The organism is Streptomyces sp. CC53 (assembly GCF_001865245.1).
Classification (GTDB): domain Bacteria; phylum Actinomycetota; class Actinomycetes; order Streptomycetales; family Streptomycetaceae; genus Streptomyces.
Window position 1 is genome coordinate 57672 of the sequence record NZ_MKXB01000194.1, and the last position, 57521, is coordinate 115192.

Genomic DNA, 57521 nt, shown 5'->3' on the forward strand with positions numbered 1-57521 from the left:
GATGAGCGAGCACCGTCGTAAACCGCCGCAGCCGCAGGGTGGCGGCCGTGCCGCGGCCCGGCGCGCTGCCCAGCAGCCCCCCGGCCGCCGGTCGGCCCGGGCGCAGGATGTCAGTACAGGGTCCCCTTCCGAGCCCTACGGCGAGCCGAGTACCTACGGCGGCCGCGCCGAGGCCCGTCGGGCCGCCCAGCGGGGCGGACGGCGACGCGCCGCGGACGGGGCCGGCGGTTCCGGAGGACACGGCGGCGGACGCCGGGGAGCCGCGGGCGGCCACGACGGGGGCGGCCGCGGCGGCAGGCCCCCCGGCAGGAAGCGGCTGATCGACTACCCGCGCCACGACCAGTACGGCTGGCGTCGCTGGGTGCCGTCCTGGAAGCTCGTGACCGGACTGCTCCTGGCCCTCACCGGCTCCCTCATGGGCGCCGCGACCGTGGCGTACTCCATGGTGGTCGTGCCGAACCCGGACGAGGCGGCGACCGCGCAGAACAACGTCTACTACTGGTCGGACGGCACGCAGATGGCCGCGACCGGTGGTGAGGTGAACCGCCAGATCGTCGGCACGAGCAGCATCCCGCGCGACATGCGGTACGCGGTCATCTCGGCCGAGGACAAGACCTTCGAGAAGAACTCCGGCGTCGACCCCATGGGTATCGCCCGCGCCTTCTTCAACATGGCGCGCGGGCAGCAGACGCAGGGCGGCTCCACGGTCACCCAGCAGTACGTGAAGAACAACCGGCTGAACGACCAGGCCCAGACGCTGGACCGGAAGTTCAAGGAGCTGTTCATCTCGATCAAGGTGAACAACCAGCTCACCAAGGACGAGATCATGGCCGGCTACCTGAACACCGCGTACTACGGGCGCGGTGCCTACGGGATCCAGGCCGCGGCGCGCACGTACTACGGCAAGGACGCCAGGGACCTCGACACCAGCGAGTGCGCGTTCCTGACCTCGCTGCTCAAGGGCTCCACGCTCTACGACCCGCACGGCGCCACCGAGCTCAACCCGGCCGCGACACCGGAGGCCAACCGGAAGCGGGTCACGGAGCGCTGGAAGTGGATCCTCGACGAGATGGTCGAGGACGGCCACCTCGACCCGGCCAAGCGCGCCGGGATCACCGACTTCCCGATGCCGGACCCGCCGAAGAAGAAGGCCCAGCTGAGCGGCCAGGTCGGCTACCTGGTGGACCTGGCCAAGGCGTACTTCGTCAACAACAACGACCAGGGCATTACGGCGGACCACCTCTCCCAGGGCGGCTACGAGATCCACACGACCTTCGACAAGGACAAGGTCAAGGCGATGGAGGCCTCCGTCAAGGCGGTGTACGACAAGCACATCGACCCGGAGAAGCGGCCCAAGTACGACACCCACGTCCAGTTCGGCGGCGCCACCGTCGACGTGGAGACCGGCGCCATCCTCGCCATCTACGGCGGTACGGACGCCACCAAGCACTTCACCAACAACGCCGACACCACCGGTGCCCAGGTCGGTTCGACGTTCAAGCCGTTCGTGCTGGCCGCGGCCATGCGCGACGGCGTCCGCGACCCGGGGAAGGGGCCGGACCAGGGGCCGGACACCCGCACGCCGATCGACCCGGACAAGGCGATCTACAACGGCGACAACAAGCTCACGATCCGGAACTACGACCGCTCCATCTGGCACGACGAGGACGGCAGGGAGTGGCGCCAGGTCAACGACGGCGACGCCGACTACGGTGACATCGACCTCCGCGAGGCGATGGTGCACTCCGCCAACTCGCCTTTCGTGCAGCTCGGCATGGACGTCGGCATCCCGCAGGTCCGGCAGGCCGCCATCGACGCGGGCCTCCTGGAGAGCAGCCTCGCCAAGGGGAACGTGCCGTCGTTCTCCATCGGTACCTCCGAGCCCAGCGCCATCCGCATGGCCAGCGCGTACGGCACCTTCGCCGCGAACGGCGAGCAGCGGGACCCGTACTCCGTCACCAAGGTGCTGAAGGAAGGGCGGGAGATCTACAAGCACGAGGACAAGATGAAGCAGGCCTTCCCCAAGGCCATCACCAGCAACATCACCGATGTGCTCGTGGACGTCGTCAAGAAGGGCACGGGGACCAAGGCCGCGGTCCCGGGCCACCAGATCGCCGGCAAGACCGGCACCACCGACGGCAACAAGTCGGCCTGGTTCGTGGGCTACACCCCGAAGTACGCGACGGCGATCGACATGTACCGGCTGGACGACGACGCCTCCAACAAGAACCGCAAGTTCGAGGAGATGTTCCACACGGGCGGCGTGCCGAAGGTGCACGGCTCCGGCTTCCCGTCCCAGGTGTGGAAGTCGTACATGTCGAAGGTCCTGGAAGGCGAGACGCCGCTGAAGTTCCCGGCACCGGAGAAGCTCGACACCGACCCCGTGTACGGCGGCGGTGCGAAGAGCCCCGAGCCGACGCCCAGCGAGACCCCGGAGGCGAGCCCGTCGCCGGAGCCGAGCATGGAGTCCCCGAGCCCCTCCAGCGACCCCAAGCCGAGCAAGGAGCCCAAGCCCGACAAGGACTGCGGCGTGTTCGACTGGGACTGCGAGACGGACGGCGGCGCCGACACAGGGGGCGGCCAGAACGGCGGCGGTACGACCACGACCGGCACCACCGACGGCGGGACGACCACCGGCGGTACGACCACGACCGGCACCACCGACGGCGGGACGACCACCGGCGGCACCACGGACGGCGGGACGACCACCACGGACGGCGGCATGACCACCGACGGCGGCAACAGCAACGGCAACGGCGGTGGGAACACCAACGGAGGCAACGGCGGCTGGTTCGGCTAGCGGAGTCCGCTCCGTCCCGAGCGGCCGCGACCGCTCCTGACCACGAGGGCCGCCGCGACCGGCACGCGCAGAGCGTGTGCCCGGTGCGGCGGCCCTCGCCGCGTCCGCGGCGGGGTGCGGCAGGATAGCCCCCATGCCGAGCCCACAGCACACGACTGCGCCACCGGACCGGTCCGTCGTGGCACCCACCCACCACGACGAGGTCGCGGCCGCCGGCAGCGAGCTGATCGGCGGTCCTGTCGGCCGCTGGGCGCGGCTCGGCGGCAGCCGCCTCTCCCCCGTGCACGTCGTGGCCCTGACCGCGATCGGGATGTTCGCCCTCGGCATGGTGCAGAAGCTGCCCTGCTACAACTGGGCGTGGTTCCGTGGAGCCGCCTCCCAGTACACCCACGCCTGCTACTCGGACATCCCCCACCTCTTCGTGGGCCGCGGCTTCGCGGACGGGCTGATCCCGTACTTCGACCGGTTTCCCGGCGACATGCAGTACCTGGAGTACCCGGTGCTGACCGGGCTCTTCATGCAGGTCGCGGCCTGGCTCACACCGGGCGGCGGCGATCTGCAGTACCGCGAGCAGATGTACTGGACGGCCAACGCCGGCATGCTGCTCGTCTGCACCGCCGTCATCGCGGTGTGCGTGGCCCGCACGCACCGCCGCCGCCCCTGGGACGCCCTGCTCGTCGCCCTGGCCCCGGCGTTCGCGCTGACCGCGACCATCAACTGGGACCTGCTGGCGCTCGCGCTGACCGCCGCCGCGATGCTCATGTGGAGCCGGGGCCGGGCGCTGGCCTTCGGTGTGCTCCTCGGCCTCGCGACGGCCGCGAAGCTGTACCCGTTCCTGCTGCTCGGGCCGGTGCTGGTGCTGTGCTGGCGCGCCGGGAAGTGGCGGGAGCTGGCAGTGGCCGTGCTGGGCACCGCCGGGGCGTGGCTGGCCGTGAACCTGCCCGTGATGCTGCTCGCCCCGGAGGGCTGGAAGCGGTTCTACGTCTTCAGCCAGGAGCGCACCATCGACTTCGGTTCCGTGTGGCTGGTCCTCACTCAGCGCTTCGGCATGGACATCGACGTCGAGGCGGTCAACCTGTACGCGACCGTCCTCATGGTCCTGGCCTGCGCGGGCGTCGCCGCGCTCGCCCTCGCCGCGCCCCGGCGGCCGCGGTTCGCGCAGCTGGCGTTCCTCGTGGTGGCCGCCTTCATCCTGACGAACAAGGTGTATTCACCGCAGTACGTGCTGTGGCTCATCCCGCTGGCCGCGCTCGCCCGTCCCCGCTGGCGCGACTTCCTGATCTGGCAGGCCTGCGAGGTGTGCTACTTCCTCGGCATCTGGATGTACCTGGTGTACGTCACGACCGACCACAAGCAGGGGCTGCCCCCCGAGGGCTACCACCTGGCGATCGCCCTGCACCTCGCGGGGACGCTGTTCCTGTGCGCCGTCGTCGTCCGCGACATCCTGCGGCCCGACCGGGACCCGGTACGGCGGGACGGCTCGGACGACCCGTCCGGGGGCGTCCTGGACGGGTCGGAGGACATCTTCGTGGTGCGGCGCGCGCAGGCAGGGGACGGGCGGCAGGCACAGGTCACCGACAGCCGCCACGCGACCGGTGTGCCGGGAAGCCGGGGCACGGGCCCGCAGCAGTCCGTGTAGCGGCGCCCCGCCCCGCGGCGGCCGCGTGGCGGGGCGCCGGCCGTCCGCCGTGCGCCGCCCCGCCGGCCCCTCCGCTTAGCGCCGCCCCGCCGGTCCGCTAGTGGTCGACGAGCCGGTCGTACTGCGTCGTCGTGTGCCGGAGGTGGGCCACGAGCTCGTCCCCCACCTTCGGCTCCTGCGCGTCCGCCGGGACGAACAGGAGGGAGACCTGCATGTGCGGCGGCTCGGCGAACCAGCGCTGCTTGCCCGACCACACGAAAGGCGAAAGGTTCCGGTTGACCGTCGCCAGCCCGGCTCGCGCCACGCCCTTCGCCCGGGGCATCACCCCGTGCATCGCCTTCGGTGCCTCCAGGCCCACACCGTGCGAGGTGCCGCCCGCGACCACGACCAGCCAGCCGTCGGACGCGGCGCGCTGCTGCCGGTAGCCGAAACGGTCCCCCTTCGCCACGCGGGTGACGTCCAGGACGGCGCCCCGGTACTGGGTCGCCTCGTGGTCACCCAGCCACAGCCGCGTGCCGATGCGGGCACGGAAGCGGGTCTGCGGGAACTGCTGCTGGAGCCGGGCCAACTCGTCGGCGCTCAGGTGGCTCACGAACATGGTGTGCAGTGGCAGCCGGGCGGCCCGCAGCCGCTCCATCCAGCCCATGACCTCCTCGACGGCGTCCGAGCCGTCGGTGCGGTCGAGCGGCAGGTGAATCGCGAAGCCCTCCAGGCGGACGTCCTCGATGGCCGACTGCAGCCGGCCGAGGTCCGCCTCCGAGACGCCGTGCCGCTTCATGGAGCTCATGACCTCGATGACGACCCGCGCGCCGACCAGGGCGTGCACCCCGTCCACGGACGACACGGAGCGGACGACGCGGTCCGGCAGCGGTACGGGCTCCTCACCGCGCCGGAACGGGGTCAGGACGAGGAGGTCGCCGCCGAACCAGTCCTTCATCCGGGCCGCCTCGTAGGTGGTGCCCACGGCGAGCATGTCGGCGCCGAAGCGGTTCACCTCCTCGGCGAGCCGCTCGTGGCCGAACCCGTACCCGTTGCCCTTGCAGACGGGCACGAGCCCGGGGAACTGGTCGATCACGGACTTCTGGTGCGCCCGCCAGCGAGCGGTGTCGACGTAGAGGGAGAGCGCCATGGCCGGTCCGGACCCTTTCTTCGGCGGTGAGTGAAGGTGTACGAGACGCGTACGAGCCTACGGAACGTCGGCGCGCACGATGCGTCAGCGGCGGGACATGTAGATGTCGAGCGCCTTGTGCAGCAGCTTGTTCAGCGGGAAGTCCCACTCGCCGAGGTACTCGGCCGCCTCGCCGCCCGTACCGACCTTGAACTGGATCAGGCCGAAGAGGTGGTCCGTCTCGTCCAGCGAGTCGGAGATGCCCCGCAGGTCGTACACCGTCGCGCCCATCGCGTAGGCGTCGCGCAGCATCCGCCACTGCATGGCGTTCGAGGGGCGCACCTCGCGCCCGATGTTGTCGGAGGCGCCGTACGAGTACCAGACGTGGCCGCCCACGACGAGCATGGTGGCCGCCGCCAGGTTCACGCCGTTGTGGCGGGCGAAGTACAGCCGCATGCGGTTGGGGTCCTCGTGGTTGAGAACGGTCCACATGCGCTGGAAGTACGACAGGGGGCGCGGCCGGAACTTGTCGCGCACCGCCGTGATCTCGTAGAGGCGCTGCCACTCGCCCAGATCGTCGAAGCCGCCCTGGACGACCTCCACGCCCGCCTTCTCGGCCTTCTTGATGTTGCGGCGCCACAGCTGGTTGAAGCCCTTGAAGACGTCGTCCAGCGAGCGGTTGGCCAGCGGCACCTGGTACACGTAGCGGGGCTGCACGTCACCGAAGCCGGCGCCGCCGTCCTCGCCCTGCTGCCAGCCCATCTTGCGCAGCCGGTCGGCCACTTCGAAGGCGCGCGGCTCGATGAACGACGCCTCGACGTCCCGCAGCCGCTTGACGTCGGGGTCCTGGATGCCCGCCTTGATCGCAGGGGCGTTCCAGCGCCGGATGACCACAGGCGGGCCCATCTTCACGGAGAACGCGCCCTGGTTCTTCAGGTGCTGCAGCATGGGCCGCAGCCACTCGTCGAGGTTCGGCGCGTACCAGTTGATGACCGGGCCCTCGGGCAGGTAGGCCAGGTACCGCTTGATCTTGGGCAGCTGCCGGTAGAGCACGAGACCCACGCCCACCAGCTCGTCGTTCCTGTCGAACCAGCCCAGGCTCTCCGAGCGCCACTCCGTCTTCACGTCCGCCCACGCCGGCACCTGGCAGTGACTCGCCGCGGGCAGGCTCTGGATGTACGCCAGATGCTGCTCTCGGCTGATGGTCCGCAGGGTCAGGCTCATGTGGGGCGCTCCTCGGCTGGTAAGTCCCCCATTGGTCAGGGGTTCCGGCTCTCGCGCCGAAGCCTACTGGCAGCGAGGAGCGCCCCGGAGGGGCGTACGCCCGGTGGGTTCAGCCGAACACGCCGCCGAAGAGCCCGCCGCGGGCCATCCCGAGGAAGAACCCGACCGCCGAGGCGCCCAAGCCCACGATGAGGAAGGTGCGTTCGCGGGTCGTCTCCGAGATGAACTGGCCGTAGGCCCCGGTGAGGATGCCGATGAGGCCGGCCCACGACGCGATGAGGTGGAGGCTGTGGAACTGTGCCGTGACGACGGCCAGCACGCCCAGGACGAGGGTCACGCCCATGAGCGTGTCCGGGAGGGGGTGCGGCTTGCCGTCCGTGGCGAAGAGGGACGAGGAGGGATGACGCTGGAACACCTGAGCCATGGGGCACCTCCTGGCTGTGCCGGAGGGCGCCGCACTGTAGCGCCGCCCGTACCCGTTGGAGTCCAGGGTGCGGCCCCCAGCCACCGGATTTCAACCGGAAGCCGGTGTGCGGGTACTCTGTACCGTCTGCACAGGTGTCTGCCCATGCCCGGGCGCTGCCATCACGGTGAGTGACGGGATCCCCTCCCGGGTCGACGCTGACGGTCACGCGGCTGTCGGCGGGGACGGATACCGTTCGAACGCATCACGACCCTCCTGCCACGGAACGACCGTGGCCGCTGAGTCCAAAGGAGGTGGGTTCCACATGCGTCACTACGAGGTGATGGTCATCCTCGACCCCGATCTTGAGGAGCGCGCTGTCTCCCCGCTGATCGAGAGCTTCCTCTCCGTCGTCCGCGAGGGCAGCGGCAAGGTCGAGAAGGTCGACACCTGGGGCCGTCGTCGTCTCGCTTACGAGATCAAGAAGAAGCCCGAGGGCATCTACTCGGTCATCGACATGCAGGCCGAGCCTGCGGTCGTCAAGGAGCTCGACCGCCAGATGAACCTGAACGAGTCGGTCCTCCGGACCAAGGTGCTCCGTCCCGAGACCCACTGAGCTTTCCGCTCACAGGTCATCGGGTCCGAGTAGCAGCAAGCAGCCAGCAGCAATCCCGCCGAGAGGTTCATCCATGGCAGGCGAGACCGTCATCACGGTCGTCGGCAACCTGGTCGACGACCCCGAGCTGCGCTTCACGGCGTCCGGTGCGGCAGTCGCGAAGTTCCGCGTCGCGTCGACTCCCCGCACCTTCGACCGCCAGACCAACGAGTGGAAGGACGGCGAGAGCCTGTTCCTCACCTGCTCGGTCTGGCGCCAGGCGGCGGAGAACGTCGCCGAGTCGCTTCAGAAGGGCATGCGCGTCGTCGTGCAGGGCCGACTGAAGCAGCGGTCCTACGACGACCGCGAGGGCGTCAAGCGCACGGTCTTCGAGCTGGACGTCGAGGAAGTCGGCCCGAGCCTCCGCAACGCCACGGCCAAGGTCACCAGGACCACCGGCCGCGGCGGGCAGGGCGGCTACGGCGGCGGCCAGCAGGCGGACGGCGGCCCCTGGGCCGGCGGCCAGCAGGCTCCCCAGGGCGGCGGCGGTCCCGCCGGCGACCCGTGGGGCAGCAGCCAGCCGTCGGGCGGCCCGCAGGGCGGCCAGAGCTCCGGTTGGGGCGGCGGCGGCAGCGGCGGCGGCTACTCGGACGAGCCCCCTTTCTAGGAGCCCAGCGCTCCCGGGGGTAGCTCGTACCCCACTTCTTGATCACACAGGAGAAACACCATGGCGAAGCCGCCTGTGCGCAAGCCCAAGAAGAAGGTTTGCGCGTTCTGCAAGGACAAGGTCACGTACGTGGACTACAAGGACACGAACATGCTGCGGAAGTTCATTTCCGACCGCGGCAAGATCCGTGCCCGCCGCGTGACCGGCAACTGCACGCAGCACCAGCGTGACGTCGCCACGGCCGTCAAGAACAGCCGTGAGATGGCGCTGCTGCCCTACACGTCCACCGCGCGCTAAGGAAGGGTGACTTACAGATGAAGATCATCCTCACCCACGAGGTCTCCGGCCTCGGCGCTGCCGGCGACGTCGTCGACGTCAAGGACGGTTACGCCCGCAACTACCTGGTCCCGCGCGGTTTCGCGATCCGCTGGACCAAGGGCGGCGAGAAGGACGTGGCGCAGATCCGCCGCGCCCGCAAGATCCGCGAGATCGCGACCATCGAGCAGGCCAACCAGATCAAGGCCCAGCTCGAAGGCGTGAAGGTGCGTCTGGCCGTCCGCTCGGGCGACACCGGCCGCCTCTTCGGCTCCGTCACGCCGGCCGACATCGCTTCGGCGATCAAGGCTGCGGGTGGCCCGGACGTCGACAAGCGCCGTGTCGAGCTCGGTGCGCCGATCAAGAGCCTGGGCGCGCACCAGGTCTCCGTGCGTCTGCACCCCGAGGTTGCTGCCAACCTCGGCGTCGAGGTCGTCGCTGCCTGAGTGACGCTTCAGCAGCGCTGAGCACAACGAAGGGCCGTACCTGTCCAGGTACGGCCCTTCGTCATGTTTCACGTGAAACAGGCGTAGGCCACAGCGGCGGTTTCACGTGAAACGTCGTGGCGTCGTCGGATCAGCGGGTGGCGCCGGTGACGATCCAGCGGCCTGAGCGGCTCCGGAGCCAGAGCGTCAGCATGCGGACGGCCATCATCAGGGTCATGGCCCACCACAGGGCCGTCAGCCCTCCGCCCAGCGCCGGAACGAGGAGGGCGGCCGGAGTGAAGGCAGCCAGGGTCACCACCATGGCGCCCGCCAGGTACGGCCCGTCCCCCGCGCCCATCAGCACGCCATCGAGCACGAAGACGACTCCGGCGATCGGCTGCGACAGTGCGACGACCAGGAGCGCGGGCAGCAGAGTGCCGTGAACGGCTGCGTCGCTGGTGAAGAGCGGGATGAACAACGGCCGGGCAGCGATGACGAGGAGACCCAGGACGACCCCCGAGGCGATGCCCCACTGGACCATGCGGCGGCAGGCGGCGCGGGCGCCCTCGACGTCACCGGCGCCGAGATACCGCCCGATGATGGCTTGCCCGGCAATGGCGATGGCATCCAGCGCGAACGCCAGCAGACTCCACAGCGACAGAATGATCTGATGGGCGGCTGCCTCGGTGTCGCCGAGCCGAGCCGCGATGGCGGTGGCGATCAGCAGGACGGCACGGAGCGAGACCGTGCGGATGAGCAGCGGTACACCGGCCTGGGCGCTGGCTCGGATGCCGGCGGCATCCGGTCGCAGGGACGCGCCGTGGCGCCGGGCTCCCTTGAGTACCACTGTGAGATAGGCCGCCGCCATACCGCACTGAGCGATCACCGTGCCCCAGGCGGAACCGGCGACGCCGAGTCCCGCTCCGTACACGAGGACCACGTTGAGCAGCGCGTTGGCTCCGAAGCCGGCGATCGCGACATAGAGGGGAGTCCGGGTGTTCTGCAAGCCGCGCAGCACACCCGTTGCGGCGAGCACGACGAGCATCGCCGGAATGCCGAGGCTGGAGATGCGCAGGTAGGTCACGGCGTGCGGGGCTGCCGTGGTCGAGGCCCCGAACGCCTCGACGACCCAGGAGGCCGTGGGCAGGGTGAAGGCGACGACGGTGAGGCCGAGGAAGAAGGCGAGCCAGATGCCGTCCATGCCCTGACGAAGTGCCGCCGGGAGGTCGTCGGCTCCGACGAGCCGGGCCACCGCCGCCGTGGTGGCGTAGGCAAGGAACACGAAGATGCTCACGGCGGTGGACAACAGGGCTGCCGCGACTCCGAGGCCGGCCAGTTGGGCCGTGCCCAGATGACCGATGATGGCGCTGTCGGCGAGGACGAAGAGCGGCTCGGCGACGAGGGCCCCGAAGGCGGGGAGGGCGAGGGCGATGATCTCGCGGTCATGCTGGCGCCGGGTGCGCGGCGGGGCCGGGGGAGCCTGGGTCATCTGCCCAATGTAATGTCCACAGGTAATGGATGCAATGCACTGCTGATCCTTACGCATGCGTCCCTCGTCACGGCTCGGGGGAGGACGTTGCGCCGAACTCGCGCTGCCGGGGGAAGTTTTTCTCCCCCACAGCCCGTGGAAGGAAAGTGCCCAGGTCAGGAGTGGTTCTGCGGTGGGCGTATGAGTTTGTCCACACCGCTTTCCCCTGGTCCGTGCACAGGATCGCCCGGGTTCTCCACAGCATTGGGCTGTTCATGCACAGGCCCTGTGGATAACCAGATTGGCTGACGCCCCCGGGGGGCCTACCGTTATGCGGCGCCCGAGTGGGCGGCATGGCAAGGTCCGCCGGTGCGGACGGGAGGAGGTGGGCCGGTGAGCATCCCCGAGCCCTTGGACGACCCCTGGACCGACAGCGGGCCGAGCGACCGTCTTCCCGTCTCCCGCCGGCACGGTGACGGGGTGTCCGGAGAGGGCCGTGGAGGGTCCCGCGGCGGCCGCGGCCGGGGCCGGGGGCGCGAGGAGCAGCACGAGCGGGGTGGCGACGGAGCGGCCCCCTGGGACACCGGCGCGGCGGGCTTCGAGCGCGTCCCGCCGCAGGACCTGGACGCCGAGCAGTCCGTGCTGGGCGGCATGCTGCTCTCCAAGGACGCCATCGCCGAGGTCGTCGAGGTCATCAAGAGCCAGGACTTCTACCGGCCCGCCCACGAGACGATCTACCAGGCGATCCTCGACCTGTACGCCAAGGGCGAGCCCGCCGACCCCATCACGGTGGCCGCCGAGCTGACCAAGCGCGGCGAGATCACCCGGGTGGGCGGCGCTCCGTACCTGCACACGCTGGTGCAGACCGTACCGACGGCGGCCAACGCCGCGTACTACGCGGAGATCGTCCACGAGCGGGCCGTGCTCCGCCGCCTCGTGGAGGCGGGCACCAAGATCACGCAGATGGGCTACGCCGCCGACGGAGACGTCGACGAGATCGTGAACCAGGCGCAGGCGGAGATCTACGCCGTCACGGAGCAGCGCACCAGCGAGGACTACCTGCCGCTCGGCGACATCATGGAGGGGGCACTCGACGAGATCGAGGCGATCGGCTCCCGCAGCGGCGAGATGACGGGCGTCCCGACCGGTTTCTCGGACTTCGACGCACTGACGAACGGCCTGCACCCGGGTCAGATGATCGTCATCGCGGCCCGTCCCGCCATGGGCAAGTCCACGTTGGCCCTGGACTTCGCCCGCGCCTGCTCCATCAAGAACAACCTGCCGAGCGTCATCTTCTCCCTGGAGATGGGGCGCAACGAGATCGCGATGCGCCTGCTGTCCGCAGAGGCCAGGGTCGCACTGCACCACATGCGCTCGGGGACGATGACGGACGAGGACTGGACCCGGCTGGCCCGTCGGATGCCGGACGTCTCCCAGGCGCCGCTCTACATCGACGACTCCCCCAACCTGTCGATGATGGAGATCCGGGCGAAGTGCCGCCGTCTGAAGCAGCGCAACAACCTGAAGCTCGTCGTCATCGACTACCTCCAGCTCATGCAGTCCGGCGGCTCCCGACGGGCCGAGAGCCGGCAGCAGGAGGTCTCCGACATGTCGCGAAACCTCAAGCTGCTGGCCAAGGAGCTGGAGCTCCCGGTCATCGCCCTGTCGCAGCTGAACCGTGGTCCCGAGCAGCGCACCGACAAGAAGCCCATGGTGTCGGACCTGCGCGAATCCGGTTCCATCGAGCAGGACGCGGACATGGTCATCCTGCTGCACCGCGAGGACGCGTACGAGAAGGAGTCCCCTCGCGCCGGTGAGGCCGACCTGATCGTCGCGAAGCACCGTAACGGCCCCACGGCGACCATCACGGTCGCCTTCCAGGGCCACTACTCCCGCTTCGTCGACATGGCCCAGACCTGACCGGCCCGTTGGAGGGTCTCAGATCGCGTGGCACAGCCTCAGGCTCTATGGCACATCGGCGGCAAGCATGTCGCCTTCGTGGGACTTGCTGGTGTCCTGTCTTCATGAACGATCTGGCACCCCGGCAGGCCATGCGCTCGTCTATCTGACAGACGCGACGAGACAGGACAGCTGGTCGGGTTCTCACCCTTTCAGGCGACGGGGCTCCGGCTCGCTCCGCCCGTCAGTGCCCGGCTCACATCAAGTCGCGTCACGGGCGCTGGCGCCTCGTCTCGTACCTGGTCAGAACCACGCCGCAGGGAAGCGTCCGTGTCTCCACCAGGTGCAGGTTCACCCAGCTGTCCAGCGTGGTGAAGAACGGCGTGCCGCCGCCCACCAGGACCGGCGCCGTGGCTAGCACGTACTCGTCAATCAGCCAGGCCCGCATGGCCGCTCCCGCGAGCATCGCGCCGCCGATGTCCATCGGGCCGCCCCTTCGCGTCCGTTCCAGCTCCCTCAGCTGTTCGGAGCTCCAGTGGCTCAGAAACCAGATGCGGATCAGCGGGGTCGCGTTCGATACTCGTGCGAGCTCACGGAGGGGGAGGCGGAGACGGTGAAGCTTGCTGAGGCGCTGGCAGAACGTGCGGAGGCGACGCGGCGTGTGGAACAGCTACGAGCGCGCGTCGTCAGTAGTGCGCGATACCAGGAGGGGGAGACACCCGCCGAGGATGCCGCTCAGCTACTGGCCGAGGCCGGTGAGGTGCTGGATGCGCTGGAAACGTTGATCCGTCGGATCAATCGGACCAATGCGACCGTGGAGATGGGTCCGGAGGGGACGCTCACCGATGCCCTCGCACGCCGGGACGTCCTGCGGTTGCGTCACTCTGTGGTCACTGCGGCGGCGGACGCGGCAGCGGGCAAGGGCGAGCGGGGATACGGTCGGCAGCTTCGGTCCGAGCTGATGATGCTCTCCGCGCTTCCGGTCGCGGAACTGCGCGGTCAGGCGGATGAGATCGCCCGGGAGATCCGCGAGGTCGATGTGCGGATCCAGCGTACGAACTGGGAGGTCGACCTGCTGGACTGAGGGGTCCGGCAAGTTGGGACGATGTGGAGTAGGTAGCTGCTTCGGAGGCGTGCACACACCGAGGGCCGGCGGTTTTCCAGCCCACTCCTGGCGCGTGAAGAGCAACGCGGGGGTTCGACTCCCCACTATGACAGCGCAGCTCAGCACCGCGTACAGGTGACCGTGCACAGCGCACAGCACATCACCACGTGCAGATCCGGGCGGCGAGGGCGGGTTCGGGGCGTCCACATCGCAGCACCATGGAGAACGGCGAAGTCCGGCGGACGCTGTTGGCGACGCCAGCGGTTCTCCTGCGTCTGGGACCGGCCCCGCGGCGGCGGGTCGAGCGGAGTCCCCGTGCCAGCGTGGCGAACGATGTGCTGGGGGCAGCAGGGGTGACGGCCGCCGGACCGAGGCCCCGCTCCGTCGTGCTCGTTCCGTCGGAGTACACGGCGGACGATGGCCTGCGGTGATCGCGTGCCCGGGCGATGACACCAACGACATCGATGGCAGGACGTGGGGACCGGCGGGCTCGTCCTCACGCGCTCACCGGTGCTTCGCGGCGATATCGGTCGCTGCACCGGAGCGACGTGGCGGACGCGGGCGCCACGGAGGCGGGGGGCGTGCGTGCCCCGGGCGGGAAAGGGGTTGCCTCGCAGGGCGGTGGTCCGCAGGATGCCGCTCATGAAGACGAACCTCGTTCCGCTGCTCCCGCTGTCCACTGCTGGCGCCTCCCTGCGCCTCCAGCAGCAGTCGGACCTGCATCGGAGTGCGACGCTCGTGGCCCCCTGATGGGCGCGCTGGTCGCCGGCCTCGTGGCGGGGTACGGCATCGCCGTACCGGTGGGCGCCGTCGGCGCCTATCTGGTGGCGCTCACGGCACGGACGGGGCTGAAGGTCGGACTGTCCGCCGCGCTCGGGGTGGCCGCGGCCGACGGACTGTACGCGCTGGTGGCCGCCGCGGGTGGCGCCGCCCTCGTGCCGGTTCTCCAGCCCGTGCTGCTGCCCTTGCGCTGGGTCGCCGCCCTCGTCCTCGTCGGCCTGGCGGCGCGGAGCGGCGTGACCGCGATCCGCCAGTACCGGCTCGGGCAGGCGCAGGGTGGCTTCGTCGCGCAGGAGAATGCGGCCATGAGCGGGGGCCGGGCTTTCTTCGGCCTTCTGGGGATCACCTTGATGAACCCCGCGACCGTGGTGTACTTCGCCGCTCTTGTCCTCGGCGGTCAGGCGGTAGCCGAGCCGACGGTTCTGGAGCAGGTGCTGTTCGTCGGGGGCGCCTTCGGGGCCTCCGCCAGTTGGCAGGTGATGCTGGCCGGCGGGGGAGCCCTTCTGGGGAGGACCCTGACCAGCAGGCGCGGCCGCATGGCAACGGGGCTGACCTCCAGCGTCGTCATCGTGGCGCTGGCCGTTCATCTCCTTGCCGCAGCGGACTGACCACGCCCGGCATGGACCGGCAGGACCTCTGTTTCACGTGAAACATCGCCCCCGCCCCCCGTGGTTTCACAGCGCGAGCTTGAAGCCGAGATGGGAGGCGACGAAACCGAGGCGTTCGTAGAAGCGGTGTGCGTCGGTACGGGAAGCATCGGACGTGAGCTGGACCAGTCGCGCACCCTGCCGACGTGACTCCTCGACGGCCCACTCGATGAGTTGGGTGCCCAGGCCGTCTCCGCGCGCGTCGGCGTGGATGCGCACCGCCTCGATCAGCGAGCGTGTGGAGCCGCGTCGGGACAGACCCGGCACGATCGTCAGGTGCAGGGTGCCGATCACTCGTCCCTCGCGGACCGCCACGACGAGGTGCTGGTTCGGGTCCGCGGTCACCCGTGCGAAGCCGGCCAGGTAGGGAGACAGGTCATCCGGTGTCTCCCGCTGAGCGCCCAGAGGGTCGTCCGCCAACATCGCCACGATGGCAGGCACGTCCGCGGCGGTGGCCTTCCGTATTTGAAGATCGCTCATGGCTGCGACGTTACCTGCCGTGGGGCGGCAGAAGGGCATCTTCTGAGAGCTCGGGTCACCACCTCGGCGCTGGCCTCAGCCGATGGGGACGCATGCGGGAACCCGCGTGCCAGGGCCGTGTGTCAGCCCAGGTCGGGTGCGTGCATGGCCCGAACGCCTTCGATGTTGCCGTCGAGGTAGTGCCGCAACGACAGGGGCACCAGGTGGACCCCGGCGATGCCGACCCGTGTGAACGGGACCCGGACGATCTCGTACCCACCGATCGGCTCGTCGATCTCGGGACCGTGGCGCTGCCCCGGGTCCATGGATTCGAGATGGCAGACGAAGAAGTGCTGCACCTTCACTCCGGAGACCCCGCCGTTCTCGATGTGCTCCACCGTGTCCACGAAGCAGGGCACGACATCCGTGATCTTCGCGCCGAGCTCCTCGTGGACCTCCCGGTGCAGCGCGTCCACGACGGTGGCGTCCCCCGGCTCCACACCGCCGCCCGGAGTGACCCAGTAGGGGTCCATCCCGGGCTTCGTCCGCTTGATGAGGACGAGATCGTCTCCGTCGAGCAGGATGGCGCGTGCGGTGCGTTTGACCACTGGACGTTCGGTCATGGCTTCACCATCGCCCGCGTCGGACCATCTGAAACGCAGGAGCGGACCCCACCACTCCCGGTCATCACCCGACGGCTGCCTGCAGCCGCAGCCTCGGGGGCTGCGCGAGGGGGCGCGTGGCGGTCCGTACGGCCAGCCGAACCCGTCCTCAGCGGTGGGGTAGGGGCGGCTGGAGCCGCCGCTCCCACCCGGGGCCGGCGCCTGCCCCGGGTCTTCCCGCCCCCGGAGCGGCGCCGCCCCAGGTGCAGCCCCCGTGGTCGGGCTGCCGCCCCTTCGCGTGCAGCCCGCCGATGTCGGGGACGGTGCCTCCCCCGTCTCGTGCAGGCCATGACCGCACGGACGCCGACGGGCCGCCGTCGCCGAGGTGAGGCCCCGGTGTCGGGGCAACCAGCCTGGTGCGGAGGAGATGCGGGCAGGCAGAGCAGGACGGTCCGAGCCACGAGGGGAAGGCCCGAACCGTCCCTTCCGGGTGCGCCCCTACGGCGCCGCTGCCACGTCCAGGGCGCGCAGGACGTCGGCGAGCAGGTCCTCCGGGTCCTCGGCCCCCACCGAGAAGCGGATGAACCCCTCGGGCACGTCGTCCCCGCCCCACCGGCCGCGCCGCTCTGCCGTCGACCGCACGCCGCCGAAGCTCGTGGCGTCGTCGACCAGTCGCAACGCTCCGAGGAACCGCTCCGCGCGCTCCCGGTCCGGCAGCGTGAACGACACCACGGACCCGAAGCGCCGCATCTGACCCGCGGCGACCGTGTACGACGGGTCACCGGTCAGCCCCGGGTACCGCAGGCCCGCCACGTCGTCCCGGTCCGCGAGCGCCGCGGCCAGTGCCAGGGCGTTCCCGCACTGCCGCTCCACCCGCAGGTGAAGGGTGGCGAGGGACCGGTGAGCGAGCCATGCCTCCATGGGGCCGGGAATCGCCCCCACGACCTTGCGCCAGCGCCGCACGGCCGCCGCAAGCTCCGGGTCCCGGCAGGTGACGTGGCCGAGCAGGACGTCCCCGTGACCCGTGAGGCCCTTCGTGCCGCTCGCCACGGAGAAGTCGGCGCCCAGCTCCAGGGGGCGCTGGCCGAAGGGGGTCGCGAGGGTGTTGTCGACGGCGACCAGCGTGCCCTGGCTGTGCGCGGCCTGCACCAGCCGCCGTACGTCGCACACGTCGAGCCCCGGGTTCGACGGCGTCTCGATCCACAGGAGGCGCGCCCCCTCCAGGACCTCCAGTTGCGCGTCGCCACCGGTCGGCGCGGTCCGCACCTCGATGCCGTACGCCCCCGCTTGCTCGCGCAGCAGGGCCAGTGCCTGGTAGCCGTCGCTCGGCAGGACCGCCACGTCACCGGACCTGAGCTGCGAGAACAGCACCGCGGACAGGGCTGCCATGCCGGAGGCGAAGACCACCGTCTCGACCGGGGCGTCCGCCGCCGGCGCCTCCAGCTCCCCGATGGCGCGCTCCAGACGGGTCCACGTCGGGTTGTCGTCGCGCCCGTACGTGTACGGCCCGGTGGGCTCGCCGGGCAGGTGGTAGTGCGCGGCGAAGACCGGACCGGGAAGCGCTGCGGCGTACTTCTCGGGTTCCGGCAGCCCGGCCCGTACGGCTCTGGTGCCGTCGCCCCAACCGTCCGCCACGTCGGTCAGTCCCTGCCGTCGGGGAGGACGACGTTCAGCGCCCACGACACGACCGAGATGACGAGGCCGCCCAGGACGGCGGTCCAGAAGCCCTCGACGTGGAAGCTGAGGTCGAGCTTCTCCGCCAGCCATGAGGTGAGCAGCAGCATGAGGGCGTTCACGACGAGCGTGAAGAGCCCGAGTGTCAGGATGAACAGCGGCATGGTCAGCAGCTGCACGATCGGCTTGACCAGGGAGTTCACCACACCGAACAGCAGCGCCACGAGGAGCAGCGTGAGTGCCTGCCGGCTGGTGTCGTCCCCGGTCAGCGTGATGTCGTCCAGCAGCCAGATCGCGACCGCCAGTGCGCCGGCGTTCGCGAGCGTCTTGACGAGGAAATTCAACATGTGTCTGATCGTGGCAGACCCGATCGGCACAAGGCAGGGGCGAGGGCGAACGGTATGAAGGCATTCCGACTGGACGAGCTGGAGGCGGAGCGCGTCGCGAACGACGGCGCGTACCTGCAGTTCCTGCGCGAGCGCAGCATGTCGGTCGGGCTGTACGCGTTGGACGCGGGCGCCCTGGACCCGCAGCGGCCGCACAAGGAGGACGAGGTCTACTTCGTCGTCAGCGGCCGCGCCTCCCTCACGGTGGGGGCGGAGACGCAGACGGTCGGTCGGGGCAGTGTGGTGTTCGTCCCGGCCGGGGTCCCGCACAAGTTCCACCACATCACCGAGGACCTGCGGGTGATGGTGGTGTTCTCCCCGCCGGAGGGCTGACCCGTCGGCCCCGAGCCCGCGGGGAGGCGCCGGAGGCACGGGCCGGCTCGGAAAGCGCGTCGGTGGCACCGGCTCCCCCGGCGCGCGTGTCGGTGGCATCGGCGTCCCGAGAACGTGACCGTGGGCCCGGCCCTCCCCCGTGAGCAGGGCTGTGCCCCCGATCTCCCTAGGGGGCGGCTCAGGGGACTTCAAGGGATGGAGGGTCCCCGCGGGAGCGGTCGCCCCGCCTAGCATCGAGAACGTCGAGGCAGTGAAGCGGCGGATGAAGGAGTGTGAGGGGCGATGACGGCGATCAAGGAACTGCTCGCGGGGCTTCCCTGGTGGGTGAAGTGGGTGGCGATACCGGTCATCGCGGTGGCCGTCTTCGGCGGGATGATCACTTCCGCGATCTTCTTCGTGGTGGGCCTGCTGTTCAAGGTGCTGCTGTTCGTGGCCCTGGTCGGCGGACTGGTGTACGTCGTACGGAAGTTCACCGGGACGTCGTCGTCCTCGTCCTCCTCGTCGTCCTCGTCGCGCTCGGAGTGGTGAGGCCGCCGCTCCGTTAGCCCGGCCGGGGGAACGCCCCCGGTGGAACCCGCCCCCGAACGGAGGCTGCCATTAGAGTGGCAGCGCTTCCGCGGCCCTTGGAACCAGGGGCAGAGTGAACGCCTGACCAGCGGTTCGTACGACTACTGCTGTGGGCGAATGCCTGGGGGTGACCTATGGTCATGGCTTCGACTTCCGCTGCCCCGACGCTGATCGGCTCCGTGCAGCGGGCACTGAGACTTCTGGAGGCCGCGGGCTCCCATCCCGGAGGGGCTCCGGCCAAACAACTGGCGCGCGAGACGGGTCTGGCCCTCCCGACGGCGTACCACCTTCTGCGCACCCTGGCGTACGAGGGCTACCTGCTGCGCGACAAGGGCGTGTTCATGCTCGGGGAGTCGGCGCGGCGGCTGGCCGATGCCGGAGCTCTGCAGAATCGTCGCAGCAAGATCAAGGACTCCTTAGCGGACTGGCGGGACGCCATCGGCGTACCCGTCTACTTCGCCGTCTACCGGGACGGCGAGATCCAGCTCGTCGCCGTGTCCGACACCCCCGCGGCGCCCGCCGTCGACGAGTGGGCCGACTTCCGCGAGACCGGCCACGCGCATGCAATCGGCCAGTGCCTGCTGGGTCAGCTCGATGAGCGCTCCCGTGAGGACCACCTCGACCGCCACCCCGTCGAGGCGATCACGCCGTATACGGTGCGTGACCGTCAGATGCTCCTGGAGCGGCTGAACAGGCGAGGTCCGGCACTGCCGTTCATCGAACGCCAGGAGTACGCACTGGGGACCGTCTGCGCGGCCATTCCGATCGCTGCGGGCGACACTGCTGCGGCGATGGCCATTTCTCTCCCCCTCCACCAGGAGCACCGACTGCTTCCCGCAGTCGAACAACTACGCAACGAGACGGGAAAGCTCCTGGGCGCACTCGCGCTCTCTATCAGTATCTGAAAAATCACTCCTTGTGATCTGCGGGCGCGTGCAGGACCATTGCGGCACGAGGGCCAGGAGCGATCAATCCTGGCCGTTTTCACACCATGTGGCTTACACGGCACCAGCGGGGTACAGATGCGCGAGTCGGTTCAGGCCGAAGTCCTGATGAGCTTCGTCGTCTCGGAGGAGCTGTCCTTCAGGATCCCGGTCGAGCTCCGGTACGAGGGCAAGGATCCGTTCGCGGTCCGGATGACGTTCCACCTCCCCGGAGACGCCCCGGTGACCTGGGTGTTCGGCCGGGAACTACTCCTGGACGGGGTGAACGCCCCCAGCGGCGAGGGCGATGTCCGGATCGAGCCGGCCGACGCCGGTGACGATCTGTCGGACGTGCTGATCCGGTTGTGCGTGGGCGCCGACCAGGCCGTGTTCCGGGCGAGCGCACCGCCCTTGATCGCGTTCCTGGACCGCACCGACAGGCTGGTGCCGCTGGGGCAGGAGACGACGCTGGGCGACCTCGGGGGCGACCTGGAGGCCGCGCTGGGCCGCATCCTCGCGGAGAACGCGGGCTGACCCACCACCCGGTCCGTACGGCTGCGGGCCGGGCGACCGCGGCCGCATGGCCACCACTTGGGCCGGTGCCGCTGCAGGGCCGCCGCCTGCGACCGGGTCGGTACGGGGGCGGTCCGTCAGCGCTTCCGGCGGCGTCCTCGGCCGCTCCTGGGGGCCGGCGTGTCGCCGTCGCCCGTCCGCGGCCGGTCGGCCGACACCATGAGGGCGGCCAGCCCCGTGGTCACCGGCACGGACGCCACCAGGCCGATCGAGCCGACCAGCGTCCGCACGATCTCCTGGGCGACCAACTCGCTGTTGGCGACGGTCCCCACGCTGCTCTGTGCGATGGAGAACAGCAGCAGCAGCGGCAGGGCGGCGCCCGCGTACGCGAGCACGAGCGTGTTCACCACCGACGCGATGTGGTCCCGCCCGATCCGGATCCCCGCCCGGTACAGCGCCCGCGACCCCATCCGGGGGTCCGCCTGGTGCAGTTCCCACACCGCAGAGGTCTGGGTCACCGTCACGTCGTCGAGCACGCCCAGAGAACCGATGATGATGCCGGCCAGCAGCAGACCCGACATGTCGATCTCGGGGTACAGGCCGTGGATCAGTCCCGTGTAGTCGTCGGTGTTGCCGGTCAGGCTCGCCCAGCCGACGAACAGCGAACCGAGCAGCCCGATCAGCAGCAGCGAGATGAGCGTGCCCAGCACCGCCACCGAGGTGCGGGCGCTGAACCCGTGGCTCAGGTACAGGGCGATCAGCATGATGGCGCTCGCCCCGACCACCGCCACCACCAGCGGGTTCGATCCCTGCAGGATCGCCGGCAGGATGAAGAACGTCAGGAAGAGGAAGCTCGTCCCCAGCGCGACGAGCGCCATCACCCCGCGCAGACGCCCCACGGCGACCACGGCCAACGCGAAGATCACGGCCAGCAGGGCCAGCGGGAACTTCCGGTCGACGTCCGTCACCGAGTACTGGAGCTCCTCGGGCGCGTCGGGGGCGTAGGCCACGACGACACCCTGCCCCTCCTCCAACTGGCGGGGTGCGTCGGGCTGCACGATCTCCGTGAACGTACGGCCCTCGTGGGGGCCGGTCGTCACCTCGATGGTGGCGCGCTTGCACTCGCCCTGCTGGGCCCGGACCGCCTCACGGCCCTCCGGGGTGCTGGTGTCGCCGGTCGGCGGCACCTGTGCGACGTTCACGTCCTTGCAGTCGACCTGTTCGACCTTGACGACCCTGCCCTGCTCGGTCTGCCGGTCGAAGCCGACGCCGCTGCGTTCGTGGGCGGGGGCGCCGCCCGGCCACAGGGCGACGAGGCCCACGAGGACGGCCGTGGCGAAGGGGATCAGCACGGCTGCGATGATCTTGCGCAGGTGCTGCGAGACGGGCGCGGCGGGGGCGTGGGCGTGCGTGTGGACGTGTGCGAGAGCGTCGCCGCCCTGGCCCCGGCCGTCGTCGTGGGCGTGCCGGGAGCCCGGGTCGGTGCCCTGGTGGGGACCGTGATCCGGGTCCTGGTGGGGGCCCTGGTGCGGGTCGTGCTCCGGGTGCTGGTGCGAGGAAGTCACCGACCGATCATCGCAAGAACGCCAGGGGCCCCCTGTTCAGCATGGCCGGAAGGGCGCTAGCGTGGTGGCACCTTTGCACACGCGGGAGCTCGGAGCACCGGGCTGAGAGGGCGCTGACCTCCGTAGATCCGTACGGGAAGAGCTGCGCCGACCGCCGAACCTGTTACCGGGTAATGCCGGCGTAGGGAGTAGGTCAGGATGACCGTTCAGGACGCACGCACGCCTGCCTCCAGCAACGAGGAGAGCGGGAAGTCCATCGGCTGGCACAAGGGATACGTCGAGGGTTCGCGCCCCGACGTCCGGGTGCCGGTCCGCCAGGTGCACCTCACCAACGGCAAGGACGTCACGCTGTACGACACGTCCGGGCCGTACACCGATCCGAACGTCGAGACCGACGTGCGCCGCGGGCTACCACCCCTCCGGGAGAACTGGATCATCGCCCGCGGCGACACCGAGGAGTACGCGGGCCGGCCGGTCCGCCCGGAGGACGACGGCCTCAAGCACACCTCGCCGCGCGGCGGGCTGCGCAACCTCGACGCCGTCTTCCCCGGCCGTCCCCGGCAGCCCCGGCGGGGCCGCGAGGGCCGGCCGGTGACCCAGCTGGCGTACGCGCGCCGCGGTGAGATCACGCCGGAGATGGAGTTCGTCGCGGTACGCGAGAACGTCTCCGCCGAGGTCGTGCGGGAGGAGATCGCGGCCGGCCGGGCGGTGCTCCCTGCCAACGTCAACCACCCCGAGATCGAGCCGATGATCATCGGCAAGCGGTTCCTGGTGAAGGTCAACGCCAACATCGGCAACTCCGCCGTCACCTCCTCCATCGAGGAGGAGGTGGAGAAGATGACCTGGGCGACCCGCTGGGGCGCCGACACGGTCATGGACCTGTCCACCGGACGCAACATCCACACCACCCGCGAGTGGGTGCTGCGCAACTCCCCCGTGCCGATCGGCACCGTGCCGCTCTACCAGGCCCTGGAGAAGGTGGACGGCAAGGCCGAGGAGCTGACCTGGGAGATCTACAAGGACACGGTCATCGAGCAGGCCGAGCAGGGCGTGGACTACATGACCGTCCACGCCGGCGTGCTCCTGCCGTACGTGCCGCTGACGGCCCGTCGGAAGACCGGCATCGTCTCGCGCGGCGGCTCGATCATGGCCGCGTGGTGCCTGGCGCACCACAAGGAGAACTTCCTCTACACCCACTTCGAGGAGCTCTGCGAGATCCTCGCCCGGTACGACGTCACCTACTCGCTGGGCGACGGGCTGCGGCCGGGATCGATCGCGGACGCCAACGACGCCGCGCAGTTCGCCGAGCTGAAGACGCTCGGGGAACTCAACCGGATCGCGAAGCGCCACGAGGTGCAGACCATGATCGAGGGCCCGGGACACGTCCCGATGCACAAGATCAAGGAGAACATCGACCTGCAGCAGGAGATCTGCGAAGAAGCCCCCTTCTACACGCTCGGCCCGCTGACCACGGACGTCGCCCCGGCGTACGACCACATCACCTCCGGCATCGGCGCCGCGATGATCGCCTGGTGGGGCACGGCGATGCTCTGCTACGTGACGCCGAAGGAGCACCTCGGCCTGCCCAACCGCGACGACGTGAAGACCGGCGTCATCACGTACAAGATCGCGGCTCACGCGGCGGACGTGGCCAAGGGCCACCCCGGCGCCCAGGAGTGGGACGACGCGCTGTCGGACGCGCGGTTCGAGTTCCGCTGGGAGGACCAGTTCAACCTGGCCCTCGACCCGGACACGGCACGGGAGTTCCACGACGAGACCCTGCCGGCCGAGCCCGCGAAGACGGCGCACTTCTGCTCGATGTGCGGGCCGAAGTTCTGCTCGATGAAGATCTCGCAGGACATCCGCCGCGAGCACGGCGGTGACCTGAAGGCGGACGAGATCGAGGCCGGGATGGCGGAGAAGTCGCGGGAGTTCGCCGAGGCGGGCAACCGGGTGTACCTGCCGATCGCGGACTGACGCCGCCGGGCGGCGCCAGCGGCCGGCCGTGCCGGGGCGCCGCCCGGCCGGGCACGGCCGGCGCTGCGCCCGTCCATGCGCCGGGCGGCGCCTGCCCGTCGTGAACGGACGGACGGGCAGGCATGCCGTGTCCGGCGGCCGCAGACCGGCGGGCGGTCCGGTGCGGATCAGTCCGGCACCGGACCCGGACCCGTCGGTTCTGGCCCGGCGGGATGCGGGGTGCACGGACCGGCGGCCGCGGGGTCACGGCGCGCGGGCACCGGGGCGCGGGCCGCTTCGGGAAGCGGTGGCGGCGGCGGGTCGGCGAGGACGTCCCGGAGGAACGGGAGGATGCCGCGCTCCAGCAGGGCGCGGCGCCACGCCTCGCGGGCACGGGCGGTCTCGTCGAGCGGCCCGCCCCCCGCCCCCCGGGCCGTCGTCACCTCGTTGGCGCGGTTGCGCAGAGCCGTGACCAGGATGCCCACGATGGCCGCGAACAGCCCCGCGACGGCGACGGCGGCGAAGAACCAGCCCGCGCTGAGGAGCGGAGCCGCCACGTCCGGTGGCGGGTCCAGCATCTTCAGGACGAACCCCAGCAGGAGCCGGACGACCGCCGCCGATCCGGCAAGGACCGGTGCCAGCACGGTCACGACGACACCGAGACCCGCACCGGGCATGACCCCGTCGGCCGGAGCGCCCGGGTCCGGCGCAGAGGCGCTCACCCCGGGCCGTCTGCGGTGCTCCTCACGGGCCCGTACGAAGTGGGCGTACTCGGTCGCCGCCGCGGTGCTGATGACCGCGGAGGCGTCCAGGGCCAGGGCGCGGAGCTGCCCGGCGGTGAGCCGGCGACCGATCCCGGTCAGGGCCGGGTGGTCCCGCGCGGCGCGCAGGACGTCGTCGAGCAGCCGCTCGAAGTCGGCGCGGTCCTCCGGCAGCAGGTGCGGAGCACTTTTCACAGGCGATCCCCCGAGACTCCCGTGGGGCGCGGAACGCCCGCGTAGATACGGCAGTTGGGCACGCCGATCGTAGAGCCGCCACGGTGAGGCGTGACAGAGGGTTTACGGAAATCGCCTGGGACGGATGCGCTCAGTGAGCCAGCGGGAGCTCTTGGACGAGAAGTTTTCCTGCCATCGTGACCCCGCCGTCCATGGCGATGGCCAGCCCTTCGGCGTACACGTGGGGGCCGTCGACCGCGGGGCCGCTGTCCTCGTCGGGGCCGTCCTCGGTGCCGACCTCGCCGAGCAGGTACGGGATGGGGCTGTGGCCGTGCACCACACGCTGCCCGCCGTACGCCTCCAGCAGCTCGCGCACCGCCGCGGCGCCGCCCTCGTCGCGGAACGCGAACCGCTTGGTGAACTTGCGGAACAGGTCCCAGCACTCGTCGGCGTCGTTGCGGTTGAGGATCTCGTGGACGGTGTCGTTGACGTCCTCGACGGTCTGGCCGTACTCCAGGTAGGCGGTGGTGTCCGAGTGCAGGAGAAGGTGGTCGTCCTGGACGGTGACCGCGTCGAGGCGGGCCATCCACTGGAGGTGGACGTCCTGGAGGCGGTCCATGTCGCTCTTCTGCCCGCCGTTGAGCAGCCACGCCGCCTGGAAGGTGGCGGTGCCGGCGCCGGAGTTGACGGGGGTGTCGGCGAACCGCTTGGCGCCGAGCAGCAGCAGTTCGTGGTTCCCCATCAGGGCCTTGCAGTAGCCGCCCGCCGCGGCCGCCTCCGCGGACAGCCGCATCACGAGGTCGATCACCCCGATGCCGTCGGGGCCCCGGTCGGTGAAGTCACCGAGGAACCACAGCCGGGCCGTGCCGGCCGCCCAGTGGCCGTCGGCGTCGATGAGGCCCCGCTCGCGCAGGGAGACGAGCAGCTCGTCGAGGTAGCCGTGCACGTCACCGACCACGTACAGCGGGCCGGGGGTGTGGGCGCCGGGAGCCGTCCCGGGGGCGGTCGCGGGGACCGGTGGCACGGTCATGGGGACCTGGACGGTGTCGCCGCGGTTGATGACCGGCAGGTCCCGCTCCGTGGGGGTGTACCCCTCGGGGTAGTCGCCCTCCGGGAACGCGTTGCCGGGGTGGCCGTCCTCCGTGGCGACCGGTTCCGGCGCGCCCGAGGCGGCGGGGGGCTGCGGAGGGGGAGGCGCGCCGTGCTCCTGCACGGGCACCTGGGCGTACGGGGGTACGCGGAAGTCGCGCAACGTCGCTGTCCGCACCACGGGTCCCTGACCGGCCCCCTGAGTCATCGACCCCTCCACCACCGTCGCGACGCCCTACACCTCGCGGACCGGCCTGGTCGCGGCGGCCCGCGGTGTCGTCCGCCCATCATAGGAATGAGGCTTGTGCTGTGTGACGCACCAGGGGTGGTGAATCAAGGTGCACGCCTGGTTCACCGGCCGTTTCGCCCGAATTGGGAAGGTCTTGGGCGGGGGTTGCCGGGTTCGGGCCGGTGCGGCGCGGCACCGACCCGAACCCGCGCCGGCTCCCAGCCGGCCCCACCGCGGGCCGGCACCGGTTCCCCGTCCGGCCGGAGGCGCCCCGTCGGGCGTCCCCGGGGGCTCCTCGCGTGGGCGGAACCTCTCCGGCCGGGGGACCGGGTGCCGGGCGGCCTGTCACTCAGGCCGGGGCGACCGGGGCGGGCTGACCGTCGTGCGGGGCGGCCGCCGCTGCGACGACGTCCGGACGATCAGCTCGGTCGTTATCACCTGCTGGACGGGCCAGTCGGCGTCGAGCCCCTCGATGGCGTCGATCAGCAACTGGACGACCGCCGTACCGATCCTGCGCGGCTTGAGCGACAGCGTGGTGATGGGCGGCTCGGTGGCGGCGTACACCGCGGACTCGCTGCAGCAGACCAGCAACAGGTCGTCCGGGACCCGCAGCCCGTACCGCCGCGCTGCCGCCAGCAGGTCCGTGCCGTTGGGGTCGAACAGCCCGTAGACCGCGTCCGGCCGGTCGGGCCGGGCCAGCAGCCGGTCGGCGGCGACCGCGCCGGCGCACGGGTCGTGCGCGGGGTACGCCTCGTACACGGGGTCCTGCCCGACGCGCTCGCACCAGTTCAGGTACGCGGTCGTCGACAGGCGGGTGTACGTGTCCGTGGAGGTACCGGTCAGCAGGCCGATCCTGCGTGCGCCGGCCTCCGCCAGGTGGTCCAGCAGGCCGAGGACGGCGGCCTCGTGGTCGTTGTCGACCCAGGCCGTGACCGGCAGGGTGCCCGCGGGCCGGCCGTCGGAGACGACGGGGAGCCCTTGGCGGACCAGCTCCGCCACCACGGGGTCGTGGTCGGAGGGGTCGATGACCACGGTGCCGTCCAGTGCCACGTTCGACCAGACGTCGGCGGGGCTGCGGCGCGATGTCGCGGGCAGGATCACCAGGGCGTAGCCGCGGGCCAGGGCGGCGGAGGTGGCCGCTCTGGCCATCTCCGCGAAGTAGGCGAACTCGGTGAAGGTGAAAGGTTCATCCCCGTACGTCGTGACGGTCAGGCCGATGAGGCCCGACTTGCCGGTACGGAGGGTGCGTGCGGCCGCGGAGGGCCGGTAGCCGAGCCGGTCGGCGACCTCGCGCACGTGGCGGCGGGTGGCGTCGGGGAGTCTGCCCTTGCCGTTGAGCGCGTCGGAGACGGTCGTGATGGAGACGCCCGCCGCGGCGGCCACGTCCCGGATGCCCGCGCGCCCCTGCCGGCTTCCCCGGGTCTGTGCCCGGCTCACCTGGTGCTTCCCTGCTGCTGTCATGGCGAGCCGATAGTAGGGGGACGGCGGGTGGCTGGGACGGTCGCATATTCACTCGTTGACAGGCACGTTTCTGCATGGTCGCCTGCTGCCAACCCTATGGAATCGCAAGTCAGTTGCGGCCTTTCCAAGTGAGCAGCCGGTTGTCGGCGGGCATGTGCCAGGGCTCTGGACGAGGTTTCGAAGAGCCTGCAACTCACCTCTACGGGGGATGCGCGCCACGGCGCAGGCCACCGGCGCTCGTCGCATCCGTGCGCGCCCCCCAGGGGAGAGACCCGGGAGGAGACCGGAGTCATGCCTTCCCGGTCGGCCATTCGCAGGAAAGCGGAATCCTCATAAGGTGTGCAGTATCGGTTGGGACATACGGTCGAGGAGGACCACAGTGAGCGAGACCAGCCCCAAGCTGCGCGCCGTGCTGGACGGCATCCCCACGTACAAGCCGGGCAAGCCGGCGGCCGCCGACGGCACGATCGCCTACAAACTGTCCTCCAACGAGAACCCCTACCCGCCGCTGCCGGGGGTCCTGGAGAGCGCCCTGGCCGCGGCGCACGGCTTCAACCGCTACCCGGACATGGCCTGCACCGGGCTCATGAACGAGCTGTCGGAACGCTTCGGGGTGCCGGTGACGCATCTGGCGACCGGCACGGGCTCCGTGGGCATCGCCCAGTCGCTGGTGCAGTCCACGGCCGGCCCGGGCGACGAGGTGATGTTCGCCTGGCGGTCGTTCGAGGCGTACCCGATCATCACGCAGATCAGCGGTGCCGCTTCCGTGAGGGTGCCGCTGACGGCGGACGCCGTGCACGACCTGGACGCGATGGCCGCCGCGGTGACCGACCGCACCCGGCTGATCTTCGTCTGCAACCCCAACAACCCGACGGGCACGGTGGTGCGCCGCGCCGAGCTGGAGCGGTTCCTCGACCGCGTGCCGTCCGACGTCCTGGTCGTGCTGGACGAGGCGTACATCGAGTTCATCCGGGACGACGAGGTGCCGAACGGCATCGAGATCTACCGGGAGCGCCCGAACGTGGCGGTCCTGCGGACCTTCTCCAAGGCGTACGGCCTCGCGGGCCTGCGGGTCGGTTTCGCGATCGCGCACGAGCCGGTGGCGGCGGCACTGCGGAAGACGGCGGTCCCGTTCGGCGTGAGCCAGCTCGCGCAGGACGCGGCGGTGGCCTCCCTGCGCGCGGAGGACGAGCTGCTGGGCCGGGTGGGCTCCCTGGTGTGCGAGCGGAACCGGGTGTACGAGGCGCTCGTGGGCCAGGGGTGGACGGTGCCGGTGACCCAGGCCAACTTCGTGTGGCTGGGCCTGGGCGAGCGGACGGTGGAGTTCGCGGCGGTCTGCGAGGCGGCAGGTGTGGTGGTCCGGCCGTTCCCGGGCGAGGGCCTGCGGGTCACGATCGGCGAGGTGGAGGCGAACGACCTGTTCCTGCGGACCGCCGAGGCGTTCTACAAGGAGAAGTTCTGAGCATCGGAGGGCGGCCGCCCGGCGGCGCCGTCCCCGGTCCCGGGTGACCTGCGGTCCGCATCCCGTGCCCGGGGGCCCGGGCCGTCGCCCGGGTCCGCATCAGCGGTCCGTGTCGCGCGGTCCGTAGTCCGCGGCTAGCGGTGCCGGCCGCCTTGACCTGGGGCAGCCGCACCGCGGGCCGTTCCGCTGCCCGTCGGCCCGCGGGGCCGTTCTCGCGCCGGGCCCGCTCCCGGAGTGCTCGTCGGGAGCCGGTGCCGGGGGGCCGGTCTTGTGCTCGGTCGGCTTCCGGCCCGCCCGCGGGCTGGTTGCCTGCTTGGTCGGGGCGTCCGGCGCGCCTGCACGGCCGGCCTTGTGCGCGGTCCGCCCCCGGCCCGTCCGCCGCGCCGGTCCTCTCCTCGGTCGGCTACCGGCCTCTGCGGGCCGGGGGATCGGTCTGTCTAGCGAACCGTCGGCCTCCGGACGTCGAAGCCGGTGCGGGACGGTCCGTCCCGGCCTTCTCCGGACCGGTCCGAGAGCACGGCGGGCCACCGGATCGCAGCCGGTCGGTCGGGGAGGAGCGGCTTCCGGGCCGTGTGATGGTCGCTCCGGAGCGGGCGGGCTTTCGGGCGCGGTCGGTCCGGAGGCGGCCGGCAGCCGGGCCGTCGCCGCGCTCAGCCGCCGACCCGCTCCACGCGGACCGGGTCGCCGTCGCGGACCGTGGCGAGTACGTCCGGGTCCCCGTCGAGCCGCCCGAGGACGTTGCATGGGCTCGCCAGCCGGCATTCCTCCCCGTGTGAGATCGGCGTCGGGCCGTAGGGCAGAGCCAAGGCGTCGCCCTCGGTCCAGAACGCGACCGTGCCCGGCTGCACGACCTGGCGGGCGTCCGCTTCCAGGGCTGCGGGGACCGGTGTGGCGAAATACACCTCCTGCCCCCAGGTGCGGGCCGTCGAGGTGATCGGGAGGGCTCCCACGAGCGCCCTGCTCGTACGGGTTTCGCCCAGAGTGGCCGTCGTCTGGCCGCCCGGCCAGGAGATGCGGATCTGCATCCCTGGATTCAACAGGATGTTGAAACGCCGGGGAAGGGAGCCTTCGGAGGGACCCCCGGTTCCGCCTGCGGATTTCGTGTAGGCCATAATGGCTTGTGATTGTGAACGCATTCACAAGCGTGCCTGTTCCTCCTGAGATCGACTGGTATCCATCGGAAGCGCAGGAGGCCGAACGGGTGACGCGAGGACCCAGCCGCGTAGCGGGGTCCGCCGCCCCGGCCGCCAGTCGGGGTTCGAGGCCCCGGCCACCCGGCCGGGGTGCAAGGCCACGGCCCTGAGGCCGGGTGCAACGCTCCGGCCGCCGGGTCGGGGTGCAAGGCAGGGCTGCCGCCCGCGCAGCCCGTAAGGAGAAGATCGTCGTGGACCTGGCTCTGGCGCCAGAGACGCTGGCGCGGTGGCAGTTCGGTATCACCACCGTCTACCACTTCCTCTTCGTCCCCCTGACCATCTCACTCGCCGCCCTCACTGCCGGTCTGCAGACGGCGTGGGTGCGCACCAGCAAGGAGAAGTACCTCCGGGCGACGAAGTTCTGGGGAAAGCTCTTCCTGATCAACATCGCCATGGGGGTCGTCACCGGCATCGTGCAGGAGTTCCAGTTCGGCATGAACTGGTCGGACTACTCACGCTTCGTCGGTGACGTCTTCGGCGCACCGCTCGCCTTCGAGGCGCTGATCGCCTTCTTCTTCGAGTCCACCTTCATCGGCCTGTGGATCTTCGGCTGGGACAAGCTGCCGAAGCGGATCCACCTGGCCTGCATATGGATGGTGTCGATCGGCACGATCCTCTCCGCGTACTTCATCCTGGCCGCGAACTCCTGGATGCAGCACCCGGTCGGCTACCGGATCAACGAGGCCACCGGCCGTGCGGAGCTGACCGACTTCTGGGCGGTCCTCAGCCAGAACACCACCCTCACCCAGGTGTTCCACACCATGTCCGCGGCCTTCCTCACCGGCGGCGCCTTCATGGTCGGCATCGCCGCCTACCACCTGGCCCGGCGGAAGCACATCCCGGTGATGAAGACCTCGCTCCGGCTCGGCCTGGTCACCGTGGTCGCCGCGGGCATGCTGACCGCGCTCAGCGGCGACATCCTCGGCAAGGTCATGTTCCAGCAGCAGCCCATGAAGATGGCCGCCGCGGAGGCGCTCTGGGACGGCGAGGCACCCGCGCCCTTCTCCGTCTTCGCGTACGGCGACGTGGACAAGGGCCACAACAAGGTCGCCATCGAGATCCCCGGTCTGCTGTCCTTCCTCGCCAACGACGACTTCGACTCGTACGTGCCCGGCATCAACGACACCAACGAGGCTGAACAGGAGAAGTACGGGCCGGGTGACTACCGTCCCAACATCCCCGTCACGTACTGGTCCTTCCGCTGGATGATCGGCTTCGGCATGGCGTCCTTCAGCCTGGGGCTCCTCGGCCTCTGGCTGACCCGCAAGAAGTTCCTGCTCCCGAAGGCCCACCGGGTCGGCGAGGAGGAGGTGCCGCACCTGGTGCTCTTCAAGAAGCCGCTCAGCCCGAAGCTCACCCGTCTCTACTGGTGGGTCGCCCTGTGGACGCTGGCCTTCCCGCTCATCGCCAACTCCTGGGGATGGATCTTCACCGAGATGGGGCGCCAGCCCTGGGTCGTCTACGGCGTGCTGCGCACGCGTGACGCGGTCTCCCCCGGAGTCACCCAGGCCGAGGTCCTCACCTCGATGATCGCCTTCACCCTGCTCTACGCGGTGCTCGCCGTGGTCGAGGTCAAGCTGCTGGCCAAGTACGTCAAGGCCGGCCCGCCCGAGCTCACCGAGGCCGACCTCAACCCGCCCACCAAGATCGGCGGCCACGACCGCGATCCCGACCGGCCCATGGCCTTCTCGTACTGAGGGAGGGGAGACGCAACATGGAACTGCACGACATCTGGTTCGTCCTCATCGCCGTCCTGTGGATCGGCTACTTCTTCCTGGAGGGGTTCGACTTCGGGATCGGGGTGCTGACCAAGCTGCTCGCCCGTGACCGGGCCGAGAAGCGCGTCCTCATCAACACCATCGGGCCCGTGTGGGACGGCAACGAGGTGTGGCTGCTCACCGCGGGCGGTGCCACCTTCGCCGCCTTCCCCGACTGGTACGCCACCCTCTTCTCCGGGTTCTACCTGCCGCTGCTCCTGATCCTGCTCTGCCTCATCGTCCGCGGTGTCGCCTTCGAGTACCGGGCCAAGCGGCCCGAGCCGCAGTGGCAGAACAACTGGGAGCAGGCGATCTTCTGGACCTCCCTCATCCCCGCCGTGCTGTGGGGCGTGGCCTTCGGCAACATCGTGCGAGGCGTGAAGATCGACGCGTCGAAGGAGTACGTCGGCACGCTCTTCGACCTGCTCAACCCGTACGCACTGCTGGGCGGCCTCGTCACGCTGACACTGTTCACGTTCCACGGAGCGGTCTTCGCGGCGCTCAAGACCGTGGGCGACATCCGGGAGCGGGCCCGGAAGCTGGCCTTCGCCCTCGGCCTGGTCACGGCCGTCCTCGCGCTGTCCTTCCTCACGTGGACCCAGGCGTCACGGGGTGACGGCAGCAGTCTGATCGCGATGGGCATCGCCGTGGCGGCCCTCGTCGGAGCCGTCGGTGCGATCAAGGCGGGCCGGGAGGGCTGGTCCTTCGCGCTGTCGGGCGTGACGATCGCCGCGGCGGTGGCGATGCTGTTCCTGACCCTCTTCCCCGACGTCATGCCGTCGTCGCTGGACCCGGCGTGGAGCCTGACGGTGACGAACGCCGCGTCCAGCCCGTACACCCTGAAGATCATGACCTGGTGTGCCGCGATCGCCACCCCGCTGGTGCTGCTCTACCAGGGGTGGACCTACTGGGTGTTCCGCAAGCGGATCGGTACGCAGCACATCGCAGCCGACCCGCACTAGCGGCAGCTGAGCCTTCGGGGGCGTTGCTCTCAGGGGGCCGTTCAGGAGGAGATGTTTCACGTGAAACCGATCGACCCGCGCTTGCTCCGATACGCCCGAGCCACCCGCTTCTTCCTCGTGGCCGTGGTCCTTCTCGGGCTGCTCGGAGCGGTTCTGGTCATCGGTCAGGCGATGCTCATCGCCGAGATCGTCGTGGGAGCGTTCGAGCGCGGGATGGACGCGTCCGCGCTCGGCACCCCGCTCGCGCTGTTGGCGGCGGTCGCGGTCGGCCGGGCCGCGGTCTCCTGGCTGACCGAGCTCGCCGCGCACCGGGCGAGCGCCGCCGTGAAGTCGGAGCTGCGGGGGCGGCTGCTGGAGCGGGCCGGTGCGCTCGGGCCGGGCTGGCTGAGCGGGCAGCGGACCGGCTCCCTGGTGGCCCTGGCCACCCGCGGTGTGGACGCACTGGACGACTACTTCGCGCGCTACCTGCCGCAGCTGGGTCTCGCCGTGGTGGTCCCGGTCGCGGTGCTGGCGCGGATCGTCACCGAGGACTGGGTCTCCGCCGCGACCATCGTGGTCACCCTGCCGCTGATCCCCCTCTTCATGGTGCTCATCGGCTGGGCCGCCCAGACGCGGATGGACCGGCAGTGGGCCCTGCTGTCCCGGCTTTCGGGCCACTTCCTCGACGTGGTGGCCGGGCTGCCGACCCTGAAGGTCTTCGGTCGGGCGAAGGCCCAGGCGGAGTCCATCCGGGCGATCACCTCGGACTACCGGCAGGCCACCCTCCGCACCTTGCGGATCGCGTTCCTGTCCTCGTTCGCCCTGGAACTGCTGTCGACGCTGTCCGTGGCCCTCGTCGCCGTCGGTATCGGCATGCGCCTGGTCCACGGAGACCTGGACCTGTACACGGGGCTGGTCATCCTGATCCTCGCTCCCGAGGCGTACCTGCCGCTGCGTCAGGTGGGCACCCAGTACCACGCGGCGGCAGAGGGCCTCTCGGCCGCCGAAGAGGTCTTCGCGGTACTCGAGTCCGCCCCACCGCGTCCCTCGGGCCAGGGCGCGCCGGTGCCGGACGGGCCCGCGCGGATCGAGCTGGACACGGTGACGGTCCGCCATGAGGGCAGAACGGAAGCCGCCCTGAACCAGGCGTCACTGGTCGTCGAACCGGGGGAGACGCTCGCGCTGGTCGGCCCCAGCGGGGTGGGCAAGTCGACCCTGCTCGACGTCGTGCTCGGTTTCACCGTCCCCGTGTCCGGCAGCGTGCGGGTCAACGGCACCGATCTCGCAGCCCTGGACCCGGAGCGGTGGCGCGAGCGCATCGCGTGGGTTCCGCAGCGGCCGTACCTGTTCGCGGGGACCATCGCGGAGAACGTCCTGCTGGCCCGGCCGGACGCCGGTGCAGCGGCGGTGGCCGCCGCGCTGCGCGACGCGGGGGGGGGCTTCGTGGAGGAGCTGCCCGACGGCGCCGAGACCGTGATCGGCGAGGACGGCGCGGGGCTCTCCGCGGGGCAGCGGCAGCGGCTGGCCCTGGCCCGGGCGTTCCTCGCGGACCGGCCGGTCCTCCTGCTGGACGAACCGACGGCCGCTCTGGACGGCGCCACCGAGGCCGCCGTGGTGGACGCGGTCCGGCGACTGGCCGCCGGGCGGACCGTCCTGCTCGTCGTCCACCGCCCTGCGCTGCTGGCGGTGGCGGACCGCGTGGTCACCCTCCTGCCCGACGGCGGTCGGCAGCCGCAGGACGCAGGTGCCCCCTTCGGCGGTGCCGCGGCTGCGGGCACGCCGCCTGTCGACTCCTCCGTGGGCGGCGACATGGTCGACGACGCCTTCGGAGTGGTGGGCGGCCTGCGGTCGGGGCAGCCAGGACCCGCCCCGGCGCCGGTCGCGGGCTGGGAGGACGTGCCGTACACCGAGCGGAAGGCATCCGCTCCGGAGCGGACCCGGGCGTTGGCCCGGGTGCGTGCTTCCGCCAGCGCGCTGCGCGGGCGCCTCCTGCTGGCGCTGCTGCTCGGCAGCCTCGCCCTCGGTTCGTCCGTGGGGCTCATGGCGGTGTCGGGGTGGCTGATCTCCCGCGCCTCCGAGCAGCCGCCCGTCCTCCACCTGATGGTGGCGGTCACGGCCACACGCGCCTTCGGTATCGGGCGGGCCGTCTTCCGGTACGCCGAGCGGCTGGTCTCCCACGATGCCGTGCTGCGCATGCTGGCCGAGCTGCGGGTCGCCGCGTACCGCCGACTGGAGCGGATCGCTCCTGCGGGCCTGCGCCGCAGCCGCCGCGGTGACCTGCTGTCCCGGCTCGTCGCCGACGTGGACGCCCTTCAGGACTACTGGCTGCGCTGGCTGATGCCCGCGGGCACCGGGCTCGCCGTGGGGGTCGGCGCGGTCGCGTTCACCTCCTGGCTGTTGCCCGAGGCCGGGGCCGTACTCGCGGCCGGGCTGCTGGTCGCCGGCGTCGTCGTGCCCGCCCTGGGCGCGGCGGTCTCCCGGCGCGCCGAGCAGCGGCTCGCCCCGGCACGCGGCACCCTCGCCGCCCGCGTCGTCGAACTGCTGCGGGGGTGCGCCGAGCTCACCGTGGCAGGTGCGCTGCGCAGCCGTCTCGACCGGGCGCGGGAGGCGGACGGGGAACTCACGCGGATCGCGGCACGCCAGGCGACCGCTGTGGCAATGGGCGGCGGGCTCGTCGCTCTGGTCACCGGGCTGACCGTGGTGGCCTCCGCGCTGGTCGGGGTGCAGGCGGTGGCGGACGGCAGGCTCGCGGGGGTGGCGCTCGCCGTGGTCGTGCTCATCCCGCTCGCCGCGTTCGAAGCGGTGACGGGGCTGCCGCTCGCCGTGCAGTACCGGCAGCGTGTGCGGCGCAGTGCGGAGCGGGTTCACGACCTGCTCGACGCACCCGCCCCCGTACAGGAGCCGGCACGGCCCGCGCCCCTGCCTGAGGCTCCGTTCCCGCTGGAGCTGCGCGGGGTCTGCGCGCGCTATCCCGGACAGGAGCGGGACGCACTGCACGGCTTCGACCTGCGGCTGGAGGAGGGGCGGCGGGTGGCCGTCGTCGGGGCGTCCGGCTCCGGCAAGACCACGCTCGCGCAGGTGCTGCTGCGGTTCCTGGACGTCCGCGACGGCACGTACCGGCTCGGCGTCGGCGGCACGGACGCGGCGCGGCTCGACGGGGACGGTGTGCGGAGGCTTGTCGGCCTGTGCGCCCAGGACGCCCACCTGTTCGACAGCTCCATCCGCGAGAACCTGCGCCTCGCCCGGACCGGTGCGAGCGACGAGGACCTGCGCCGGGCACTGGCGGCGGCGCGGCTGCTGGACTGGGTGGACGCGCTGCCGGAGGGGCTGGACACGCTGGTCGGCGAGCACGGGGCGCGGCTGTCGGGAGGGCAGCGGCAGCGGCTCGCGCTGGCCAGGGCCCTGCTCGCCGACTTCCCCGTGCTGCTGCTCGACGAGCCGGCCGAGCACCTGGACCTCGCCACGGCGGACGCGCTCACCGAGGACCTGCTGCGGGCCACGCAGGGACGTACGACCGTGCTGATCACGCACCGGCTGCGGGGTATCGACGCGGCCGACGAAGTCGTGGTGCTGGACGCGGGAAAGGCGGTCCAGCGCGGCCCGTACGCGGAGCTGGCCTCGACGGACGGGCCCCTGCGCCGCCTGCTGGAGCAGGAGCGCGCGGCGGACGCGGAGGCGCTGCGGCTCCCGTCCCGAGGACGGTGACGGATACGGCGCCGGAGCCGGTGCACGCCCTCACCTGGCGGACGGCCGCGGCCGGCGCGGTGAACGGGCCGGTCGGCGGGCGAGGGCCGGATGAGCGTGCGGGGCTGGGCCGGATGGCGGTACGGCTGTAGGCCGCACGGCGGTACGGCGGTGGCGCGTGGCCGCCATGCGCCGCGCGGGAGCGGCCGAGGGGCCACCATCCCACGGTGTGCCTCTCCCACGATCGGCGCTCGCTGCTCGTGCCGACGCCGTCCGCCCCGCCCACCGTCCTCCTCGTGGCCCTGCTCGCCCTCGTGGCGCTGCTCGGCCACCCGCCTGCCGCTGCCGGGGCGGCGGCTCGGGCGGGCGGCTCCGACGGACCCGCCATGAGCAGCCGGGTGGCGGGGCTGTACGCGGAAGCGGCCCGGGTCACCGAGGAGTACGAGGAGGGTCGCCGTGCCGCCGACGACCAGCGGGCCCGGGTGGCACGCCTGCGGGAGGAACGGGACGCCCGGCGGCGTGAGGTGCGGCGGCTTCGGGCCCGGGCGGGCGAAGTGGCGAGGGCGCAGTACCGGGCCGGTGGCTCCCTTGCGGTGACGGCGCGTCTGCTGACGGCCCGGGACCCGGAGTCCGCGCTGCGCGCCCAGGGCTCCGCACGGCAGGCCGGTCAGGCGGTGGGCCGGCTGATGGAGGCCGCGGGGCGGGCCGAGCGGCGGCTCACGGTGGCGGAGCGGCAGGCGCAGGCTGCCTGGCGGGACCTGGAGGCGAAGCAGACACGGCTCGCCGGGGTCCGGCGGGATCTGGAAACCCGTCTGGAGCAGGCGCAGTGGCAGCTCCAGGCGGAGGCCGACCGCACGGTGGCGGCGGGTCGCTGCCCGCCGGCGGCGCGCCTGGAACAGCCCGGCCCTCCCCCGGCCGACCGGCCCTGGGTGGCACCGGTGGCGGAGCGCGACGGGTACCGGCTGTCCGCGGGTTTCGACCGGGCGGGTGCGCGCTGGGCGCACCGGCACACCGGGCAGGACTTCGCCGTCGCCATCGGGACGCCGGTGCGGTCCGTCGGGGCCGGGCGGGTCGAGTCCGTGTCCTGCGGGGGTGCGTTCGGCATCGAGGTGATCGTGCGGCACGCGGGCGGCTGGTACTCCCAGTACGCCCACCTGGCCGCCGCCGCCGTCGAACCGGACCGGTCGGTGGCGGCCGGCCAGTGGATCGGCCAGGCGGGGACGACGGGGAACTCGACGGGCCCGCATCTGCACTTCGAGGTACGGCTCACTCCGCAGCTCGGCTCGGGCGTCGACCCGGTGCGCTGGCTGCGCGACCACGGCGTGGAGGTGGGCGGCGGCGACCGCTGAGCGGTGGGGCGCTTGAGGCCCGCTGGGCGGAGGCAGCCGCGGGTGCGGGCGGCGGGGAGCAACGCCCGGGGCCGCGGGTGGGCGGCCTGTCCGCGGGGTGCGGGCCGACCCGCAGCCCGCGGAGTACCTCTCGCAGGCGACGGGCCGCAGGGGCGGTGGGGCGCGGGGCCGGGGTGGACGGCGGGCGCGCTGTGCCTCAGTCGGCGGCGAGGATGGCCTCGATCACCGCGGCGACGCCGTCCTCGCTGTTGGGGGCGGTGCGGCCGGAGGCGGCGGCGAAGACGTCGGGGTGGGCGTTGCCCATGGCGTACGAGGTGCCGGCCCAGGTGAGCATCTCGATGTCGTTGGGCATGTCCCCGAACGCGACGACCTCGTCCGCGGAGATGCCGCGCTCCGCGCAGCACAGTGCCAAGGTGCTGGCTTTGGAGACGCTCGTGTCGCTGGCCTCCAGCAGGGCGGTCGGGCTGGATCGGGTGATGGCGGCGTGTCCGCCGGCAGCGGTCCTTGCCACGGAGAGGAAGCCGTCCGGGTCGAGCTCGGGATGGAAGGCCAGCAGCTTGAGCAGGGGAAGCGGGTCGATGGCGCCGCCCTGGTCTGCTTCCGCCTCCTCCAGCAGCTTCTCGGCGGGGCCGATGACGCCCGCCGGGTCGAAGTGGAGCGGGGGGTAGTCCGGCTCGTGCTGGAAGCCGGTGCCGAACTCCATGGCGAAGGCCGTGCCCGGAGCGGCTTCCCGCAGCGAGTGCACGACGTGCAGCGCCTTCTGCCGCGCGAGGGCGCGGGCCTCGATGATCCGGCACCCGGCGTGCAGGTCGACGACGGCGGCCCCGTTGGAGCAGATCGCCAGGCCGTGGCCGTGGACGTGCTCGCTGACCACCTGCATCCAGCGGGCGGGGCGGCCCGTGACGAAGAAGACCTCGATGCCTTCCTGCTCGGCGGCGGCGAGCGCCGCGACCGTGCGGTCCGACACCGTCTTGTCGTCGCGCAGAAGCGTTCCGTCGAGATCGGTGGCGATCAGTCGCGGACGTCGGCGGGGCAGAGGACGGGGGCATGCGGCGGCGGTCGTCGTCGGTGAGGTCACGTCGCTCATTCTCCCGCACGACCACCCCTCGAAGTGCACGGACGTGCGAAAGGGTGCGCATTTGAGCCGTGCGATCTTGCGAAGGCACACGAGGGAGGAAACGGCGGAAACGCCAGGAAAGACGTGGTGCCCGGCATGGCCGCGTGCCACAAGCGACCCCCGCGCCGCATGGGGCCCCGTAGGCTTTCGCGTATGAGTATGCGCCTGAGTACCGTGATCCTGCCCGTGCGCCGCTGGCACGAAGGGGGCCGCGATCAGTGGACGCGCGCCGAGGAACTCGGCTTCCATGCCGCATACACCTACGACCACCTGTCCTGGCGCAGCTTCCGCGACGGCCCCTGGTTCGGCGCGATCCCGACGCTGACCGCCGCGGCCGCCGCGACCCGCAGCATGCGCCTCGGCACGCTTGTGACCTCGCCGAACTTCCGGCACCCCGTGACCCTGGCCAAGGAACTGATCTCGCTCGACGACATCTCCGGCGGCCGGGTCACGCTCGGGATCGGTGCGGGCGGCAACGGCTTCGATGCCACCGCGCTGGGCCAGGAAGCCTGGTCTCCGCGTGAGCGTGCCGATCGGTTCGCGGAGTTCGTGCCGCTTCTGGACCGGCTTCTGACGGAAGACGCCGTCACCCAGGAGGGGGCCCACTACTCGGCCCTGGAGGCCAGGAACGTGCCCGGCTGCGTCCAGCGGCCGCGGCTCCCGTTCGCCGTCGCCGCCACGGGGCCCCGCGGTATGCGGCTCGCCGCACGGCACGGCCAGGGCTGGGTGACCACCGGCGACCCGAAGCTGTACGAGGACGGGACCCCGGAGCAGTCCCGGGAGGCACTGCGGCGGCAGGTCGAGCGGCTCGGCAAGGCATGCGCCGAGGAGGGGCGGGACGTGGCGGAGCTGGAGAAGGTCCTGCTCACCGGGTTCACCCCGGACCGCGGTGCACCGATGAGCTCCCTGGACGCGTTCGTGGACTTCGCGGGGAGGCACAGGGAGCTCGGCTTCACCGAGATCGTCCTCCACGCGCCCATCCCGGACTCGGACTTCGCCGCGGACCAGGAGGTCTTCGAGCGGATCGCCACGGAGGGCCCGAAGCAGCTGGGCTGATCTGCTGCCGGACCGGGGCGGTCACTCCGGTGGGGCGCGCCGCGGCACGGGCGGTCTACTCCCGGAAGCGGAGGTATCCCGGCGGTACGGCGTCGGTGAGCCAGACACCGTTGGCGCTGACGCGGAAGACGTGGCCGTCCTCGTGCATGGTTCCCGCCGCCACCGACAGGACGACGGGCCGGCCGCGACGCGCTCCGACGCGGCTCGCCGTCTCCCGGTCCGGCGACAGGTGGACGTGGTGGCGGGCCATCGGGCGCAGCCCCTCGGCGCGGATCGCCGCCAGGTTCCCGGCCACGGTGCCGTGGTAGAGGTAGCCCGGCGGGGCGGCCGGGGGCAGATCCAGGTCGACGGCCACGGTGTGGCCCTGTGCGGCCCGGATCCGGTCGCGGTCCGCGTCGAGGGTGAAGCGGCGTTTGTCGTTCACGGCGACGACGTGCTCCAGCTCTGCGCGGCTGATCCGCATGCCGTGCTGCTCCATCGCCCGCAGCAGGTCCGTGACCGCCGCCCAGCCCTGCCGGTCCAGGGTCAGACCGATCCTCTCCGGCTGGTGGCGCAGGTGCTTGGCGAGGTACTTCGACACCTTCACGGCGCGGTGTTCGTCCATGGCGGCAGGGTGGCAGCCGCTGCCCAGGGACGCCACCGGCTTGTGGTGTCGGGAATCACAAGCCGGAGCGTGAGATTCTTCGCCGCTGAGGTTTGGTCCACAGCCAACTCCCTTTATCCACAGGGGTGGGGGCGAGTTCTGTGGACAACGGGCCTTGTTCACTGCTCCTTTCCCGGCGACTCCGCCAGTGCGTCGTACACGGTGGGGTTGCCCCTGCCGTCCCGCCCGTCCCTCCACGCCTCCGTGAGTGCGTCCAACGTCCTTGCGTGCACCTCGCGTTCGGCCGCCGCGGCGATGAAGGGCGCCACCTGCTCGGCGCCCACCAGGTCCTGTACGGCCCGGACCGTCTCGGCCGGGAGTGCCACAGCCCACGGTTCGCGCTCCGGCCCGCCCGCGACCTCCGGAGACAGGTGCCGCCGCAGGTGGCGGGGGGCGAACGTGCGCATGGCCCGGGCCAGTTCCGCGTCCACCGTCTGCTGAGCGAGCGGCCGCAGCCGCCGCACCAGCTCCGCCGCCTCCGTCGCTTCGGCGTCGCTGGGCGGCCGGTGGCCGAGGTAGCGGGCGAAGACGTGCTCGGTGGTGAACTCCAGGAACCGGGTGGCGATGTGCTCCACCTGGGCGCGCAGCTCCCGGAGGTGCCCGGCGATCGCCAGCAGGGGAACGCCCGCCGCGTACAGCTCGACCGCGACCGACAGCTCCTGCGGGCTGGGCACCAGGAACTCGTCGTCCCGGCCGGGCACCGGCTCCAGCACGCCGAGGGCGACGGCCTCGCGGACCGCGCGCTCGTCCGGCACGCCGCCGAACCTCTCGTCCAGTTCCGCGCGCGTGATCCGGTCCACCTGCTCGTCCGTCCACGGCCCGTCCACCTCGGCCACCAGGCCCAGCACCCCGCCGAGGCCGCGGCCCGCGTCCCACGCCTCCAGCAGCTCCTTGATCGAGGCCAGGGTGTAGCCGCGGTCGAGCAGGTCGGCGATCTGCCGCAACCGCGCCAGGTGGGCGTCCCCGTACACGTTCGCCCGGCCACGCCGCTCCGGACGGGGCAGCAGCCCGCGGTCCTGGTAGGCCCGGATGGTCCGTACCGTGGCGCCGCTGAGATGCGCCAGGTCCTCGATGCGGTACTCGGCCGTGGCCGGCTGATCAGCCGTGGCCGACCGTTCGTCCCGGGCGGATCCCCGAGCCCCTGCCGCGGATCGGCCAGGGGCGGCCGGGCCGGTGGTGGCCCGCCCTTCCGCGGTCCGCGGCGGGGCTCCGGCACCCGGCTGACTCCCTCCGGCCGACGGCGCCACGGAGGCGGAGGAACCGCGGGCGGCCGAAGACCAGTCGGAGGCGGAACCGGAGGGCGCGTGGGAGGCCCGACCGGTGGTCGAGGGCCGTTCGCCTGAGGGCTGGCCTGCGGCCGGGGGCTGTCCGCTGCGAAGTCGGTCTGCGGCCGGGGGCTGTTCGACGGCGCCCAGCCGCTCGGCCTCTGTTCCTTCCGTTCCTTCCGCCCCCGGCGCCGGCTGCGCGGCCGCGGTCGACCGCCCGGCCGGCGGCTGCCCGCCTGCCGGGTCTCCGTCTGCTGGCTGTGCGGACACGCCCACTCCCTACTGCACCGGTCCCCCCTGCCAGGGATGGTACGTACGGTCCCTCCGTCGCCGCCGGGCGCGTCCGCGGCCGGAGCGGTTCACAGCGGGGGATCCAGCCGGGCCAGGGCCCGCAGCGCAGCCGGTGCGAACCGGGATATCAGATGCGCGCCCCGAGCCTCCGGCGTCACCGGAACCACCGCCCGGTTCTCCGCCACGGCCCGCAGCACCGCGTCTGCGACCTTCTCCGGGGGGTAGTTCCGCAGGCCGTACAAGCGGCTGGTCCGCTCCCTGCGGCTGCGCTGCTCCTCCTCCGACACCCCGGCGAACCTCGCGGTGGCCGTGATGTTCGTGTTGACGATGCCCGGGCAGACCGCCGTGACGCCGATGCCCTGCCCTGCCAGCTCCGCGCGCAGGCACTCGCTGAGCATCAGCACCGCGGCCTTCGACGTGCCGTACGCCGACAGCACCTTCGACGGCTGGTACGCGGCCGCCGACGCCGTGTTCACGATGTGCCCGCCCTGGCCGCGCTCCGCCATCTGCCGTCCGAAGACCCGGCAGCCGTGGATGACGCCCCACAGGTTCACGTCCAGAACCCGCTTCCAGTCCTCGGTGGTGGTGTCGAAGAACGAACCGGAGAGACCGATACCGGCGTTGTTCACCAGCACGTCCACGACGCCGTACTCCGCGGCGACCCGGGCACCGAGCTTCTCCACCGCCTGCTCGTCGCTCACGTCCGCCACCTCCGGCCAGGCGGCCGGTGCCCCGACGAGCCTCGCCAGCTCGGCGGTGCGGGCCGCGCTCTCCGCGTCGCGGTCCACGGCGACCACTCGGGCGCCCGCCTCGGCGAACGCGAACGCGGTGGCCCGGCCGATGCCGCTGCCCGCCCCCGTCACCAGCACCAGCCGGCCGCCGAACCGGTCCGCGTACCGCCGACCGGAGGCGACGGGCTCCGGCAGGCCGGACGGGCCCTGTTCCCGTGGGTCGTGCTCCGCGACGAACTCCGTGATGCACGCCGCCAACTGGTCCGGGTGCGTGCGGGGCGCCCAGTGCTTGGCCGCCAGGGTGCGCCGCACGAGGCGGGGCGCCCACCTCGCCAGGTCGTCGAAGAGCCGCTCCGAGAGGAAGGCGTCCCCGGTCGGCGTGATCAGCTGCACCGGGGCGTGCGCGTAGGCGTCGTCACGGGGCCTCAGCAGCCGCGAGCGGACGTTGTCCCGGTACAGCCAGGCGCCGTGCGCGGCGTCCGACGGCAGGGTGGCCGTCGGGTAACCGTCGTCGGCCACCCCTTCGACGCGGCGCAGCAGGCCCGGCCACCGCCTGCCGAGCGGTCCCCGCCACGCCGCCTCCGGCAGTACGGGCGTGTGCAGGAGGTACACGTACCAGGACTTGGCGCCCTGCCCCAGCAGGTGGCCGACCCGCCGGGGGGTCGGCCGCGCCATGCGCTGTTTGATCCAGTGCCCGAAGTGGTCCAGTGAGGGACCCGACAGGGACGTGAAGGACGCGATGCGGCCCTCGGTCCGCGTCACCGTGGCGAACTCCCACGACTGCACCGACCCCCAGTCGTGCCCCACCAGGTGCACCGGCCGGTCCGGGCTGACCGCGTCCACGACCGCCAGGAAGTCGTCCGTGAGCTTCTCCAGCGTGAAGCCGCCCCGCAGCGGCGCCGGCGCCGTGGACCGGCCGTGGCCCCGCACGTCGTACAGGACCACGTGGAACCGCTCGGCGAGCCGCAGCGCGACCTCCGACCAGACCTCCTTCGAGTCCGGGTAGCCGTGCACCAGGACGACCGTCGGCCTGTCGGGGTCGCCCATCTCCGCGACGCACAGGTCCACCCCGCCCGTCCTCACCCGGCGCTCCCGCGCCCCCCTCAGCAGGCTCATGACGCTGCTCCCTCCTTGTTCCAGCGCCGCACGTGCGGCAGGTCGTCGTCCAGCCAGAAGGCGCTCTGCTCCGGGTCGCGGGAGTCCGTGACCACCAGGAGCTCCTCGAACTTCGCTCCCGTCCCGCGGAACCCGAGGTGGGGTTCCACCGCCCACAGCCCCGGCCTCGGCGGGTGGTCGGAGAAGCGCTGGGGCGACCACAGGGGCGACCAGCCTTCCCGATGCCCGTGCAGGGCGTCACTGGCCAGGCCCTTCAGCGACTGCGTGCCGAACCCGAACAGAGTCGGTGCCCAGCGCCGCTCGCGCACCCGGCCCACCTTGTGGGCGATCACCCCGAACGGGTAGGCGCGGTGCCGGTTGGCGTATCCCTGCCGCGCCATCAGCCGGTCCACGTCCTCGTAGATCTCCCGCAGCGGGCGCCGCTCCCGCACCTCGCGCAGGATGAGCTCGCGGTGCTGTCGCAGGTCGGCCGTGAGCTTGTCGTGCAGGGGGTGAGGGCCCAGGCAGCCGGAGTAGCCGATGTCCGCGGTGAACCCCCGGTGGATCGGTGCCATGTCGAGGATGAACGGCATGCCCTGCTCCAGTCGCCTGTTCGTCGGGAAGAACTGCAGCGGTACGCGGAAGCCCGCGAACGCGGTGCGGTCGCCGAACCAGGCGAACGGCAGGTGGAACCAGTCGCGCACGCCCCGCTCGCGCAGCCAGTCCCGCTGCATCCGCGCGGCCTCGCGCTCCGTCACCCCCGGTATCAGCTGCGCCGCCACCGCTTCCGCGCAGGCGTACGCGAGCCGCTGCACTTCTCTGAAGCCGCGCAGTCCGGTCGGTGTCGCCGTGTCCGCCACCCCTGCTGTCATGCCGCCCACCCTCCGTAGCCGACCCTTGCGGTACGTGTCCGTAACGTGACATCAATGAATGTGACAATGCCTGACGGCTACGTCAAGGGGCGTGCACGGCCTGTGGAAAACCTCCCGGAGGCGGGCGCCTCCGCCTCCCGTACGGGGTGGCGCGCTCCGCCGTACGCCTGGAGTCGGAGACGGATCCAGCCGCCAGGGCTGACGACCCCTGTGGCACGCGCCACTACGGTCGAGGCGTGACTGTGATCGTGACCGAAAGCCTCAGCAAGCGGTTCCCGAAGGTGACCGCCCTCGACCGGCTGTCGATGGACATCGGGCCCGGTGTGACCGGCCTGGTGGGCGCCAACGGAGCCGGTAAATCCACCATGATCAAAATCCTGCTCGGACTGTCGCCCGCAACCGAGGGCCGCGCCGAGGTCCTCGGTCTCGACGTCTCCAGCCACGGCCCCGCCATCCGCGAGCAGGTCGGCTACATGCCCGAGCACGACTGCCTGCCACCCGACGTCTCGGCCACCGAGTTCGTCGTCCACATGGCGCGCATGTCGGGTCTGCCGCCCACGGCGGCCCGCGAGCGCACCGCCGACACGCTGCGTCACGTCGGCCTGTACGAGGAGCGCTACCGCCCCATGGGCGGCTACTCCACCGGCATGAAGCAGCGCGTGAAGCTCGCCCAGGCCCTCGTCCACGACCCGAAACTCGTGTTCCTGGACGAACCCACCAACGGCCTGGACCCGGTCGGCCGTGACGACATGCTCGGCCTCATCCGCCGCATCTGGACGGAGTTCGGCATCTCCGTCCTGGTCACGTCCCACCTGCTCGGCGAACTGGAGCGCACCTGCGACCACGTCGTCGTCATCGACGGCGGCCGCCTCCTGCGCTCCAGCTCCACCAGCGACTTCACGCGGACCACCACGACCATCGCCGTCGAGGTCACCGACTCCGACACGCACCCCGACGGCACCACAGCCCTCCGCACCGCCCTCACCGCCGCCGGAGTCACCCTCCACGCGCGCGAAGAGGAGGGCCTGCCGGGCGCCGGCCACATCCTCCTGCTGGAGGCGACCGGTGAGGAGACCTACGACATCGTGCGCGACACCGTCGCCGACCTGGGCCTCGGCCTCGTCCGCATGGAGCAGCGCCGCCACCACATCGCCGAGGTGTTCCGCCCCGACGCGGAAGCCGCCGGCACGTCCCCGGAGGTGCGGGCCTGATGAGCGCCGACACCCACGGCGGGCAGCAGCCCGCCTCCCAGACCCGCATCCACAACATCGGGTACCGCAACTACGCAGGGGCCCGCCTCGGCCGCTCCTACGCGCGGCGCTCGCTCTACGCGCAGTCCCTGCGCGGCGCCTACGGACTGGGCCGCAGCGCCAAGTCCAAGGTGCTGCCCATGATCCTCTTCGGAGTCATGTGCGTTCCCGCGCTGATCATCGTGGCCGTCGCCGTGACCACCAAGATGAAGGACCTGCCGGTCGCGTACACCGAGTACGCGCTGATCATGCAGCTCGTCATCGCGCTCTTCGTGGCCTCGCAGGCACCCCAGTCCGTCTCCCGCGACCTGCGCTTCCGTACCGTGCCGCTGTACTTCTCCCGCCCCATCGAGCACACGGACTACGTCCTCGCGAAGCTCGGCGCGATGGCGTCCGCGCTGTTCCTGCTGACCGCAGTCCCCCTGCTCGTGCTCTACGCCGGCGCCCTGCTCGCCAAGATGGACTTCGCGGAGCAGACCGGCGGCTTCGCCCAGGGCATGGTGTCCGTGGCCCTGCTGTCGGTCCTCTTCGGCGGCCTCTCGCTCGTGGTGGCCGCCCTGACGCCTCGCCGCGGATTCGGCGTCGCCGCCATCATCGCGGTGCTGGTCATCTCGTACGGCGCCGTCACCACCGTCCAGGCCATCGCCTGGTCGACGGACAACCTTGACGCCGTCGCCTGGCTCGGCCTGCTCTCGCCGGTGACCCTCATCGACGGTGTCCAGACCGCGTTCCTCGGTGCCACCTCCGCCTTCCCGGGCGAAGAAGGCCCCGGTACCGGCCTCGGCGCGCTGTACCTGCTGGTCGTCCTCGCGCTCATCGCCGCCTCGTACGGCATCCTGCTGCGCCGCTACCGAAAGGTCGGGCTGTGACCACCCTCAACATCGACCATGTCTCACGGTGGTTCGGCAACGTCGTCGCCGTCAACGACATCACCATGACCATCGGCCCCGGCGTCACCGGCCTCCTCGGCCCCAACGGCGCCGGCAAGTCCACCCTCATCAACATGATGGGCGGCTTCCTCGCCCCCTCCACCGGCTCCGTCACCCTGGACGGCCGACCGGTCTGGCGCGACGAGTCCGCGTACCGCCACATCGGAGTGGTCCCCGAGCGGGAGGCGATGTACGACTTCCTCACGGGCCGCGAGTTCGTCGTCGCCAACGCCGAACTGCACGGCCTCGGTGCCGCCGAGGCCCAGCGGGCCCTGGCCACCGTGGAGATGGAGTACGCGCAGGACCGGCGCATCTCCACGTACAGCAAGGGCATGCGGCAGCGCGTCAAGATGGCCTCGGCCCTGGTGCACGAGCCCTCCGTGCTGCTGCTCGACGAGCCGTTCAACGGCATGGACCCCCGCCAGCGCATGCAGCTGATGGAGCTGCTGCGCCGCATGGGTGCCGAGGGACGCACCGTGCTGTTCTCCTCCCACATCCTGGAGGAGGTCGAGCAACTCGCCTCGCACATCGAGGTCGTCGTCGCCGGCCGGCACGCGGCGAGCGGCGACTTCCGCAGGATCCGCCGCCTCATGACCGACCGCCCGCACCGGTACGTGATCCGGTCCAGCGACGACCGCACCCTGGCCGCCGCGCTCATCGCCGACCCCTCCACGGCCGGCATCGACGTCGACGTCCGCGAGGGCGTGCTGCACGTCCAGGCCGTGGACTTCGGCCGCTTCACCGAACTGCTCCCGCGGGTGGCCCGCGCCCACGGGATACGACTGCTGACCGTCTCGCCCTCGGACGAGTCGCTGGAGTCGGTCTTCTCGTACCTCGTCGCGGCCTGAAGGGAGCCCCACGACCATGTACCACCCCACCGTCGCCCGGCTCACCTACCGGGCCCTGCTGGGCCGCCGCCGCGCCGCGGTCCTCTTCGTCCTGCCCGGGCTGCTGCTGTTCCTGGCAGTCGCCATACGCGTCGTCAACGGCCCCGACGACCAGGTCGCCGCGCACGTCCTCGGCGGGTTCGCCCTCGCCACGCTCGTGCCCCTGATCGGCGTCATCGCCGGCACCGGCGCCATCGGCCCGGAGATCGACGACGGCTCCGTGGTCTACCTGCTCGCCAAGCCGGTGAAGCGGCCCACGATCATCATGACCAAGCTGACCGTGGCGATCGCGGTCACCATGGTCTTCTCCGCACTGCCCACCCTCGTCGCCGGGTTCATCCTCAACGGCAACGGCCAGCAGATCGCCGTGGCCTACACGGTGGCCGCCCTGGTCGCCTCCATCGCGTACAGCGCGATCTTCCTGCTGCTGGGCACGGTCACGCGGCACGCCGTCGTCATCGGCCTGGTCTACGCCCTGATCTGGGAAGCGCTCTTCGCCGGCCTCATCTCGGGGGCTCGCACCCTCAGCGTCCGGGAGTGGTCGGCGGCCGTGGCACAGAAGGTCACGGGCGGCGACAGCGTGGTGTCCTCCGAGGTCGGGCTGCCGCTCGCGGTGGTGCTGCTGGTCGCGGTGACCGTGGCCGCCACGTGGTTCGCGGGCCACAAGCTGCGTACGCTGACGCTGGCCGGGGAGGAGTAGCCCTCGGACCGTGGAGACGTGACGGGTGGCGGAGTTGTCCACAAGGCCCCGCCCGTCCACAGAGGAGACGGGCGTCGCAGCGGTCTGCATGCCCCCGGGATTACTGTGGGCACGGGCGCGACCTCACGGCCCGCACGACCCGCACTCACATCTTGGGGAGCCAGCCATGACAGACCGCTTCGACGTCGTCGTACTCGGAGCCGGCCCCGGCGGATACGTCGCCGCGATCCGTGCCGCCCAGCTCGGAAAGCGCGTCGCGGTCGTCGAGGAGAAGTACTGGGGCGGCGTCTGCCTGAACGTCGGCTGCATCCCGACCAAGGCTCTGCTGCGCAACGCCGAACTCGCGCACATCTTCACCCACGAAGCGAAGACCTTCGGCATCAAGGTCGACGGCCAGGTCTCCTTCGACTACGGGGAGGCGTTCCGGCGCAGCCGCCGGGTCGCCGACGGCCGGGTCAAGGGCGTCCACTACCTGATGAAGAAGAACGGGATCACCGAGTTCGACGGCCGGGGCACGTTCGTCGACGCGAACACCCTGCAGGTCGCCCTCTCCGACGGCACGACCAGCACCATCGCGTTCGACCACTGCGTCATCGCGACGGGTGCCACCCCGCGGCTGCTGCCGGGCACGAGCCGCAGCGACCGCGTCGTCACGTACGAGGAGCTGATCCTCACCGAGGACGTTCCGCAGTCCGTCGTCATCGCGGGTGCCGGCGCGATCGGCATCGAGTTCGCGTACGTGCTGCACAACTACGGCGTGAAGGTCACCATCGTCGAGTTCCTCGACAGGATCGCGCCCCTGGAGGACAAGGACGTCTCGGCCGAGCTGGCCAAGCAGTACCGCAAGCTCGGCATCGACGTGATGACGTCGACGCGGGTCGACTCCATCGACGAGTCGGGACCGCAGCTGCGCGTCACCGTCACCACCAAGGACGGATCGCAGCAGGTGCTGGAGGCCGACAAGGTCCTCCAGGCCATCGGCTTCGCCCCGAACACCACGGGGTACGGCCTGGAGAACACCGGCGTCAGGCTCACCGACCGCGGCGCGGTGGATGTCGACGCCCGCTGCCGCACGTCTGTGCCGCACATCTACGCCATCGGCGATGTCACGGCGAAGCTGATGCTGGCGCACACCGCCGAGGCCATGGGCGTCGTCGCCGCCGAGACCCTCGCGGGCGCCGAGACGATGGAGCTCGACTACCCGATGATCCCGCGGGCCACCTACTGCCAGCCGCAGATCGCGTCCTTCGGCTGGACCGAGGAGCAGGCACGGGAGAAGGGCTTCGACGTCAAGGTCGCCAAGTTCCCGTTCAGCGCGAACGGCAAGTCGCACGGCCTCGGCGATTCGACGGGCTTCGTGAAGCTCATCAGCGACGCCCAGTACGGCGAGATCATCGGTGCCCACCTGATCGGGCCGGACGTGACGGAACTGCTTCCCGAGCTCACACTCGCCCAGCAGTGGGACCTGACGGTCCACGAGGTCGCACGCAACGTCCATGCGCACCCGACGCTCGGCGAGGCGGTCAAGGAGGCCGTGCACGGCCTGGCCGGCCACATGATCAACATGTGAGTCGTATTTCGGTGGCGTACCGCCGGCTCTCCCCGGCACAGTGGTGTCCGTACCGACGCACGGACACCACGAGCCGGGGAGGAGCGAGACGTTGACCCGGGAGAGCACGAGTCCGTCGAGTTCCCCTCAGGGCAGCGCGCGGCAGGCACCGGAGTAGTCACCCGACTCCCGGACCGTCTGAAGCAGCTGCCCGGGGCGGCCGCTTCGAGCGCGCGTACCGACCCGTACGCGCGGGCCGCCCCTCCCGGAGGATTGGCCGAGTGGTAAGGCACCGGCTTGCTAAGCCGTGGTCGGGGTCCGCCCCGCGCGCGTTCGATCCGCGCATCCTCCGCTGAAGGCCCAAGAAGCCCAAGAAGCCCAAGAGGCCCAAAGATCCTGAGGGCCTCGGGGCGGAAGCCGGTCGCCGTATGCGGCATCCGAAGTGCCGGGCGCCCGAGAAGGCCCAGGCAGGGTGGGACCTGCCCGGCACCGTGGTTCCTCCGGGTGCCCGACACGGGCTCAGCGGGCCAGCAGTTCCTCCAGCACCAGGGCGATGCCGTCGGCCTCGTTCGACGCGGTGATCTCGTCGGCGACGGCCTTCAACTCGTCGTGCGCATTGGCCATCGCCACACTGTGTGCCGCCCAGGCGAACATCGGGATGTCGTTGGGCATGTCGCCGAACGCGATGGTGTCCGCCGCCCGGACACCCAGGCGGCGGGCCGCCAGGGAGAGGCCCGTCGCCTTGCTGAGCCCCAGGGGCAGGATCTCCACGACGCCCGGACCTGCCATGACCACGTCCACCAGGCCGCCGACGACCTGCCGGGCGACCGCCGCCAGGGCGTCGTCGTCCAGCTCGGGGTGCTGGAGGTACAGCTTGTTCAGCGGTGCCGCCCACAGGTCGGCCGGGTTCTCGTACGGGACGTACGGGAGCGGGCCTTCCTGTACCAGGTAACCGGGACCGACCAGCACCTCGCCGTCCAGGCCGTCGCGGCTGGCGGCCACCGCCAGCGGGCCCGTCTCGGCCTCCAGCTTCGCCAGGGCGAGCCCGGCCAGCTGCCGGTCCAGGGTCACTGAGGTCAGCAGGCGGTGCTCACCGGAGTGGTACACCTGCGCGCCCTGCCCGCACACCGCGAGCCCCTCGTACCCGAGGTCGTCCAGTATGTGGCGTGTCCAGGCCACGGATCGGCCGGTGACCACGATGTGCACGGCGCCCGCCTCCATCGCGGCGGCGAGCGCGTCACGCGTGCGCTGCGAGACCGTCTCGTCGGGCCGCAGCAGCGTCCCGTCGAGGTCGGTCGCGACGAGCCGGTACGGGAAGGGCCTCACGGATGCGGCGCTCACCGGGCGACGGGCTCCAGCAGCTCACGGCCGCCCAGGTAGGGGCGGAGGACCTCCGGGACACGCACGGAGCCGTCGGCGAGCTGGTGGTTCTCCAGGATTGCCACGATGGTGCGCGGGACGGCGCACAGCGTGCCGTTCAGCGTCGCCAGCGGCTGCACCTTCTTCCCCTCGCGCATGCGCACGGAGAGGCGGCGCGCCTGGAAGCTGTCGCAGTTGGACGCCGAGGTGAGCTCCCGGTACTTGCCCTGCGTCGGGATCCACGCCTCGCAGTCGTACTTGCGGGAGGCGGAGGCGCCGAGGTCGCCGGTGGCGACGTCGATCACCTGGAAGGGCAGTTCAAGGGAGCTCAGCCACTGCTTCTCCCACTCCAGCAGTCGCTTGTGCTCGGCTTCGGCGTCCTCCGGCGCGACGTAGGAGAACATCTCGACCTTGTCGAACTGGTGGACGCGGAAGATGCCCCGTGTGTCCTTGCCGTACGTACCGGCCTCACGGCGGTAGCAGGGGGAGAAGCCGGCGTACCGCAGGGGCAGCTCGTCGGCGTCGAGGATCTCGTCCATGTGGTACGCGGCGAGCGGTACTTCGGACGTGCCCACCAGGTAGAGGTCGTCCTTCTCCAGCTGGTAGACGTTCTCGGCGGCCTGGCCCAGGAAGCCGGTGCCTTCCATGGCGCGCGGCCGGACCAGGGACGGGGTGAGCATCGGAGTGAAGCCGGCGTCCACGGCCTGGGCGATGGCGGCGTTGACGAGCGCGAGCTCCAGCAGGGCGCCGACGCCCGTGAGGTAGTAGAACCGCGAGCCGGAGACCTTGGCGCCGCGCTCGACGTCGATGGCGCCCAGCGCCTCGCCGAGCTCCAGGTGGTCCTTGGGGGCGAAGCCCTCGGCCGCGAAGTCGCGGATCGTGCCGTGCGTCTCCAGGACGACGAAGTCCTCCTCGCCGCCGACCGGGACGTCGGGGTGGACGAGATTGCCGAGCTGCATCAGCAGGCGCCGGGTCTCCTCGTCGGCCTCGTTCTGCTCGGCGTCGGCGGCCTTCACGGCGGCGGCCAGGTCGCCTGCCTTCTTCAGCAGCTCGGTCTTCTCGTCGCCGGCGGCCTTGGGGATCAGCTTGCCGAGCGCCTTCTGCTCGGAGCGCAGCTCGTCGAAGCGGACGCCGGACGACCTGCGCCGTTCGTCGGCGGAGAGCAGCGCGTCGACGAGGTCGACGTCCTCTCCACGGGCGCGCTGGGAGGCGCGAACACGGTCGGGGTCCTCACGGAGCAGGCGAAGGTCAATCACCCCACCAGGCTACCGGTGTGGACTCCCGCCACGGCACCGCATGTGACCGAGCGTGTCATTTCACCCTTAATGCCGGAATTGCCGTGCTCGGTAGGGGGGAAGGCGCACGGCCCACTGGCGGGGAAGTGAATGCCTTGTCCACAGTTCGCCAGGCTGAGCGCCCCGTTATCCACAGGCTGTGTGGATAACGGGGCTTCGGGGGTCGATCGGGTAGAAACAGGGAATCGAGCCCTGGCTTTGCTTGATCAAACCCCGAGTATCCACTCATTTGAGTGGCAATTCCTCGCCCCAAGGGACTGATCCAAGGAAGCGGAGTGACGGGAGTGGGCATAGCGCGACACGGAGGCGTGTGGGGTCACTACACCGATTTATCGACCTTGTCCGGGTCGGCTGGACCCCATGCCTGTGCGGGATATCGACTTGTCCCCAGGTGGAGAAGGGGTCCTGTGGATAACTTTCCCCACCTGGAGGCCCACGGCACCGGCGCGGAACTCGGCGACCCCGTCGAGCTCCGGGCACTGCCCCGTTCCCTACCGGGCAGGGTCTTTCCCCGGCCGCCGGTCTGCGGGCTGCTTCCATCCGCTGTGGATCAGGTGCCCACGGGGCGGTCAGGAGCGATGCTCTGTCTCGCCGCCTCGCCGCCTCGCCGCCTCGCCGCCTCGCCGCCTCGCCCGCGGACGGACAGCTCCCCGCTCGCTTCCACCCGAGTCGCGCCCCGCCGCAGCCTTGCGCGAACCTGTGCGCACCTCACACGTGCGGGGAGTCAGATACGCGTCGCACCAGTGCCGCGAGGACGCCCCGCCGCAGCCCGCGCGCGGGGAAGCAGGAGGCCTCGGTGAAGTCTCGGGCCGGTGACTACGCGCCCCGCCCGTCCTGGCATCGTGCCAGCCAGTCGGCCGCGTCCGTGAAGTCCTGGTCCGAGGTGCCTGCGCGTAGTGCCCGCACCTGCTGCGGGGTGACCCCCGCCCGGGGGTACGACCCGAGGAAGCGCACCTTCGGACAGATCCGCTTCAGCCCCATCAGCGCCTCGCCCACCCGGCGGTCCGAGATGTGGCCCTCGGCGTCCACGGCGAAGCAGTAGTTGCCGATCCCGGCGCCCGTCGGTCGCGACTGGATCAGCATGAGGTTCACACCCCGGACGGCGAACTCCTGCAGCAGCTCCAGCAGGGCGCCCGGGTGGTCGTCGCGCAACCAGATGACCATGGACGTCTTGTCGGCGCCCGTCGGCGCGGACGGCCTCGCCGGGCGGCCCACCAGAACGAAGCGGGTCTCGGCGTTCTCCGCATCGTGGATGTCGGTGACCAGTGCCTCCAGCCCGTAGGTCGCCGCCGCGAACTCGCCCGCGAACGCCGCGTCGTACCGGCCTTCCTGTACCAGTCGCGCTCCGTCGGCGTTCGAGGCGGCCGACTCCCACACGGCCTCCGGCAGGTGGGTCCGCAGCCAGTTGCGCACCTGGGGCTGCGCCACCGGGTGCCCGGTGACGGTCTTGATGTCGGACACCTCTGTGCCGGGGCGCGCCAGCAGGGCGAACGCGATCGGCAGCAGCACCTCGCGATAGATCATCAGCGGCTCGCCCGACGCCAGTTCGTCGAGGGTCGCCGTGACCCCGCCCTCCACCGAGTTCTCGATCGGCACAAGCGCAGCGGCCGCGTCGCCGTTCCGTACGGCGTCCAGCGCCGCGGGTACCGAGAGCATCGGCACCAGCTCCCGTGTCGCCGCCTCCGGCAGGGTGCGCAGAGCGGCTTCGGTGAAAGTGCCCTCGGGACCGAGGTAGGTGTATCGCGTGGCCGACATACCGGTCACCCTAATGCTCCAGAACAGTCGGCGACCGGCCTCCTGGGTTTCCGTTTCACGTGAAACAACGGCCGGGCGCAGTTTCACGTGAAACCGTCCTCATGCCTCCAGTAGCCGCTGACCGACGTACTCGCCTTCCGCAGCGCCTCCCGGCACGGCGAACAGACCGCTGGCCTCATGCCGGATGAAGACGGAGAGTGCATCGCCCCGGTCGAGCTTCCGCTGCACCGGCACGAAGCCCTTCAGCGGATCGGCCTGCCAGCAGATGAACAGCAGCCCTGCGTCCGGTGTCCCGTCCGGTCCGATCCCGTCGTGGAAGGAGAACGGTCGCCGCAGCATGGTCGCGCCGCCGTTCTGTTCCGGTGCCGAGATCCGGGCGTGCGCGTCAGCGGCGATGACCGGGCTGCCGTCCGGCCCCAGCTTGTCCAGGTCCGGCTCCGTGGTCTCCGTCCCGCCCGTCAGCGGTGCGCCGTCCGACTTGCGGCGGCCTATGACGGCTTCCTGCTGCTTCACCGAAAGGTCGTCCCAGTCGTCGAGCAGCATCCGGATGCGGCGCACGACTGCGTACGACCCACCCGTCATCCACGGCTGGTCCCCTCCCGCCGCCACGAAGACATGCCCGTCGAAGCCGGGGTCGGTCGGTTTCGGGTTGCCGGTGCCGTCCACCTGGCCCATGAGGTTGCGTGCGGTCATGGGACGCGCGGTGGCGCCCGGGGAACGGTTGAAGCCGTTCATCTGCCAGCGGACGGCTGCCGCCCCACCGGCCTCCTTCTGGAGGGTCCGCAGCGCGTGGAACGCCACCAGTGCGTCGTCGGCACCGATCTGGACCCACAGGTCTCCGTTGGACCTCTTCGGGTCCAGCCGGTCCGCCGAGAACGGCGGGAGCGGCTCCAACTCTCGGGGGCGCCGGGCGGCCAGCCCCGTACGGTCGAAGAAGCTCGCCCCGAAGCCGAACGTGACGGTCAGCGAACAGGGACCCGCGTCCCGGGCCACCCCGCCGTCCCCATCGCCCGTGGGTTCACCCGCCATCAGCCGCTCGGCCGCCGCGGACCAGCGGCGCATCAGCGCGGCGGCCTCCTTGCGGCCGGCTCCCGGCGCCAGGTCGAAGGCCAGCACGTGGCCGCACGCCTGCAGAGGCTGGAGGATGCCGGCCTGATGGGCGCCGCGGAAGGGGACCCGGGTGGTCCCGACCGTCGTCAGGGCGGCACCCTCCTCGCCGTCCGCACCTCCGAAGGCGGCGTAGCCGCCCGCTCCGGCGGCTGCGCCGGCCACCAGGCCGGTCGCGCTCGCGGCGCCGACCGTCCCGAGCAGCCTCCGCCGCGAGATCTGCAGGGTGCCGTGGGTGTTGCTCGTGTCGCTCATGTGCCGGTCAGCCGATCTTGACGTTCTTGTCGATGGTGGTCTGGTCGATGTCGGACGTGCGCACGGTGACCCGGACGCGCCACTCACCCGGCATGGGGAGCTGGGCGGCCGTGGCCTGCCACTGCCCTGTCGCGGTGCGGTTCAGCTCGACGGGCAGCGGTCCGATCTCCTGGGCGTCGAGGGTGAACGACACCTTCAGCTCGGGTAGGTCGCGCGGCTTGTCGCCCTGTCCCGTCACGAACACCCGCAGAGTGTTCCCTCCCGACCGGCCGGGGTCCAGGGTCAAGCGGACCGTTCCGACGCCGTCCGGCCCTCCTGTGTCATACGGCAGCCGCATGTCCACCGGGCGGTCCGGTACGGCCGTCGAGGACACGGCTTTGGCCTGGTCGGCCTGCTCCTGGGTCCGGCCGGGTTCGGTACCCGTGAGGGCTGTCGTCACGGCGAGGACGACGACGGCCACCGCGGCCTCGGTGACGACGGAGCGTCGCAGGCCGGCCCGGGCCGGATCGCCGTCCCTGAGGCGTTGCCGCCGGGCGGTCGCCACGGCGGCCCGCTGCCGGGCGAGCTGTGCGGCCCGTACGGGGTCCTCGCTGCCTGGCCCGTCCCCGCCGGTGCCGGCGTCGGTGGCCGGGGTCTCGTCGGCGTCGGTCCCGTCGCCAGCGGCGGGGGTCTCGTCGAGCACGGCGGTACGGCCGGCCCCGCTGCCGCGGGACTCACCCTCCTCCCGTTCGTGCGACGCGCCCGCCGGCCCGTGGGGACCGGCCGCTCCGGGCGATGCCTCCACGTCCCGGTGCGACGGCTCGGCCAGCAGGCGCGTCCAGCGCCGCGCCGCCCACGCGACCGCGAGCAGGACACCGATCAGCGCCACCTTCAGCAGCAGCAGCCGTCCGTACGCCGTGCCCGTCAGGGCCGACCAGCTGCCGACCTGCCGCCAGGACTGGTAGAGCCCGGTGGCGGCCAGCACCACCACGGCCCCGAACGCCAGCCGGGAGAACCGCCGCACGGCCTCCGGTCCGATCCTCGGGGGCGCCGAGCCGTCACCGTCGGTCGCGGGTGAGGCGTACAGCGCGACCAGGAGCGCCGCGAGCCCGCCCAGCCAGGCGGCCACGGCGAGCATGTGCAGCACGTCCATGGGCATCGCCACTCCCGGCTGGAGTCCCGTGGACGCATGCTCGGACAGGGCCCAGGTCCCGGCAAGACCGGTCGCCACGA

Annotated in this window: 49 protein-coding genes, 1 tRNA gene and 1 riboswitch (1 of these 51 only partly in view); of the genes, 26 read left to right on the forward strand and 24 right to left on the reverse strand. The window is 71.3% G+C overall.

Annotated elements, in window-relative coordinates; all coding sequences use genetic code 11:
• The first annotated feature begins 1 nt into the window (after position 1).
• Entirely contained in the window at positions 2–2800 is a 2799-nt protein-coding gene (locus BJP40_RS25130) for a transglycosylase domain-containing protein (protein ID WP_071282582.1), read from the forward strand.
• Positions 2801–2933: 133 nt separating this feature from the next.
• Entirely contained in the window at positions 2934–4439 is a 1506-nt protein-coding gene (locus BJP40_RS25135; protein ID WP_071282584.1) for a glycosyltransferase family 87 protein, read from the forward strand.
• Between the two features lie 97 nt (positions 4440–4536).
• Here the strand turns inward: BJP40_RS25135 and BJP40_RS25140 are convergent, their stop codons facing one another.
• The 3 genes from BJP40_RS25140 to BJP40_RS25150 form a co-directional block, all read right to left on the reverse strand.
• Positions 4537–5568 (reverse strand): alanine racemase, encoded by a 1032-nt coding sequence (locus BJP40_RS25140; protein WP_071282586.1) that lies wholly within the window; start codon positions 5566–5568, stop codon positions 4537–4539.
• A gap of 84 nt (positions 5569–5652) precedes the next feature.
• Positions 5653–6771 (reverse strand): peptidoglycan bridge formation glycyltransferase FemA/FemB family protein, encoded by a 1119-nt coding sequence (locus tag BJP40_RS25145; protein ID WP_071266118.1) that lies wholly within the window; start codon positions 6769–6771, stop codon positions 5653–5655.
• A gap of 109 nt (positions 6772–6880) precedes the next feature.
• Positions 6881–7195, reverse strand: a complete 315-nt coding sequence (locus tag BJP40_RS25150) for a hypothetical protein (protein ID WP_071282587.1) — start codon at positions 7193–7195, stop codon at positions 6881–6883.
• A 304-nt stretch (positions 7196–7499) separates the two neighbouring features.
• Here BJP40_RS25150 and rpsF point away from each other — a divergent pair, with 304 nt between their 5' ends.
• From rpsF to rplI, 4 genes are all read left to right on the forward strand, one after another.
• A complete protein-coding gene (rpsF, locus tag BJP40_RS25155; RefSeq protein WP_071266114.1) occupies positions 7500–7790 on the forward strand; it encodes a 30S ribosomal protein S6 in 291 nt (96 codons plus the stop codon).
• 73 nt (positions 7791–7863) lie between these two features.
• Positions 7864–8436, forward strand: coding sequence for a single-stranded DNA-binding protein (locus BJP40_RS25160; RefSeq protein WP_071282589.1), 573 nt, complete (start codon positions 7864–7866; stop codon positions 8434–8436).
• A gap of 60 nt (positions 8437–8496) precedes the next feature.
• A complete protein-coding gene (gene rpsR / locus BJP40_RS25165) occupies positions 8497–8733 on the forward strand; it encodes a 30S ribosomal protein S18 (RefSeq protein ID WP_003949403.1) in 237 nt (78 codons plus the stop codon).
• Positions 8734–8750: 17 nt separating this feature from the next.
• A complete protein-coding gene (rplI, locus tag BJP40_RS25170) occupies positions 8751–9197 on the forward strand; it encodes a 50S ribosomal protein L9 (protein WP_071266110.1) in 447 nt (148 codons plus the stop codon).
• A gap of 130 nt (positions 9198–9327) precedes the next feature.
• Here rplI and BJP40_RS25175 read toward each other — a convergent pair whose 3' ends face one another.
• On the reverse strand, positions 9328–10665 hold the full coding sequence (locus tag BJP40_RS25175) for an MATE family efflux transporter (protein ID WP_071282591.1): 1338 nt from the start codon (positions 10663–10665) through the stop codon (positions 9328–9330).
• Between the two features lie 372 nt (positions 10666–11037).
• Between BJP40_RS25175 and dnaB the strand changes: the two genes are divergently transcribed.
• Positions 11038–12564, forward strand: coding sequence for a replicative DNA helicase (dnaB, locus tag BJP40_RS25180; RefSeq protein ID WP_071282593.1), 1527 nt, complete (start codon positions 11038–11040; stop codon positions 12562–12564).
• Positions 12565–12814: 250 nt separating this feature from the next.
• On the opposite strand, the gene BJP40_RS33275 is transcribed toward dnaB, so the two are convergent.
• Positions 12815–13096 carry a dihydrofolate reductase family protein gene (locus BJP40_RS33275; protein WP_371258695.1) on the reverse strand — a complete coding sequence of 94 codons (282 nt, stop codon included), beginning with the start codon at positions 13094–13096 and terminating at the stop codon, positions 12815–12817.
• 60 nt (positions 13097–13156) lie between these two features.
• Between BJP40_RS33275 and BJP40_RS25190 the strand changes: the two genes are divergently transcribed.
• Positions 13157–13627 carry a DIP1984 family protein gene (locus tag BJP40_RS25190; RefSeq protein ID WP_071266139.1) on the forward strand — a complete coding sequence of 157 codons (471 nt, stop codon included), beginning with the start codon at positions 13157–13159 and terminating at the stop codon, positions 13625–13627.
• Positions 13628–14394: 767 nt separating this feature from the next.
• Positions 14395–15036: a LysE family transporter gene (locus BJP40_RS25195; RefSeq protein ID WP_218153238.1), complete on the forward strand. Its 642-nt coding sequence runs from the start codon at positions 14395–14397 to the stop codon at positions 15034–15036.
• 66 nt (positions 15037–15102) lie between these two features.
• On the opposite strand, the gene BJP40_RS25200 is transcribed toward BJP40_RS25195, so the two are convergent.
• From BJP40_RS25200 to BJP40_RS25215, 4 genes are all read right to left on the reverse strand, one after another.
• Positions 15103–15555 (reverse strand): GNAT family N-acetyltransferase, encoded by a 453-nt coding sequence (locus BJP40_RS25200; RefSeq protein WP_071282596.1) that lies wholly within the window; start codon positions 15553–15555, stop codon positions 15103–15105.
• A 122-nt stretch (positions 15556–15677) separates the two neighbouring features.
• Entirely contained in the window at positions 15678–16157 is a 480-nt protein-coding gene (locus BJP40_RS25205) for an NUDIX domain-containing protein (protein WP_071266099.1), read from the reverse strand.
• Between the two features lie 477 nt (positions 16158–16634).
• Positions 16635–17771, reverse strand: coding sequence for a cystathionine gamma-lyase (locus BJP40_RS25210; RefSeq protein ID WP_107416858.1), 1137 nt, complete (start codon positions 17769–17771; stop codon positions 16635–16637).
• A 5-nt stretch (positions 17772–17776) separates the two neighbouring features.
• On the reverse strand, positions 17777–18157 hold the full coding sequence (locus BJP40_RS25215; RefSeq protein WP_071266095.1) for a phage holin family protein: 381 nt from the start codon (positions 18155–18157) through the stop codon (positions 17777–17779).
• A 54-nt stretch (positions 18158–18211) separates the two neighbouring features.
• Here BJP40_RS25215 and BJP40_RS25220 point away from each other — a divergent pair, with 54 nt between their 5' ends.
• The 4 genes from BJP40_RS25220 to BJP40_RS25235 all read left to right on the forward strand — a co-directional run bounded on the left by BJP40_RS25220 (position 18212) and on the right by BJP40_RS25235 (position 20553).
• Positions 18212–18529, forward strand: coding sequence for a cupin domain-containing protein (locus BJP40_RS25220; protein WP_071266093.1), 318 nt, complete (start codon positions 18212–18214; stop codon positions 18527–18529).
• 291 nt (positions 18530–18820) lie between these two features.
• The gene (locus tag BJP40_RS25225; RefSeq protein ID WP_071282866.1) at positions 18821–19057 is read left to right on the forward strand and encodes a DUF5326 family protein; all 237 of its coding nucleotides are present in this window, start codon (positions 18821–18823) and stop codon (positions 19055–19057) included.
• A 173-nt stretch (positions 19058–19230) separates the two neighbouring features.
• Positions 19231–20001 (forward strand): IclR family transcriptional regulator, encoded by a 771-nt coding sequence (locus BJP40_RS25230; RefSeq protein ID WP_079171453.1) that lies wholly within the window; start codon positions 19231–19233, stop codon positions 19999–20001.
• Positions 20002–20118: 117 nt separating this feature from the next.
• Entirely contained in the window at positions 20119–20553 is a 435-nt protein-coding gene (locus BJP40_RS25235; RefSeq protein ID WP_071266091.1) for an SsgA family sporulation/cell division regulator, read from the forward strand.
• Positions 20554–20669: 116 nt separating this feature from the next.
• Here the strand turns inward: BJP40_RS25235 and BJP40_RS25240 are convergent, their stop codons facing one another.
• Positions 20670–22097 (reverse strand): YibE/F family protein, encoded by a 1428-nt coding sequence (locus BJP40_RS25240; protein WP_071282599.1) that lies wholly within the window; start codon positions 22095–22097, stop codon positions 20670–20672.
• 71 nt (positions 22098–22168) lie between these two features.
• A riboswitch (TPP riboswitch) is annotated at positions 22169–22302 on the forward strand.
• Between BJP40_RS25240 and thiC the strand changes: the two genes are divergently transcribed.
• Positions 22296–24074 carry a phosphomethylpyrimidine synthase ThiC gene (gene thiC / locus BJP40_RS25245; RefSeq protein ID WP_071266087.1) on the forward strand — a complete coding sequence of 593 codons (1779 nt, stop codon included), beginning with the start codon at positions 22296–22298 and terminating at the stop codon, positions 24072–24074. It overlaps the preceding riboswitch by 7 nt.
• Before the next feature lie 167 nt (positions 24075–24241).
• Here the strand turns inward: thiC and BJP40_RS25250 are convergent, their stop codons facing one another.
• The 3 genes from BJP40_RS25250 to BJP40_RS25260 all read right to left on the reverse strand — a co-directional run bounded on the left by BJP40_RS25250 (position 24242) and on the right by BJP40_RS25260 (position 27767).
• Positions 24242–25009 (reverse strand): hypothetical protein, encoded by a 768-nt coding sequence (locus tag BJP40_RS25250; protein WP_071282601.1) that lies wholly within the window; start codon positions 25007–25009, stop codon positions 24242–24244.
• 130 nt (positions 25010–25139) lie between these two features.
• Complete coding sequence (locus BJP40_RS25255; protein ID WP_256220820.1) at positions 25140–26300, reverse strand: metallophosphoesterase; 1161 nt, start codon at positions 26298–26300, stop codon at positions 25140–25142.
• A gap of 351 nt (positions 26301–26651) precedes the next feature.
• Positions 26652–27767, reverse strand: coding sequence for a LacI family DNA-binding transcriptional regulator (locus BJP40_RS25260; RefSeq protein WP_071282605.1), 1116 nt, complete (start codon positions 27765–27767; stop codon positions 26652–26654).
• Positions 27768–28146: 379 nt separating this feature from the next.
• On the opposite strand from BJP40_RS25260, the gene hisC reads away from it, so the two are divergent.
• Positions 28147–29229, forward strand: coding sequence for a histidinol-phosphate transaminase (hisC, locus tag BJP40_RS25265; RefSeq protein ID WP_071282607.1), 1083 nt, complete (start codon positions 28147–28149; stop codon positions 29227–29229).
• Positions 29230–29879: 650 nt separating this feature from the next.
• On the opposite strand, the gene BJP40_RS25270 is transcribed toward hisC, so the two are convergent.
• Entirely contained in the window at positions 29880–30254 is a 375-nt protein-coding gene (locus BJP40_RS25270) for a cyclophilin-like fold protein (protein WP_071282609.1), read from the reverse strand.
• A 359-nt stretch (positions 30255–30613) separates the two neighbouring features.
• Between BJP40_RS25270 and BJP40_RS25275 the strand changes: the two genes are divergently transcribed.
• The 4 genes from BJP40_RS25275 (at position 30614) to BJP40_RS25290 (ending at position 38153) form a co-directional block, all read left to right on the forward strand.
• Complete coding sequence (locus tag BJP40_RS25275; RefSeq protein ID WP_071282611.1) at positions 30614–32119, forward strand: cytochrome ubiquinol oxidase subunit I; 1506 nt, start codon at positions 30614–30616, stop codon at positions 32117–32119.
• Between the two features lie 17 nt (positions 32120–32136).
• The gene (cydB, locus tag BJP40_RS25280; protein WP_071267643.1) at positions 32137–33141 is read left to right on the forward strand and encodes a cytochrome d ubiquinol oxidase subunit II; all 1005 of its coding nucleotides are present in this window, start codon (positions 32137–32139) and stop codon (positions 33139–33141) included.
• Positions 33142–33192: 51 nt separating this feature from the next.
• A complete protein-coding gene (gene cydD, locus BJP40_RS25285) occupies positions 33193–36825 on the forward strand; it encodes a thiol reductant ABC exporter subunit CydD (RefSeq protein WP_371258692.1) in 3633 nt (1210 codons plus the stop codon).
• 206 nt (positions 36826–37031) lie between these two features.
• Positions 37032–38153: a M23 family metallopeptidase gene (locus BJP40_RS25290; protein ID WP_226962557.1), complete on the forward strand. Its 1122-nt coding sequence runs from the start codon at positions 37032–37034 to the stop codon at positions 38151–38153.
• A 196-nt stretch (positions 38154–38349) separates the two neighbouring features.
• On the opposite strand, the gene BJP40_RS25295 is transcribed toward BJP40_RS25290, so the two are convergent.
• Complete coding sequence (locus tag BJP40_RS25295) at positions 38350–39240, reverse strand: Cof-type HAD-IIB family hydrolase (RefSeq protein ID WP_071282615.1); 891 nt, start codon at positions 39238–39240, stop codon at positions 38350–38352.
• 183 nt (positions 39241–39423) lie between these two features.
• Between BJP40_RS25295 and BJP40_RS25300 the strand changes: the two genes are divergently transcribed.
• Entirely contained in the window at positions 39424–40326 is a 903-nt protein-coding gene (locus tag BJP40_RS25300; protein WP_071282617.1) for an LLM class flavin-dependent oxidoreductase, read from the forward strand.
• A 55-nt stretch (positions 40327–40381) separates the two neighbouring features.
• Here BJP40_RS25300 and BJP40_RS25305 read toward each other — a convergent pair whose 3' ends face one another.
• From BJP40_RS25305 to BJP40_RS25320, 4 genes are all read right to left on the reverse strand, one after another.
• Positions 40382–40930 (reverse strand): RNA 2'-phosphotransferase, encoded by a 549-nt coding sequence (locus tag BJP40_RS25305; RefSeq protein WP_071282619.1) that lies wholly within the window; start codon positions 40928–40930, stop codon positions 40382–40384.
• Between the two features lie 158 nt (positions 40931–41088).
• Positions 41089–42042, reverse strand: coding sequence for a MerR family transcriptional regulator (locus tag BJP40_RS25310; protein WP_071282872.1), 954 nt, complete (start codon positions 42040–42042; stop codon positions 41089–41091).
• A gap of 551 nt (positions 42043–42593) precedes the next feature.
• The gene (locus tag BJP40_RS25315) at positions 42594–44372 is read right to left on the reverse strand and encodes an SDR family oxidoreductase (protein WP_071282621.1); all 1779 of its coding nucleotides are present in this window, start codon (positions 44370–44372) and stop codon (positions 42594–42596) included.
• On the reverse strand, positions 44369–45223 hold the full coding sequence (locus BJP40_RS25320; RefSeq protein WP_071282623.1) for a M24 family metallopeptidase: 855 nt from the start codon (positions 45221–45223) through the stop codon (positions 44369–44371). The genes BJP40_RS25315 and BJP40_RS25320 overlap by 4 nt, the downstream gene beginning before the upstream one ends.
• Before the next feature lie 242 nt (positions 45224–45465).
• Between BJP40_RS25320 and BJP40_RS25325 the strand changes: the two genes are divergently transcribed.
• The 6 genes from BJP40_RS25325 (at position 45466) to BJP40_RS25350 (ending at position 50890) form a co-directional block, all read left to right on the forward strand.
• Positions 45466–46434: an ABC transporter ATP-binding protein gene (locus BJP40_RS25325; protein WP_071282625.1), complete on the forward strand. Its 969-nt coding sequence runs from the start codon at positions 45466–45468 to the stop codon at positions 46432–46434.
• Positions 46434–47342: an ABC transporter permease gene (locus BJP40_RS25330; RefSeq protein ID WP_071282627.1), complete on the forward strand. Its 909-nt coding sequence runs from the start codon at positions 46434–46436 to the stop codon at positions 47340–47342. Before BJP40_RS25325 ends, BJP40_RS25330 begins: the two co-directional genes overlap by 1 nt.
• Entirely contained in the window at positions 47339–48250 is a 912-nt protein-coding gene (locus tag BJP40_RS25335; protein ID WP_071269317.1) for an ABC transporter ATP-binding protein, read from the forward strand. Before BJP40_RS25330 ends, BJP40_RS25335 begins: the two co-directional genes overlap by 4 nt.
• Positions 48251–48266: 16 nt before the next feature.
• A complete protein-coding gene (locus BJP40_RS25340) occupies positions 48267–48989 on the forward strand; it encodes an ABC transporter permease (RefSeq protein ID WP_071282629.1) in 723 nt (240 codons plus the stop codon).
• A 166-nt stretch (positions 48990–49155) separates the two neighbouring features.
• Positions 49156–50559 (forward strand): dihydrolipoyl dehydrogenase, encoded by a 1404-nt coding sequence (lpdA, locus tag BJP40_RS25345; protein WP_071282631.1) that lies wholly within the window; start codon positions 49156–49158, stop codon positions 50557–50559.
• A 246-nt stretch (positions 50560–50805) separates the two neighbouring features.
• Positions 50806–50890, forward strand: a tRNA-Ser gene (locus tag BJP40_RS25350).
• Positions 50891–51057: 167 nt separating this feature from the next.
• On the opposite strand, the gene BJP40_RS25355 is transcribed toward BJP40_RS25350, so the two are convergent.
• From BJP40_RS25355 to BJP40_RS25375, 5 genes are all read right to left on the reverse strand, one after another.
• The gene (locus BJP40_RS25355; protein WP_071269352.1) at positions 51058–51864 is read right to left on the reverse strand and encodes an HAD family hydrolase; all 807 of its coding nucleotides are present in this window, start codon (positions 51862–51864) and stop codon (positions 51058–51060) included.
• A gap of 11 nt (positions 51865–51875) precedes the next feature.
• Positions 51876–53153 (reverse strand): serine--tRNA ligase, encoded by a 1278-nt coding sequence (serS, locus tag BJP40_RS25360; RefSeq protein WP_071269320.1) that lies wholly within the window; start codon positions 53151–53153, stop codon positions 51876–51878.
• A gap of 855 nt (positions 53154–54008) precedes the next feature.
• Positions 54009–54947 (reverse strand): prephenate dehydratase, encoded by a 939-nt coding sequence (gene pheA / locus BJP40_RS25365; RefSeq protein ID WP_071282874.1) that lies wholly within the window; start codon positions 54945–54947, stop codon positions 54009–54011.
• 99 nt (positions 54948–55046) lie between these two features.
• Positions 55047–56309: an iron uptake transporter deferrochelatase/peroxidase subunit gene (gene efeB / locus BJP40_RS25370; protein ID WP_071282633.1), complete on the reverse strand. Its 1263-nt coding sequence runs from the start codon at positions 56307–56309 to the stop codon at positions 55047–55049.
• A gap of 7 nt (positions 56310–56316) precedes the next feature.
• On the reverse strand, positions 56317–57521 hold the 3' portion of the coding sequence (locus BJP40_RS25375; protein ID WP_071282635.1) for a copper resistance protein CopC. Its footprint extends 865 nt past the window's final position; 1205 of the gene's 2070 nt are visible here — the last part of the coding sequence; the start codon falls outside the window, past its right edge — the gene reads right to left on this strand; it ends in the stop codon at positions 56317–56319.

Excerpts from the sequence above, each read along its gene's own strand:
- BJP40_RS25130 (WP_071282582.1), top strand. The coding sequence starts at position 2 with ATGAGCGAGCACCGTCGTAAACCGCCGCAGCCGCAGGGTGGCGGCCGT.
- BJP40_RS25135 (WP_071282584.1), top strand. The coding sequence starts at position 2,934 with ATGCCGAGCCCACAGCACACGACTGCGCCACCGGACCGGTCCGTCGTG.
- BJP40_RS25140 (WP_071282586.1), bottom strand. The coding sequence starts at position 5,568 with ATGGCGCTCTCCCTCTACGTCGACACCGCTCGCTGGCGGGCGCACCAG.
- BJP40_RS25145 (WP_071266118.1), bottom strand. The coding sequence starts at position 6,771 with ATGAGCCTGACCCTGCGGACCATCAGCCGAGAGCAGCATCTGGCGTAC.
- BJP40_RS25150 (WP_071282587.1), bottom strand. The coding sequence starts at position 7,195 with ATGGCTCAGGTGTTCCAGCGTCATCCCTCCTCGTCCCTCTTCGCCACG.
- rpsF (WP_071266114.1), top strand. The coding sequence starts at position 7,500 with ATGCGTCACTACGAGGTGATGGTCATCCTCGACCCCGATCTTGAGGAG.
- BJP40_RS25160 (WP_071282589.1), top strand. The coding sequence starts at position 7,864 with ATGGCAGGCGAGACCGTCATCACGGTCGTCGGCAACCTGGTCGACGAC.
- rpsR (WP_003949403.1), top strand. The coding sequence starts at position 8,497 with ATGGCGAAGCCGCCTGTGCGCAAGCCCAAGAAGAAGGTTTGCGCGTTC.
- rplI (WP_071266110.1), top strand. The coding sequence starts at position 8,751 with ATGAAGATCATCCTCACCCACGAGGTCTCCGGCCTCGGCGCTGCCGGC.
- BJP40_RS25175 (WP_071282591.1), bottom strand. The coding sequence starts at position 10,665 with ATGACCCAGGCTCCCCCGGCCCCGCCGCGCACCCGGCGCCAGCATGAC.
- BJP40_RS25200 (WP_071282596.1), bottom strand. The coding sequence starts at position 15,555 with ATGAGCGATCTTCAAATACGGAAGGCCACCGCCGCGGACGTGCCTGCC.
- BJP40_RS25205 (WP_071266099.1), bottom strand. The coding sequence starts at position 16,157 with ATGACCGAACGTCCAGTGGTCAAACGCACCGCACGCGCCATCCTGCTC.
- BJP40_RS25215 (WP_071266095.1), bottom strand. The coding sequence starts at position 18,157 with ATGTTGAATTTCCTCGTCAAGACGCTCGCGAACGCCGGCGCACTGGCG.
- BJP40_RS25220 (WP_071266093.1), top strand. The coding sequence starts at position 18,212 with ATGAAGGCATTCCGACTGGACGAGCTGGAGGCGGAGCGCGTCGCGAAC.
- BJP40_RS25230 (WP_079171453.1), top strand. The coding sequence starts at position 19,231 with ATGGTCATGGCTTCGACTTCCGCTGCCCCGACGCTGATCGGCTCCGTG.
- BJP40_RS25235 (WP_071266091.1), top strand. The coding sequence starts at position 20,119 with ATGCGCGAGTCGGTTCAGGCCGAAGTCCTGATGAGCTTCGTCGTCTCG.
- thiC (WP_071266087.1), top strand. The coding sequence starts at position 22,296 with ATGACCGTTCAGGACGCACGCACGCCTGCCTCCAGCAACGAGGAGAGC.
- BJP40_RS25260 (WP_071282605.1), bottom strand. The coding sequence starts at position 27,767 with ATGACAGCAGCAGGGAAGCACCAGGTGAGCCGGGCACAGACCCGGGGA.
- BJP40_RS25270 (WP_071282609.1), bottom strand. The coding sequence starts at position 30,254 with ATGCAGATCCGCATCTCCTGGCCGGGCGGCCAGACGACGGCCACTCTG.
- cydB (WP_071267643.1), top strand. The coding sequence starts at position 32,137 with ATGGAACTGCACGACATCTGGTTCGTCCTCATCGCCGTCCTGTGGATC.
- cydD (WP_371258692.1), top strand. The coding sequence starts at position 33,193 with ATGTTTCACGTGAAACCGATCGACCCGCGCTTGCTCCGATACGCCCGA.
- BJP40_RS25295 (WP_071282615.1), bottom strand. The coding sequence starts at position 39,240 with ATGAGCGACGTGACCTCACCGACGACGACCGCCGCCGCATGCCCCCGT.
- BJP40_RS25300 (WP_071282617.1), top strand. The coding sequence starts at position 39,424 with ATGAGTATGCGCCTGAGTACCGTGATCCTGCCCGTGCGCCGCTGGCAC.
- BJP40_RS25305 (WP_071282619.1), bottom strand. The coding sequence starts at position 40,930 with ATGGACGAACACCGCGCCGTGAAGGTGTCGAAGTACCTCGCCAAGCAC.
- BJP40_RS25315 (WP_071282621.1), bottom strand. The coding sequence starts at position 44,372 with ATGAGCCTGCTGAGGGGGGCGCGGGAGCGCCGGGTGAGGACGGGCGGG.
- BJP40_RS25320 (WP_071282623.1), bottom strand. The coding sequence starts at position 45,223 with ATGACAGCAGGGGTGGCGGACACGGCGACACCGACCGGACTGCGCGGC.
- BJP40_RS25330 (WP_071282627.1), top strand. The coding sequence starts at position 46,434 with ATGAGCGCCGACACCCACGGCGGGCAGCAGCCCGCCTCCCAGACCCGC.
- BJP40_RS25340 (WP_071282629.1), top strand. The coding sequence starts at position 48,267 with ATGTACCACCCCACCGTCGCCCGGCTCACCTACCGGGCCCTGCTGGGC.
- lpdA (WP_071282631.1), top strand. The coding sequence starts at position 49,156 with ATGACAGACCGCTTCGACGTCGTCGTACTCGGAGCCGGCCCCGGCGGA.
- pheA (WP_071282874.1), bottom strand. The coding sequence starts at position 54,947 with ATGTCGGCCACGCGATACACCTACCTCGGTCCCGAGGGCACTTTCACC.
- efeB (WP_071282633.1), bottom strand. The coding sequence starts at position 56,309 with ATGAGCGACACGAGCAACACCCACGGCACCCTGCAGATCTCGCGGCGG.